This window comes from Sphingomonas sp. dw_22 (assembly GCF_018449795.1).
Classification (GTDB): Bacteria; Pseudomonadota; Alphaproteobacteria; order Sphingomonadales; family Sphingomonadaceae; genus Sphingomonas.
Map to the genome: position 1 here is coordinate 1 of NZ_JAAVVE010000019.1, position 57,671 is coordinate 57,671.

Genomic DNA, 57,671 nt, shown 5'->3' on the forward strand with positions numbered 1-57,671 from the left:
CGCCGGGCGGGCGCGTGCTGCGCTCCGACGTGTTCCGCAAGCGCCTGGCGGGCCTGCCGCCCGAGACCCGCCTGCCGCCCGCCCATTATACGCGGCGCAGCGACGCCGAGACCTATGAGGCGATGTTCGAATCGGCCGACGATCACCTCGCCTGCGGCAGTTCGGTGATCCTCGACGCGGTGTTCATGAGCCGCAGCGAGCGCGACGTGGCCGAGGCGCTGGCGATCCGGGCGCGCGTGCCCTTCACCGGCATCTGGCTGGAGGCACCCGAGCAGGATCGCATCGCCCGCGTCCGCGCGCGCTCTGGCGATGCTTCCGATGCCAGCGTCGAAGTGGTGCGCGAGCAGTCGCGCCGCTCGGTCGGCGATCTGTCGAGCTGGCACCGGATGCGCGTCAATCGCCCGCTCGACCTGATCGTCCCCGCCGCCCGCGCGGTGCTGGAACGGACTCCCCGCTAGGGTGTCGATCGCGACCGTCACGCTCAACCCCGCGCTCGACATCACCACCGCCACCGAAGCGGTGCGCCACACGCACAAGCTCAGGTGCAGCGAACCGCGCTTCGAGCCGGGCGGCGGCGGGATCAACGTCGCCCGCGTCGTCCATGCGCTGGGCGGCAAGGTGACGGCGGTATTCCCGTGCGGCGGCCCCATGGGCGTCACGCTGGAGACGCTGCTGCGCGAAGCCGGCGTGCCGATCGCGCCGGTGCCGATCGCCGGCGCAACCCGCCAGAGCTTCACGGTCGAAGAGACATCGACCGGCCTCCCCTATCGCTTCGTGCTGCCCGGTCCGGTGCTGGGCGAAAGCGAGATCGCCGCACTGGTGGAAGTGCTCCGCGCCCTGCCCGGCCGCCCGGACTATATCGTCGCGAGCGGCAGCCTGCCGCCCGGCTGCCATCCGCGGATCTTTCGCCGCCTCGCCGATCTCGGCAAGCGGCTGGTGATCGATACCTCGGGGCTGGCGCTGGCCGCGTGCGAGGGCGTGCGCGCCTATCTGGTCAAGCCGAGCCTGCGCGAGCTGGAGGAGCTGGTCGGCCGCACGCTTGCCACCGAAATGGACGAAGCCGCCGCGGCGCGCGAGCTGCTGGAGCGCGGCTTCGCGGAGATCGTCGTGCTGTCGCTCGGCGAGCGCGGCGCGCTGCTGGTGACGGCGGATCGGGAGCTGCGCCTGCCCGCGATACCGGTGCCCGTCGCCAATGCGGTGGGTGCCGGCGATTCGATGGTCGCCGCGATCACCCTCGCTTTGGCTCGCGGCCAGTCGCTGGACGAAGCGCTGCGCTACGGCATCGCCGGCGGCGCCGCCGCGCTGCTCGCCCCGGGCGCCGAGCTCGTCCGCAAGGAGGATGTCGAGCGGCTATATGCCGCTGCGGGGAGCTAGGAACCTACCCAAAACCCTCTCCCCTTGGGAGAGGGAGGGGCCCGCTCGGCGCAGCCGAGTGGGAGGGTGAGGGCAGACGAGTGCGGCCAGAGCGATCGCTTCGTCTGCGTCGCCCTCCCGCCACCTTCGGCGCTCCTTCCCTCTCCCTTGGGAGAGGGACAGCCGCTCAAGCCGCCTCGGCCTCGGGTTCCTTGCAGAACAGGCCGTGCAGCGCCTCGAGCATGCGCAGCGCTTCGGGGCTGGCGAGCGAATAGAAGATCATCTGGCCGGCGCGGCGCGCCGAGACCATGCCTTCGCGGCGGAGCAGGGCAAGCTGCTGCGACACGGCGGTATCGCGAGAGCCGGTCAGGCGCGCAAGCTCGCCCACGGACTTCTCGCCGTCCCACAAGTGGCACAACAGCAACAGGCGGCTTCGGCCGGAAAGCGCCTTGAGGAATGTCGAGGCGCGGTCGATCTCGGTAATCATAGCGTATTTCACGGGCGGACAGCTATTCGCGGACGCGACCGCTTGCAAGCCGCTATCGTTCGGAAACGGAACGAGTTTTGGTGGAAAAACATGGTTACCGACATTGCAACCATGAAGCCTTCACGCCCCGGAAGGCGCAAATCGCCGCCCATCCCGTTTCGGCCCCCTATGATCGCATGCATCCTTGACCTGTTGGACAAGTTCGCGCAGCGCCGCCCGGATTTTTGTGACGGTTCCGCAACGTTTGGTCCGGGCACCGTAGGGATACGTATGGTCCGAGGGCGCCGGGAAGCGTCACATCGCCGGCATGACCAGGCTTCTCCTCATCGACGGCCATCCCGATCCGGATCGCGGCCGCTTCGTCCATGCCCTTGCCGACAGCTATGCCGGGGGTGCGGCTCAGGCCGGGCACGATGTCCGCCGGATCGATCTGGCGACGGCGTCCTTCCCAATGCTGCGCTCGCGCGCCGAATGGATGGATGGCGCCCCCGATCCCGTGATCGCCGAGGCGCAGGAAGCGATCCGCCGGGCCGAGCATATCGTCTTCTTCTATCCGCTGTGGCTCGGCGACATGCCGGCGCTGCTCAAGGCGTTCCTGGAGCAGACCGCCCGGCCGGGCTTCGCGATCGGCGAAGGCCGCATGCCCAAGCCCCTGCTCGGCGGGCGCTCGGCGCGGCTGGTGGTGACGATGGGGATGCCCGCCCTCTTCTACCGCTTCTATTATGGCGCCCACAGCGTGAAGAGCTTCGAGCGCAACATCCTGAAGTTCGCCGGGATCAAGCCGGTGGCAAGCTCTCTGGTGGGCAATGTCGAGGGCGATGCCGATGCCCGCGCCGAATGGCTGGCGAAGATAGCCGAACTGGGCGCCAAGGCGGCCTGACGGCGAGAAGCAGTCCTCAAGATCCTCCCCGGTACGGGGAGGGGGACCAGCCGCAGGCTGGTGGAGGGGGCTCTCCGCAGGCGATTCCCGTGTGGCGCTCCCCCTCCACCACCGCCTTCGACGGCGGTCCCCCTCCCCGTGCCGGGGAGGATCTTGGGGATCGCAACCAGATCGCCAACGAAAAAGGGGCGCCGTCACCGGCGCCCCTCTCCTCCCCCCGCCCGAGGGTTCAATGGGCGAGGAAGATCGGAACGGGCGATTCCTTCAGCATCCGCTTGGTCACGCCGCCGAACGCCGCCTCGATGAAGCGGCTATGGCCGAAGCCGCCCATCACCACATAGGCCGCATCGATCGCCTTCACGGTATCGAGAACCACCGTGCTCGCCAGCTCGGTCAGCGCGGACCTCTCGCGGATCTCGGGCTCGATGCCGTGGCGCGAGAGATATTCGGCCGCCGACTGGGCGGGGATCTTGAGCGAGCCGTCGTCGGCCGCGAGGATCGTCACCGACTTGGCGTGGCGCAGCAGCGGCACCGCCGCGCGCAGCGCTGCCTCGGCCTCGCGCGAACCGTCCCAGGCGACCAGCGCGTTGCCGAAGGCGTCGAAGCGCCGGGCGCTGGCGGGCACGGCGATGATCGGCTTGTTCGACTTGAGCAGCACATCGCCCACCAGCTCGCGCATGTCGGGGAAATGGATGCCGTCGATCTCGCGGTTGAGCACCACCAGATCGGCCATCGTCGCCGCATCGCGCATGCACGGGCTCAGGAAGCCGCATTCGTCGATCCAGTCATAGGGCACGTCCTCGACCCTGAGCCGTGCCTCCATACGCTCGCGATTCTCCTTCTCGCGCGCCTGCTCGTCGGCCATCATCAGCGCCTCGCCGCCGGTGCCGGCATAATCGCCGATGAACAGCGGCGTGATCGACACGTCGACACAGGTCAGATGGCCGTCCAGGGCGCGCGTCAGATCCAGGGCGGCCTGGAAGCGCGCTTCCTGACCAGCATCGTCATGCATCAGCACCAGCACATTCTTCATGATCGCCTCCACCAGTTTCATACGTGGAGGACTAGGAAGCGGCGCGCCCGCCCGACATGCGGAATTATACGGACACGGGGAAATCGGTGCTCCGCGTCACATCCTCCCACTGGTCGATCTCCTCGATCACCGCGTCGAGCTTCTCGCGGGCGCGGCGCAGCGCGTCGGAGCCGAGCAGCAGGTGGAGCGGCGCCTTCTCCGCATCGGCCAGCGCCAGGATCGCCTCCGCCGCGCGCGCGGGATCGCCAAGCTGGTTGCCCGCCATCGCATCGAACGCCGCACCATATCGGCCGACGCTCGCGGCATAGGCTTCGCCTTCAGCCTCGCTCTTGCGGATCGAATGCGGCGACAGGAAATCGGTGCGGAATGCGCCGGGGGCGACGGCAGTCACCTTGATGCCGAGCGGCGCGACTTCCTGCGCCAGCGCGGCCGACATGCCTTCGAGCGCATATTTGGCCGCGGCATACATGGCCGAAGCGGCGCCCGGCGCGCGGCCGGCGATCGAGGTGATGTTGACGATATGCCCCGATCCTTGCGCGCGCAGATGCGGCAGCGCGGTGCGGGTCAGCCGGAACGGGCCGAACAGATCGACCGCGAACAGCCGCGCGACTTCCGCGTCGCTCGCCTTTTCGAGCGCGCCGAGCAGGCCGTATCCGGCATTGTTGACGATCACATCGATCCGGCCCGCCAGGGCAAAGGCCCGTTCGACCGCCGCCTCGACCGCGTCGCCATCTTCCATGTCGAGCGTCAGGACATGGAGCGTGCCGCTCCCTTCCGGAATAGCGGGTGCCGCGCCGCGCACCGTGCCGATGACGGTGTCGCCGCGCGCGATCGCCGCGCTTGCCAGCGCCAGCCCCAGGCCGCGCGAAATGCCGGTGATGAACCAGGTCTTCATGAGCGTTCTCCTTCGCCGCCCGAAATGGCGGATCGCGCCGCGCTTCGGAATGCCGCAAGAACTCACATCACTTGTAAGCTGCGCTCAAAGATGATTGGAAAGGCCATGGATACGCTTCTCGCCGGCAGCGACTATAACCAGCTCCGCGCCTTCGTGGCGGTGGGCGAGATGCTGAGCTTCAGCCGCGCGGCCGAAGCGCTGGGCGTGTCGCCCTCGGCGCTGAGCCAGATGGTGCGCGGGTTCGAGGAGCGGGTCGGCGTGCGGCTGCTCAACCGGACGACGCGCAGCGTGTCGCTCACCGATGCCGGCCGGAACCTGTTCCAGCGCGTCCGCCCCGCCGTGTCCGAGCTCGCCGATGCGGTCGGCCAGGTGCAGCGCTATCGCGAGGGCCCCACCGGCACAGTGCGCGTCCACGCGTTCCGGTCGGCGGCGGAGACCTATCTCGCGCCCATGCTCGGCGCCTTCGCCCAGGCATGTCCCGATGTCGTGCTCGACGTGACGCTGGACGATGCCGTTATCGATGTCGTCGCGGCGGGGTTCGACGCGGCGATCCGGATCGGCGAAGTGATCGAGCGCGACATGATCGCGGTCCGGCTGGGGCCGGAGCTGCGCCAGATCGCCGTCGCCTCCCCCGATTATCTCGCCGCCCATGGCCGGCCGGAGCAGCCGCGCGACCTGGTGGAGCATCGCTGCATCCGCTGGCACTGGCCCGGCCGCCCGACGCCCTATGCCTGGGAGTTCTTCGAGAACGGATCGTGGTTCGAAGTGGCGGTGAATGGCCCGCTGATCGTCAACGACAAGGATCTCGTGATCCGCGCCGCGCTCCAGGGCGTGGGCATCGCCTTCCCGGTCGAATATGCGGTGCGCACGCATATCGCCGAGGGCAGGCTGGTGCCGCTGCTCGAACCTTGGTCGGCGCCCTTCCCGGGCATGTTCCTCTGCTATCCACGCCAGCGGCAGATGGCGCCGGCGTTGCGAGCGTTCATCGACGCGGTCCGGAGGCCCGAGCTGCTGCGATAGGTCCGCGGCTCAGAACAGCCCGTCGTCATCGTCGTCGTCATCACCCTGCGCGGGGGCTTCCTCCATTTCGGCCACCCCGCCGGCCAGCGCGAAACGCTTATGAACCTCGCGCTCGCTCGCCATGGTGTAGCTGGCATGGATGGCGGCCAATATCTCGCCGAGCGCGGCCGGGGGCGCTTCGGGCAGCATCGCCGGATCCCCCGCCGCGGCGGCCAATTGCGTTACCGCCTCGCCCAGCGCATCGCCGATCTCGGCGTCGCAATCGACATTCTCGGTGGTCTGGCGCAGGATATCACCCACCGTCGCGGCATCGCGATCGAGGCCGGACAGCCCCTCGCGCATCCGATCGCCGCCGTCTCGTACGCAATCGAGCGATGCCGTCAGCGCCTTGCCCGCATCGACCTTGCCGGCGCTCTCCGCCTGCGCGCGCATCTCGGCCGCGGCATCGACAAGCTGCTCGAACGTGCCCGAGATGCCGTTGGTCAGCATTTCGAGATGGTTGGAGAAATTGCGGATCTCGGTCGCGATCATCGCGAGGCCCTGACCGTCGGCGCCCATGCGGCGGCAGCGCAGATCGGTGTTCCACGCCATCTGCTGGACGTCGTTCTTGACGCGCTGGACCGCGGCGATGCGCCGCCCCAGGCTCTCGGCGGTCGCCGAAGTGGCCGTGCCGAGCCGATCGGACAGCTCATCGGCCTGCTGGAGCCGGCCGGTGACGCTGCGCACCTCTTCGATGCTGCGTTCCAGCACATGGAGGACATGATCGTCGTCCCCGTCCCCCTGCGCGCCGCCACCGTCCTTGCCATCGTCCTTGAGCGCGAGCAGCGCGGTGGCCTGCGGGCCGATCGCGCGCAGGCTCTGGGCGAGGATGCGCGCCTGCGAGCGGAATTCCTCCACCGCATCCGCCGCCTGGGCGGCGAGCAGGGCAAGGATGTGCTCCTCGATCAGCGTGATGTCCTCAGCCGCCAGCCCGCTCGCCTCGCGAAGCGCGGCGTCCATGGTGGAGAGGCCGGTCACGACATGCTCCAGCCGCTGGCGGGTGATGTCGCCGATCTGGAGCGCGCCGAGCGCGGTGGCGAGCCTGGTGCGGATCTCGCGCGCGACCTGGGCGATGCGAACCGCCAGCTCGCCGAGCCGCGCCTGATGGTCCTGGAGCGCGAGCGCGTCGCGATCGAGCCGCATCGGAACCTCGGGGATCACGCGCGTGCATTCGTCCGCGAGCAGCTTCTCCGCCTCCAGCGCTTCCGAGATACCGCTGCTCAGCCCGTCGATCTCCTGGCCGAAGCTGCTCATCTGCTCCTCGGCGACGTCGATCTTCTCGAACATCGTGTCGGCGAAGCCCGAGAACTCCGCCGCGCCCGCCGCCGCCACCTTGATGTTGAGCCCGCAGATGCGCAGGAACCGCAGCGTGCGGTGGAACTGGGCCATCGGCGTGCGCAGCGCCTCGCCCGCGCCGCCGATCGTCACCAGCGCCTCCTGGCGGCGGCTCTGCATCGCGGGCAGCCGGGTCAGGCGATCGGCGATCGCGCGCATGTCCTGCACGGCGGCATCCGCCGCCTCGCGATCGAGTGCGCTCGTCACGCCCTCCAGCGATTTCACCAGCGTCTCGACGATCTGATAGGCCTGCGCCAGCGCGCCGCCCGCCTCGACGAAGCGCGCATCGAGGCCACTCGCCAATGTCGCAAGAGTGCCTTGCACATTCGCGAGCGACGCGCCGCCTTCGGCGGGCCCTTCCGCAATCTTCGAAATGTACAAGTCGCCCTCCGAATGGCTTTCTATTCTGATAGGAAAATAACGGGAAAATCCAAATCGGGCCGGAGCCCGAACAGTCGAACGTCAGAAAAGACCGTCGTCGAAAGCGTCGCTTTGCGTCGCGGCCATCAATTCCATGCCGGGCAGCAGGAAGGCGCGATGCACCTCGCGTTCGCGCGCCATGGTGTACATCGCCTCGATCTCCTGGAGGATCGTGCGGAGCGGCGCGTGATCGGCCTCATCCAGCGCGGCCACCTCCCCGCCGAGCCCGCGCAACGTCCTGACGAACCCCGAAATCGTGGCCGCCAGCTCCAGCTCGTCGGCGAGCCGGGCGCCGGCATCGTCGAGCGTCTGGATCAGGTCGCGCGCATCGATGCCGCCTTCGCCGATGCCCTGATCGGTGCGCCGGCAGGCCTCGCGGATCAGCGCCAGCGACCAGGCAAGCTTGGGGCCGGGATCGCTCTCCAGCGCAGTTTCATGGCGATGCCGGATCGAGACGCTGGCCGCGCCGAGCTCGCGGATCGCCCAGCCTACGCCGTTCACGGCCTGGTCGAGCCGGTCGGCGCAACTGCCGATCTCGTCGGCGACGATCGCCACCGACCGGCCTGCGGCACCCAGCCGCTCGCCGTGCAGCCGCGCCTTGACGGCCGTGTCCTGCACATCGGCGCGGACGGTGCGCACCGCCTCCAGCCGAGTGGTGAGATCGCCCATCGTGTCGATCACCACCGCGGTCATCGTCAGCGTGCGGCTGTTGCCCGCGCGAAGCTGCTCGGTGAGCCCGTCGATCTCGGTGAAGCCGCGCTCCAGCCGATGGAGGAAAGCATGGCCTTCGCGGCCGACGTCGCTCTCCTCGATCAGCGACACCAGTTCGCCGGTGTGCGGCCCCAGCTCGTGGATCGCGTTCACCAGCAGGCCGGTCTCGCTGTCGAGATCGGCGGCGATGTCGGTGAGCTGCGCCTCGATCAGCGCAAGGATATGCGCTTCGACCGCGCGCGCCGCCGGGGTCTGGACGTCATCCTCCAGCCGCCTCGCGCTCACGAGCTGGAGCGCGGCCACCATATGCTCGAGCCGTTGACGGCTGATATCGCCGATCTGCAAGGCGCCCAGGATCACCGCGACCCGGCCCTGGACCTCGCGGGCGATGCCGCGGACGTCCGCCGCGCTGTCGGCGATCGAGACCTGGTGCGCCTGAAGCTCCAGCGCGTCGTCGGCAAGCCGATCGGGCACCAGCGGGATCACCTTGCCGCATTCGGCCGCGATCAGCCGCGCGGCGCGCTGCACCGTCGCCACGCCCTCGACCAGTTCCTGCAGCGTCGCCATGAAGCCCTTGAGATGCGCGTCGCCGGCATCGAAGCGCTCGAACATCTCCTCGACGAAGCGGGTGACCGGCGCCGATCCCGATGCGGCGATCTTCAGATTGGTGCCGTTGACGCGCAGGATGCGCAGCATCTCCTGGATCTGCATCACGTGCAGGTTCAGCTCCGCCGCCGCGCGGCGCACCACGCCCAGATCATTGACGCGTTCATGCTGGAGCAGCGGCAGCGCGGTCAGCTCGCGCGCGCTTTCGCGCAGGATGCGGACGGCGGCCTTGCCGGTCTGCTCGTCGATCGCATTGATGATCGAATCGAGCGAGGCGATGACGCGGTTCACCGTGTCGATCACCGTCGCCAGCGTGCTCGCGGCATGGACGAAGCGGACGTCGAGCCCGGCAGCGAGCCCGGCCAGCGCGTGCTGGAGATTCTCGATCGCCGCGTCGCGAGCCGATCCAGCGGGCTCGATTCTATCGTGATACATGCCGAGCTCCGTCGAAAGCCATTTGGATGGAAAGCGCGCTCATCGCGCAGTCGCGTGCAGCAGCTCGCGTGCGATCGAGCCCAGGGGCACGACCTTGTCGGCGGCGCCGCGCGCGATCGCTTCCTTGGGCATGCCGAACACGATCGAAGTCGCCTCGTCCTGCGCGAAGGTGCGGGCGCCGGCCTGCTTCATCTCCAGAAGTCCGCGCGCTCCGTCGTCGCCCATGCCGGTCATGATGACGCCGACCGCGTTCGATCCGGCCGCCCGCGCCGCGGAGCGAAACAGCACGTCCACCGAAGGCCGGTGCCGCGAGACCAAAGGCCCGTCGCGCACCGAGACATGATAGCGGGCGCCCCGGCGCTCCAGCATCGTATGCTTGCCGCCGGGCGCGATCAGCACATGGCCGCGCAGCACCGGATCGCCGTCGACGGCTTCCTTCACGTCCACCTCGCACAAGGTGTTGAGCCGCGAGGCGAAGGCGCGGGTGAAATTCTCCGGCATGTGCTGGACGACGACGATGCCCGGCGAATTGGCGGGCAGCGCCTCCAGCACCTCGCGCAGCGCCTCGGTCCCGCCGGTCGACGCGCCCAGGCACACCACCATCTCGGTCGTCCGGCTCATCGCCTTGCCGCTGGGTGGCGGCAGCACGGCGTCGGCGGTCAGCTTCTTCTCGGGCGACAGCGGACGCGGCTCGCGCACCGCCGGACGGCCGCGCACCCGCGCCTTGGCCGCCGCCTTCACGACGTCGCGGATCTGGAGATTATGCTCGGCCAGGTGATCGGCGACGCCGATGCGCGGCTTCAGGATCACGTCGACCGCGCCGGCCTCCATCGCCTGGATCAGCGTCTCCGAACCTTCCTCGGTGAGCGAGGAGCACATCACCACCGGCACCGGGCATTGCGACATCAGCTTGCGCAGGAAGGTGATGCCGTCCATCCGCGGCATCTCCACGTCCAGGGTGATGACGTCGGGCACTTCCTCCTGCAATCGCTTCGCCGCGTTGAACGGATCGGAGGCGACGCCGATCACCTCGATCTCCGGATCCTCTTGGAGGATCGTCGTCATCGTCTGGCGGACGCTGGCGGAATCGTCGATGACGAGGACGCGGATCTTCTTGCGTGCGAGCATTTCGAGTCAGCTCCGCTTGAAGACGGTGTTGGCCACCTGGACCAGCGGAAGCTCCAGCCCGGTGATCGATTCCGAATGGCCGAGGAACAGATAGCCGCCGGGCTCCAGACAATCGACGAGCTGCGACACGACCTTGCGCTGCGTCGGCTTGTCGAAATAGATCAGCACGTTGCGGCAGAAGATCAGATTCATCGGATCGCCGATCGGATAGCGATCGTCCATCAGGTTGAGCCGCGCGAAGCCGATGGCGCTGCGCAGCGCCGGCGCCATGCGGATCTCGCGCCGCGCCGGATTGCGCGAGGTCATGACATATTTGCGCAGCAGCGCCGCGGGCACGGGATCGACCTGCTCGGCCGGATAGATGCCCGTCCGCGCGGCGGCCAGCACCTCGGTATCGAGATCGGTGGCGAGGATGCCGTAGGATGGGCCGCCGCAGGTGTCGGCATAATCGTCGAGCACCATCGCGATCGTATAGGGCTCCGGCCCCGTCGAGCAGGCCGCGCTCCAGGCGCGTATCGTGCGCAGGCCCCGCGCCTTGAATTCGGGCAGGATGTTGCGGATCAGATAGTCGAAATGCGCGGGCTCGCGGAAGAAATCGGTCTTGTTGGTCGTGACCGCGTTGATGAGGTGCAGCCCCTCGTCCGCCAGATTGTCCTGGACGAACACATGATCGCAATATTCGTCGAGCGTCCGGGTGCCGGTGGCGCGCAGGCGGCGGCGCAGCCGGCCTTCGAGCATGGTCTTCTTGCTCTCGGGCATCTTGATGCCCGAATAGTCGTAGATATAGCTGGCCAGCATCGTGAAGTTGCGGCGGCTCATCTGATCGTTACCCGCGGACTGGGTGCTCATCGTAGGGGGCGCACTGGCCAAGAACCTGCTCCGATATTGCTGGCCCCGCGTCTGGGCGGGGCGAAAGGGATTGCGGCTGCCCGCGCACCCTTTTCCGGGGGCGCGGGCCGGTTCGGTCAGGCTGCCGAGGCGATCGGATGCAGCAGCGCCGCCTCCTCGGCGGAGAAGATGCGGGCGACATCGACCAGGACGACGAAGCCCTCCGCCCGCTTCACCACGCCCGCGATATATTCGGACGGCCAGCGGACGCCGATGTCCGGCGCGGCGCCGATCTGGTCGCTTCGGAAGGTGCTGACCTCCAGCACGCGGTCCACCACCAGCCCGAGCACCAGCACGCGATCGGCGACCGGCACGTCGACCACCAGGATCCGGGTGCCCGGGGTGGGATCGACATGCGGCATGCCCAGCCGCAGGCGGAAATCGACCGTCGCGACGCCCTCGCCGCGCATGTCGGTGAGGCCCAGCAGATAGTCGGGGCCGTTGGGGATGCGGAACGTCTCGCGATAATCGAGGATCTCGCGGACCAGGGTCACGGGAACCGCGAAGGTCTCCGCTCCCAGTCCGAAGGTCACAGCCTGGATTTCCTGCACGTCGCTCATGCTGCCTGTACTCCGAAGGGGGCGTCGTCGGCGTCTGGGCCGCCGCTGGTGAGATCGATCGCGAAGAGGATGCCCAGTTTCAGCTTGATGGTGGCACGCATGGATACAGACCCTTGGTAGATGAGGGGCCCGCCCCGCGAACGGGGCGGGCCGGCTTCGATTGCCGCGTCAGGCCGCCTGCGCACCGAAATGCGCGTCGTCCTCGTCCGGGCCGCCGCTGGTGAGGTCCAGCGCGAAGCCGTTCACCCGGGCCTGCTGATCGGTGATCGTGTTGGGCTTGGCCTTGATCGCCGGCTTCTTGGCCGCCGACGTCACGGGCTTGCGGGCGACCATCGCGGCACGCGGCGCCATCGGAGCGACCTTGCGCGTGTTCGTGCTGTCGTTGACCCGGAAATAGGCGATGCTGGTCTGGAGCTCCTCGGCCTGGGCCGCGAGTTCCTCCGAGGTGGTCGAGATCTGCTCGGAGGCGCCGGCATTCTGCTGCGTCACCTGGTCGAGCTGCTGGATCGCCTCGTTGATCTGCGACGCGCCGATATCCTGCTCGCGGCATGCCGAGCTGATCTCCGACACCAGTTCCGCGGTACGGCGGATGTCCGGCACCAGCTTGGTCAGCATCTCGCCGGCCTCGGTCGCGGCGCGCACCGTGTCGGTCGAGACCGCGCCGATCTCGGCAGCGGCGGTCTGGCTGCGCTCGGCGAGCTTGCGCACTTCCGACGCCACCACCGCGAAGCCGCGGCCATGTTCGCCGGCCCGGGCAGCTTCCACTGCCGCGTTCAGCGCCAGCAGATCGGTCTGGCGAGCGATCTCCTGGACGATGCCGATCTTCTCGGCGATCGTGCGCATCGCACCCACCGCCTTGTCGACCGCCTGCCCGCTCGCCTCGGCGTCCTTGGACGACTGGCGGGCGATCTTCTCGGTCTGCGCCGCGTTATCGGCGTTCTGCTTGATGTTGGCGGCCATCTCTTCCATCGAGGCCGAAGCCTGTTCGGCGGCAGCGGCCTGCTCGGTGGCGCCCTGCGACACCTGCTCCGAGCTTGCCGACAGCTCCTGGCTGCCCGCCGAGACGTTCTCCGCCGCGACGTTCGCATCACCGACCACGCCGCGCAGGCGCTCGATCATGTTGTTCACATGGCCCAGCAGCTCGCCGATCTCGTCCTTGCTCTTGATCTCGACGGTCTTGGTCAGGTCACCCTCGGCGACCTGGCGCATCGCGTCGCCGGCGGCCTTCAGGCCCCGCGAGATCAGCAGCGAGAGATAGAGGGCAGCGGCGGCGGTGACGATGAACGCGACCACGCCCATGGTCAGCATCGTGGTCCGCGCCGAGTTGTAGAGCACCTCGGTATCGTCATCGGCCTCGGACATCATCTGCTGCTGCGCGCTGACGAGCCCTTCCACCGTCTTGGTGACGGCGTTCGCCTTGTCGCGCGAATCGCTCATGGTGAGCGTGGTGGCCGCAGCCTTGTCGGTATCGCTCAGCTCGCGGACCTTCTCGTTGACCGGCTTGAACGCGTTCCACTGGTCGCGAAGCTCGCCCCAGGCCGCCTTGGTCTTCTCGGACGGCTTGGCATTGGCCTGCTCGACGGCTTCGTCGACGCGCGCGCGCCAGGTGTCGATCGACGCTTCGTAATCGCGGCGCTGCGCGGCATCGTCGGTCAGGACGAGGTTCTTCTCGGCGCGGACCATCATGCTCACGCCGCTGTCGATGGCGCGGGCGCGATCGAGCTGCTTGGCAGGCCCGGTGATGACATCGCCGATGGCATCGTTGAGCGTGCTCAGGCGCGAGATGCCGAGCACGATGACGACGGTCATGATGGTGAGAAGCAGGGCGAACGTACCGCCCAGCTTCAGTTTGATGGATGCGTGCATTGTCTTAAGCCCCCTGGCTCAGTGAACGGTGGACGGAAGGGTGGCGGCAGCGGACTCGCCGCCTCCGATGAACGAACGGAAAATCGCGGAAAGATCGGGAAGGACGATCACGCCCTCCGGGGTACGCACCAGTTCGCGGACATAATCGCGGCGCCAGCGCATGCCGACGGCCGGTGGCTCCTCGCTGTCGCCCTGGTGCAGAGTGGCGACTTCGTGGACCTTGTCGGTGCGGATGCCGAGCTGGATCGCCTCGCCCTCCGCGTCGATCTCGATCACGACGATGCGGCTGTCGACCGTCGCTTCCGCCGCCGGCAGGCCGAAGGCGAGGCGCAGGTCGGCGATCGGGATGATCTTGCCGCGGAAATTGACGACGCTGCCGACCAAGGGCGCCGCACCGGGCACCACCGTCTCGGGCAGCAGGTCGAGGATCTCGCGGACCAGGATGGCCTCCAGCGCGAACGTCTCTTCCTGCAGGTTGAACGTCAGCACTTCGAGGGTGCCGTTGGCATCCCATCGGGTTCTTGTGTCGTGCATGGGCTTATCCGGCGGCGCGAAGCCGCTCCTCCTGATGCTGGCCGAGAGTGACGAGCTGAACGACGTCGAGGATCAGCGCGACGCCGCCGTCGCCGAGGATCGTCGCACCGGCGAAGGTGGAGACGTCGCGGTGGAGCGCCGACATCGACTTGATGACCGTCTGGTGGCTGCCGATGATCTGATCGACCACCAGCCCCACCCGCTCGGCGCCGGTCGCGATCACCACGATCTTCTGGTGCGGATCGGGCCGGGTGCCGGTGTCGAACATCTCGCGCAGGCGCAGGAACGGCACCAGCCGGTCGCGCAGCGTGATGAAGCTGCGGCCCCGCGAGCGCAGATCCTCCTCAAGGCTCAGCTCGATGCACTCCTCGACCGCCGCTAGCGGGATCACGTAGCGACCGTTGCCGACGCGCACGAGCAGCCCATCGATGATCGCGAGCGTCAGCGGGATGCGCAGCGTGACCGTCGAGCCCTCGCCGGGCACGCTCTTGATGTCGATCGAACCGCGCAGGCTCTCGATGGTGCGCTTGACCACGTCCATGCCGACGCCGCGGCCGGAGAGGTTGGTGACCGCCGCCGCCGTGGAGAAGCCCGGATGGAAGATCATCTGGAGCAGTTCCTGGTCGTTCAGCGTCTGGCCCGGCTGGATCAGCCCCTGGGCCTCGGCCTTGGCGCGGACCCGGTCGCGATCGATGCCGCGGCCGTCGTCGCGGATCGTGATCATCACCTCGCCGCCCTGCTGATGGGCGGAGAGCTTGACCTGCCCCGCGGCCGGCTTGCCGGCGGCGATACGTTCCCCGGGTGTTTCCAGCCCATGGTCGCAGGAATTGCGGATCAGATGGACCATCGGATCGGCGAGCCGCTCCATCACGGTCTTGTCGACTTCGGTGGTCTCGCCCTCGGTCAGCAGCTCGATGGTCTTGCCGGTCTCGCGCGACAGATCGTGGACGAGACGGCGGAAGCGGCCGAACAGGCTGGCGACCGGCACCATGCGCAGCACCATCATCGTGTCGCGCAGCTCGCTGGCCAGCCGTTCGATCTCCTCCGAGATCGAGCGCAGCACCAGATCGGCCGCCGTCCCGCCGCCATTGGCAAGCTGCGACAAGCGGCTCTGGACGATGACGAGCTCGCCCACCCGGTCCATCAGCTCGTCGAGCCGCTCGGCCGGCACGCGGACGCTCTCGCCCGATTTGGCGGCGGCACGGCCGGGCGCCGCATTGGCGGCTTCGGCAGCGGGCGGCGGCGCGTCGTTCGCGGCAACCGGAACCGGCACGTCGGCGGGCGCCTCATCGGCCACGGGCTCGGCGGCCAGCGGCTCGATCTTCAGCGCCATATCGTCCATCACGAAGATGAACACGTCCTCGATATCGTCCTTCGAGATGTCGCCATGCAGCTCGACGTCCCAGCCGATATGGCATTCGACCGGCACCAGATCCGCGAGCGGCGGAATCCGGTCGATGCGGGCGACGATCCGGCAGTCGCCCAGTTCGCGCAACTCGTCGAGCAGCATCAGCGGATTGGTGCCGTTCGCCATGCTCTCGGGCGGCAGGCGGAAGGACAGGCGCCAGCCCTTGGGCGCCGCCACGGCAGCGGCCGGCGTGCCGGAGGCCCCGTCGATCGCCGCCTGGAGACGGACCAGGATCGCGTCGCCCATGGCCTCCAGCCCGGTGCCGTCGGTCTCGATCAGCGCGCGCATATGATCCTGCGCGGAGAGGATGACCGCGACCAGCTCCTGCGTCGCGGGTGCCAGTCCCTTGCGGACACGATCGAACGCAGTCTCGCAATGATGGGTGAAGGTCGCCAGCGCGTCGAAGCCGAACATCGCGCCCGATCCCTTGAGCGTGTGCAGCCCGCGGAACACGGCGTCGACCAGGTCGCGATCATCCAGCCGGTGGCCGAGATCGAGCAGGCCCTGCTCGATCTGCTCAAGCAGTTCGCCCGCCTCGACGCGGAATGCCGCGATCGGATCCTGGCCGCTCATCGGCCGAGCACCTTGCGCGCGACCTTCACGAGCTGTTCGGGGACGAAGGGCTTGACCAGCCACCCCGTCGCGCCGGCTGCCTTGGCCTGCTGCTTCATCGCGTCATCGCTTTCGGTGGTGAGGAAGATGATCGGAGTGCCGCACTGGGCGGGATCCTTGCGCAGCTCGCGGATCATCGTCAGCCCGTCCATGTTGGGCATGTTCAGGTCGGTGATGATCATGTCGAACTTCGCCGAATTGGCGGCGGTCAGGCCCTCGACGCCGTCGCCGGCTTCGGTGACGTCATAGCCCGCGCCGGTGAGCGCGATGCGGATCGCCATGCGCAGGCTGGGCGAATCGTCGACGGTGAGGATCGAGGCAGTCATTGGGGCAGCTCTCCGTGGAACCAGAATTCGATGTCGGCAGGCCGGAGGTCGCCGAGGAAGCCGGCGCGATCGAGCAGCGCGGCAAGCGCGGGAACGGCCGGCTGGGCCAGGCCGAAGCGCGCGCCTTCCTGCTCGACATGGGCGCGGGCGGCGAGGAGGAGCTGGACGAAGCTGAGATCGACTTCGGCCAGATCGGACAGATCGATGTCGATATCGCCGCCCTCCTGGACGGCACCGAGCAGCACGCCGGCGAAATCGCCCGCATTTCTCACGGTAACGGAGCTGGGCGCTTCGATTACTTGCGTCACGTCATTCAAACCCCTGCCAAGAGCGGCCGGCACTTCGAAAGCGCAGACCTGCCCTTGCCTTTTAGAGGGACGTGACGTGGTTTATTGAATCGTAACGAATTTTTTGGCGGAAAACCGCCGCGCGCGGCCGAAATTCGGCCTTACGCCAACATCATAGGGCGGCGCGACATGCGCACCGCCCCGTTTTCGTAGCTGCCTCTGGCGGCGCGACCTACAACGTCTTGATGATCCCCGAGAAATCGAGGCCCGCGCCCTCGCCCTCGACGAACGCCTGATACAGCGCCGCCGCCCGCGCGCCCATCGGCGTATTCGCGCCGACGCTCGCCGCCGCCTCCATCGCCAGCTTCAGATCCTTGAGCATCAGCGGCGCGGCGAACCCGCCCTGATAGTCGTGATCGGCCGGCGTTTCAGGGCCGACGCCGGGCACCGGGCAATAGCTCGTCATCGACCAGCTCTGGCCGGAGCTTACCGAGGCGATGTCGTAGAATTTCTGGAGATCGAGGCCCAGCTTGCCCGCCAGCACGAACGCCTCGCACGTCGCGATCATCTCGGCGCCGAGCAGCATGTTGTTGCAGATCTTGGCGGCCTGGCCGGCCCCGCCCGCGCCGGCGTGGATCACGGCCTTGCCCATGTCCGCCAGGAACGGCTCGGCCCGCTCGAACGCCGCGACGCTGCCGCCCACCATGAAGGTGAGCGTGCCCGCATTGGCCGCGCCGATGCCGCCCGACACCGGTGCATCGACCGCCATCAGCCCCCGCGCGGCGGCCGCCTCGGCGACACGGCGCGCGGTGTCGACGTCGATCGTCGAGCAATCGATCAGGATCGCGCCCGGCTCGGCATGGTCGAACACGCTGTCGGTATAGACGGCCTCGACATGGCGGCCTGCGGGCAACATCGTCACGATCGCCTCGGCCCCCGCGATCGCCTCCACGGCGCTGGCGGCGGGCAGGCATCCGGCCTTCTTCGCCTTGTCGAGCGCCTCGGCGGAAAGATCGAAGGCGCGCACGTCATGCCCCTTCTTCGCCAGGTTCGCGGCCATGCCGCCGCCCATGTTGCCGAGCCCGATGAATGCTACGCGTGCCACAGTCTGATCCTCTCAAATTCCCCTCCCGCTTGCGGGAGGGGTTAGGGGAGGGCCTGTCACCCTTCCCCGAAACTCACACGCTCTCCCCCGCCCCCTTCCCGCAAGCGGGAGGGGAGAAAGGGTCACTTCCCCGTCCAGACGCCCGCGCGCTTCTCCACGAACGCAGTCATGCCTTCCTTCTGGTCCTCGGTGCCGAACAGCGCGTGGAACAGCCGCCGCTCATAGGCCACGCCCTGCGCCAGCACCGTCTCGAAGGCGGTATTGACCATCTCCTTGTTCGCCAGCACCGCAAGCGGCGCCATGCCGGCGATCTGGGCGGCGGTCTTCACCGCTTCCTCGACCAGATCGGCGGCGGGGAGGATACGGCTGACCAGCCCGGCGCGTTCCGCCTCCACCGCGTCCATCATCCGGCCGGTGAGACACATCTCCATCGCCTTGGCCTTGCCCACCGCGCGGGCGAGCCGCTGCGATCCGCCCATGCCGGGGGTGACCGCCAGCTTGACCTCGGGCTGGCCGAACTTGGCGGTGTCCGCCGCCAGGATGAAGTCGCACATCATCGCCAGCTCGCAGCCGCCGCCCAGCGCATAGCCCGCCACCGCCGCGATGATCGGCTTGCGCGTACGGGTGAACTGGTCCCACCCGGAGAAGAAGTTGCTGCCATACATGCTGGCGAAGCTCTGGGCCTGCATCTCCTTGATGTCCGCGCCCGCCGCGAAGGCCTTCTCGCTGCCGGTCAGCACCGCGCAGCCCTGGCCCGGATCGGCATCGAACGCCGTCACCGCATCGAGCATCTCGCCCAGCACCTGGCTGTTGAGCGCGTTGAGCGCCTGGGGCCGGTTGAGCGTGAGCAGCGTGACGGGTCCGCGCTGCTCGACGAGAATGGTTTCATAGTCCGACATCAGTTCCTCCCTGCCTCGCCCCGGCGAAAGCCAGGGTGACGGTATATGCTCAAGCCGGCGCCCATGCCTCGCCTTCCGGCAGCGGCGCGAAAATCTGGTCGATCACGTGATCCGTAACGCCTTCCGGCGTCGCGGGCGACCAGCGCGGCGCATTGTCCTTGTCGATGATGACCGCGCGCACGCCCTCGGCGAAATCGGGGCGCTGGACGACGCGGCTGGCGACCGCGAACTCCTGGCGCATCTCGTCTTCGAAGCTGGGCATGCGGCGACCCTGGCGGACGAGGTGAAGCGCGACCTTCATGGTCTGGGGCGATTTGGTGCGCAGCGTCGCGCGCTGCTCCCGCGCCCAATCGCCGCCATCGGCATCGAGCGTGGCGAGGATCTCCTCCAGCGTGTCGCCCGCGAACAGGCGGTCGATCGCCCCCCGGTGCACGGCGATCCGAGCCCCCGGCGCCGGGGCGGAGAGCGAATCGAGGATCGCTTCGATCGCTTGCGGATCGGCGGCGATCCGGGCCTTGGCTTCGTCCAGGGACTCGGCGGACAGGAAATGCGTGGCGAGCCCGAGCGCCAGGCATTCGCCGCCGTCCAGCCGCGCGCCGGTCAGTGCGATATATTCGCCGAGATGCCCCGGCAGGCGCGAGAGATACCAGCCGCCGCCCACATCGGGGAACAGGCCGATGCCGGTCTCGGGCATGGCGAAGCGGGTATTCTCGGTCGCGACCCGGTATTTCGCCGGCATCGAGATGCCCACGCCGCCGCCCATGGTGATCCCGTCCATGAACGCCACCACCGGCTTGGCATAGGTGAACAGCCGGTGGTTCATCTGATATTCGAGCCGGAAAAAGGCGCGCGCCGCGCTGCCGTCGCCCGCCCCGCTCTCGGCGAGCATGCGGATGTCGCCGCCCGCGCAGAAGCCCCGACCCTCGGCATGGTCGATCAGCACCGCCTCGACCGCGCCGTCGCCGCGCCACGCGCCCAGCGCGTCGAGCATCGCCGCGCACATGGCGCCATTGAGCGCATGGATCGCCTTGGGCCGGTTCAGCCGGATCCGGCCGATACGGCCCTCGATGAGGGTCAGGACATCCTGCGTCACTGGCGCGTCAGCTCCCGCCCGATAATCATCCGCATCACTTGATTGGTGCCCTCCAGGATCGAATGGACGCGCAGGTCGCGCCAGAAGCGTTCGATCGGATAATCCATCAGATAGCCATAGCCGCCATGGAGCTGGAGCGCCTGATCGACAACCTTCGATCCCGTATCGGTGGCGAAGCGCTTGGCCATCGCGGCGAAGCGAGTCTTGTCGGGGGCATTCGCGGTCACCTTGGCGGCGGCGAGATAGAGCAGCGCCCGTGCCGCCTCCAGCTCGGTCGCCATGTCGGCCAGGGTGAACTGGGTGTTCTGGAAATCGGCGATCGCGGTGCCGAACTGCCTGCGCTCCTTGGTATAGCGGATCGCTTCGTCCAGGCAGCGCTGCGCCCCGCCCAGCGAGCAGGCGCCGATATTGAGCCGCCCGCCGTCCAGCCCCATCATCGCGATGCGGAAGCCCTCACCCTCGGCGCCGACAAGATTCTCGACCGGCACGCGGACCTCCTCCAGGATCACCTGCGCGGTCGGCTGCGAATGCCAGCCGAGCTTGCGCTCCTGCGCGCCGAAGCTCACGCCGGGCATGTCCTTCTCGATCACCAGGCAGGAAATGCCCTTGGGGCCCTCCTCGCCGGTGCGGACCATCACGACATAGACTTCATTCTCGCCGCCGCCCGAGATGAACTGCTTGGTGCCGGTCACGACATAATGGTCGCCGTCCCGAACGGCACGCGTCTTGAGCGCCGCCGCGTCGGAGCCCGATCCCGGCTCGGTCAGGCAATAGCTGGCGATCCGCTCCATCGTGACGAGCGAGGGCAGATACTTGTCCTTCACCGCCTGGCCGCCGAACCGGTCGATCATCCAGCTCGCCATGTTGTGGATCGAGATGAACGCGCTGGTGGACGGACAGCCATAGGCCATCGCCTCCATGATGAGCGCCGATTCGAGCCGGCCCAGCCCGATCCCGCCACTCTCCTCCGAAACGTAGATCGAGGCGAAGCCCAGCTCCGCCGCCGCGCGGATCGTGTCGCGCGGGAAGATGTGCTTCTCGTCCCACTCCGCAGCGTGCGGCGTGATCGCATCGGCGGTGAACTGGCGCGCCATCTCCTGGATCTGGCGCTGCTCGTCGGTAAGTTCGAATTGGGTGGTCATGTATCCATGCTCGCCATTTGATCGAGGCTCATCTTCATTCCCATGAGAAAATCGTCCGCAGCTTGCAGCCCTGCGGCTCCTCCCCTTCCTCGAACAGGTCCACCCGGTCGATCGCCGCAAGCTGGGCGCGAGTCAAAGCCCTGGGCGACTGGAAATAGGCCGCGCCATGACGCCCGTTCCAGATCGCGACCATATATTTCCCATCCACGCGCCGCTGCCCGAACCGGACCGGCCCTTTGCCGGCCCGGCGGGCGACGATCCGCCCGGGCGGCTTGCTGGCCCAGCCTATTCCATGCACGTCGAGCATGCCGAATGCGCCCTCCCAGCGGAAAGTCCCGCCATGGATGCCGCCCTGCAACGTGACGACGCGTTCGCCGGCGACCAGATCGATGATCGGGGCATAGCCGCAAAAGCGCCCGGGGCCATTCAACTCGCCTGCGCTCCCCCGGCCCGGCCACAAGGCGGCAAGTCCGATGGCAGCGGCGAAAATGACCTTCATGCCCTCACCCCATGGTCGGAATGACGAACGCGCTATCACCCGCGCCGCCGTCCGGCCAGCGCTGCGTGACCGTCTTGACCTTGGTCCAGAACTTCACGCCTTCCATGCCGTGCTGGTTGGTGTCGCCGAACGCGCTGCGCTTCCAGCCGCCGAAGGTGTGATACGCCACCGGCACCGGGATCGGCACGTTGATCCCCACCATGCCGACATTCACCCGCGCCGCGAACTCGCGCGCCGCATGGCCGTTCCGCGTGAAGATCGCGACGCCGTTGCCGTACTGGTGCTCACTCGGCAGCCGCAGCGCCGCCTCGAAATCGGGCGCGCGGACGATCTGGAGGACGGGTCCGAAAATCTCCTCCTTGTAGGCCTGCATGTCCGGCGTCACCCGGTCGAACAGCGACGGCCCGATGAAGAACCCCTGCTCATGCCCCTGAAGCGTGAAGCCGCGGCCATCGACCACCAGCTCGGCGCCTTCGTCCACGCCCTTCTGGATCCAGTTCTCGACCCGCGCCTTGTGCGCGGCGTTCACCACCGGCCCGTAATGCGCATCCTTATCGGTCGAGACGCCGACGCGCAGCTTCTCGATCGCCGGGATCAGCCGCTCGCGCAGCGCATCGGCGGTCCTGTCGCCCACCGGCACCACCACCGGCAGCGCCATGCAGCGCTCGCCCGCCGAACCGAACGCCGCGCCCGAGAGATCCGCCACCACCTGGTCGAGATCGGCGTCGGGCATGACGATGCCGTGGTTCTTCGCCCCGCCCATCGCCTGGACGCGCTTCCCCGCCTCGACGCCGCGCCGATAGACATAATGGGCGATATCCGACGAACCGACAAAGCTCACCGCGCCGATCGCCGGATGATCGAGAATCGCGTCGACCATCTCCTTGTCGCCATGCACGACCTGGAGGATGCCCTCGGGCAACCCAGCCTCGCGGAACAACTCGGCAAGCCGCACCGGCACGCTGGGATCGCGCTCGCTGGGCTTGAGGATGAAGGCATTGCCGCACGCGACCGCCACGCCCGACATCCACAGCGGGATCATCGCCGGGAAGTTGAACGGCGTGATCCCCGCTCCGATGCCGATCGGCTGGCGCATCGAATAGACGTCGATGCCCGGCCCGGCGCCCTGGGTATATTCGCCCTTCAGCACATGCGGGATGCCGCAGGCGAACTCGATCACCTCCAGCCCGCGCTGGATGTCGCCCTTGGAGTCGGCGATCACCTTGCCATGCTCGGACGAGAGCAGGTGCGACAGTTCGTCCATATGCGCCTCGACCAGCGCCTTGAAATTGAACATCACCCGGGCGCGGCGCTGCGGATTGGTCGCCGCCCAGCCCGGCTGCGCGGCCTGCGCGGCGGCGACGGCGCGGTCGAGCTCGACCTGGGTGCCGAGCGTCACCTGCGCCTGGACCTCGCCGCTATTGGGATCGAACACGTCCGACGTGCGGCCCGCCCCGCCGCCCGAATGCCCGACAATGAAATGGTCGATGGTGCGCATGAACCTCTCCTATTTGCCCCCAGCTTGGGCCGTCGCGAAGTTGCAGGCAATCTGCGTTTCTGCGAACAACGCCTGCAATGATGCACCCGCTTCGCTGGAACGACCTGCAGGACTTCGTCGCGATCGCCCGCGCGGGCCAGCTCTCGCGCGCGGCGTCGGGGCTCGGCGTCGATCCCACCACCATGGGCCGCCGCCTGCGCCGGCTCGAACGGGTACTGGGCCAGACGCTGTTCGAGAAGACGCGCGAGGGCCAGGTGCTCACCGAAGCGGGCGAACGGTTGCTCGCCCATGCCGAAGCGATGCAGCGCGCCGCCGACCGGATCGAGGAACGCCCCGGCAACGCGCACGAGCTGACCGGCCTGCTGCGCGTCAGCGTCTCCGAAGGCTTCGGCGCCTGGTTCGTGGCCGAGCATCTGGGCGATTTCGTCGAGCGGCACCCGGCGCTGGTGGTCGATCTGGTCGCGAGCAGCGGCTTCCTCAGCCCCTCCAAGCGCGAGACCGACATCGCGATCCTGCTCGCCCGCCCGCGCGCCGGGCCGGTGGTGAGCGCCAAGCTGTCCGACTATGCGCTGCGCCTCTATGCCGCGCGCGCCTATGCCGATCGGCACGGCGCGCCCGCGAACACCACGGCACTGCGCGAACATCGCCTCATCGGCTATATCCCCGACCTGCTCTACGCGCCCGAGCTGCGCTACCTGAACGAGATCGACGAAGCGCTGGCGCCGACGGTGCGCAGCTCCTCGATCCTGGCGCAGCACCGGCTGATCGCCTCGGGCGTGGGCCTCGGCGTGCTGCCCTGCTTCATCGGCGACGCCGATCCGGCGCTGGTCCGGGTGCTGCCGGAGATGCGTATCCAGCGCTCCTTCTGGATGGTGACGCACCAGGACACCCGCCAGCTCCAGCGGGTCCGCGCGTTCAAGGACTGGCTGACGGCGCTGGTGCAGGAGCGGCGCGGACGGCTGACGGGGGAGTAGCCCGTGCCGAGCCCTGCCCAACAATCGTCATCCCGGCCCGCGCCGGGATGACGATGATCTAGGGGGCTTCACCCCAACTCCTTCAACGGCACACCAGCATCCGCCAGCCGCGCGGCGTCCACCACGCGCCCTTCCACCACCAGCTTCCGCCCCTGGACATAATCCTTCACCGCATTGACGCAGTCGAGCGCAATCACCCTGCCCTGCTTCAGATAGACGATCGAGAAGCTCCCGCTCGCCGGATCGCCGCGCACGACCGTCCGGTCATGGCCGATCGAGAGTCCCACGGTCTGGAGCTTGATGTCATACTGGTTCGACCAGAACCACGGCACCGCATCATATTCCACCGGCTGGCCCAATATCGTCTTCGCCACGACCGCCGCCTGGTCGTTGGCGTTCTGCACCGATTCCACCCGGATCCGCGCCCCCTCGGCAAAGCGGTTCGCATGCAGAGCGCAATCCCCGATCGCGAACACATCGGGCAGACTGGTCCGGCACTGGCCATCCACCGCGACGCCGTTCCCCCCTTCCGCGCCGGCCGCCAGCAGCGGCTCGACGGCGGGCACGATGCCGATGCCGACGATCACCATCCCGGCCCGCAGCACCTCGCCATCGACGAGCCGCACGCCGGTCACGCGATCCTCGCCCAGCACGCAATCGACCGCCGCCCCAAGCCGCACATCGACGCCATGCGCGCGATGCTGCTCCTCGAAGAAGCGCGACAGCGGTTCGCCGGCAACACGCGCCAGCACCCGATCCAGCGCCTCCAGCAGCACGACCTTCTTGCCGAACTTGGCAAGCACCGCCGCCGCCTCCAGCCCGATATAGCCTCCGCCGATCACCACGACATGCTCGACCTGCGGCAGCTCCGCCATCATCCGGTCGGCATCGGCGCGGGTGCGCACCGTATGCACGCCGGCAAGGTGATGCCCGCCGCAGTTCAGCAGTCGCGGCGCGCCGCCCGTCGCCCAGACGAGATGGCGGTACCGGATCATATCGCCCGCATCGGTCGTCACGCCATGCCCACCCGGATCGACCGATACGACGGTCGTGCCCAGCCGGAACCCCACATCGCGCTCGGCCCAGAAGGTCTCGGGCCGGATCAGCAGCCGCTCGAACAGCTTGTCCCCGGCGAGATATTCCTTGGAGAGCGGCGGCCGCTCATAGGGCAGCTCGGGCTCGGCCCCGACGATCAGGATGCTCCCACCGAACTTGCCCTGCCGCAGCCCGATCGCGCAGGCCGCCCCGGCATGGCCGCCGCCGACGATCAGGACATCCGCTTCCTCGTGCATTCGCCTCTCCGCAATCTTCGCAGGCGATCTGCACCGTGGCGCCGCCAAAGGCTAGAGCGGCCGGCGATCCCTGGTCAGCCGGGCGGCAAGCGTGAGCAAGCCGTATCCGCCGATCGCCGCCAATGTCGTCACCAGCGCGAGCGCTCGGCCGATCGACTGGTCCCCGCCGAACAGGCCCGCATTGGTCGCCGCCACCAGCGTCGGCCCCAGGCCGAGCCCGACCAGGGTGGCGGCGAGCAGATAGACCGCGATCATCTGGCCGCGATGCTCGTTGGGGGTAAGCTGATAGATCGCCAGCGGCGCAAGGCCGGTGGGCATCGCCAGCAGGAAGCTGCACGCCACCAGCACGGCGAGCGCCACGCCGGGCGAAGGCGCAAGGCCGACCCACATCGAGAGCGGGATCACCGCCGCGATCGCCCAGCTCGCAAGGACGAGCGGGCGCGGACCGCCCCGCTTCGCCATCCGATCGGCGAGCCAGCCCGAAAACAGGATGCCCGATCCGCCCGCCACGGCCAGGATCGCGCCATAGGCCGCGCCGATCGTGCTCGCCTGCCAGCCGAACAGGCGGATGAACACGGTCGGCGTCCAGCTTATCAGCGAGAAGCTCGCCAGCGCGTTGAGGCTGAGCCCGCAGATCATGACGGCGAGGATGGCGATATTCTCGCGCACGAAGCCCAGGGTGGAAGATGCCGCCCCCGCAGCGGCGCGCTCGCGGCGGACGGGCTCGCGGACCAGCAGCATCGCCGCGGCGACGAGCACGCCGGGCAGGCCGACGATCACGAACGCCGCCTTCCAATTGGGCATCATCCCGATCAGCGGCATGTCCACCTGGGTCGCGCCCATGGTCGACAGGATCGCGAGCGCGCCCGCGATCATCGCCACGCCCGATCCGACGAAGGTGCCCAGCGTATAGACGCCCATCGCCCGCCCGCGCCGGCTCGGATGGAAATAGTCGGCGACCAGCGAATAGGCGGCGGGCGAGAGCGCCGCCTCCCCCACCCCCACCAGCATCCGCGCGGCGAACAGCTCGGCGAAGTTGCGCGCGAAGCCGCAGGCGATAGTGGCGAAGCACCAGACCAGCATCCCGATCACGATCAGGTTGCGCCGGTTGCCCCGGTCCGCGATGCGGCCGAAGAGCACGCCGAGCACGGTGAAGGTGATGACGAACGCAAAGCCGTGGAGCAGGCTGATCTGCGTGTCGGTGATGCCCAGATCGTGGCGGATCGGCTGGACGAGCAGGCTCAATATCTGCCGGTCCATCACCGCGACGATATAGGCCAGCAGCAGGAGCGCCACGACGCCCCAGGCGGTGGCCAGCGCGGGAAATCCGGCTTCGCTCTTCTCTTCGCTCATTCCATCGTTCCTTGGCGCCGCGCGAGGATATCGGGGGTTATGTCGGCAAGCGTGCGGCAACCGGTCATCGCCATGGCGGCGCGCAGGTCGCGGCCGAAGCCGTCGATCAATGCCGAGACGCCGGCCTCGCCGCCCGTCGCCAGCGCATAGGCCCAGGCACGGCCGAGCAGCACGCCGTCGGCGCCCAGCGCCAGCATCTTGAGCAGGTCCACGCCCGATCGCACGCCGCCGTCCGCCAGGATCGTCGCCCGCCCCTTCACCTTCGCCGCGATCGCGGGGAGCGCCTCGGTGGATGCGAGGGCGCCATCGAGCTGGCGGCCGCCATGATTGGAGACGACGATGCCGTCCGCGCCGGCCGCCACCGCGGCGTCCGCGTCCTCGGGATCGAGCACGCCCTTGATGATGAGCGGCCCGCGCCAATGCTCGCGGACGAAGGCGAGATCGTCCCAGGTCACCGAAGGATCGAAATTGCGCAGGATCCAGCCGGCGAAGTCCTGCGCGCCCGCCCGTCCGCCCAGCACGGGCGCGAGATTGCCGATCGCATGCGGCCGTCCGCGCAGTCCCACGTCCCAGGCCCAGCCGGGCCGCATCGCGGCATGGAGCCCGCGGCGGAGCATTCCCCTCAGCCCCGGCGCGCCGGACATGCCCGATCGGAAATCGCGATAGCGCGTCGCCCCCACCGGCATGTCGACGGTGAAGACCAGCGCCGAGCAATGCTGCGCGGCGAGCTGCAGCATATCGGCCATGAAGGCGCGGTCGCGGATCATGTAGAGCTGGAACCAGAAGGGCGTGCCGGTGCCCGCCGCGACCTCGGCGACGCTGCACACCGCAACGGTGGAGAGGCAGAAGGGCACCCCCGCTTTCTCCGCCGCGCGCGCCGCCTGGACCTCGCCCCGGCGCGCGCACATGCCGGCCAGCCCGACCGGACCCAGCCCCAGCGGCAGCGCCGCATCCTGCCCGAACAATCGGGTATTCGTCTCGATGCCGGAGACGTCGCGCATCACCCGCTGGCGCAGGCGCACCCCGCGCAGCGCATCGCGATTGGCGCGCAGCGTCTGCTCGTCATACGAACCGCCGGCGATATAATCGAACAGGAAATGCGGCAGCCGCCGCCGGGCGCGCTCCTCCAGATGCTCGGGGCCGGTCAGCATCGCGCGCGCCTAATAGACGACATTGGCGGCACGCGCTTCGAACGGGATCAGATCGGCGAAGCGCCCTTCACGGACCTTCTCGATCCAGTGCGGATCGGCGAGCAGCACGCGCCCCAGCCCGACCAGATCGAAATCGCCACGCTCGAAGCGCTCGACCAGCCCGGTGAGCGGCGCCGGCACGGCACGGTCGCCGGCGAAGGACGCGGTCACGTCGCGATCGAGGCCGATCGAGCCGATCGTCATCGTCCGTCCGCCGGTCAGCTTCTTCACCCAGCCGGCGAGGTTCAGGTCCGATCCCGCGAACTCGGGCTCCCAGAAGCGGCGCTGCGAGCAATCGATGAAGTCGATCCCGGCATCCACCAGCGGCCCCACCCAGCGCGCCAGCGCATCGGGCGTGATGGCGAGCTTCGCGGCGTAATCCTGCTCCTTCCACTGCGAGATGCGCATCGAAACCGGCATGTCCGGGCCCGTCGCGGCGCGCACCGAGCGATAGACCGCTAGCGCGAACGCCAGCCGGTCCTCCAGATGCACGCCGCCCCAGCGGTCGGTCCGCTTGTTGGTCGCGTCCCAGAAGAACTGGTCGATCAGGAACCCGTGCGCGCCATGGATCTCGACCGCGTCGAAGCCCACCTCTCTGGCCGCCGCCGCCGCCTCGCCGAAGCGCGCGACGATATCGGCAATGGCTTCGTCATTCAGCGGCTCGCCCACGACGAAATCGGGACCGCCCAGCCCCGAGGGACTGGCCAAGGGCGCCGGCCGCCACCAGGGCTCGCGATTGAACCGGCCCCCGGCATGCCAGAGCTGAAGCGAGATGCGGCCCCCTGCAGCATGGGTCTCCGCCACCAGCGATCGCCATGCCGGCCGCGCCTCGGCGCGGAAATCGGCGAGCACCGGCGAATTGTTGGCGGCGGGATGGTCGATCGCCGCGCCACCGGTGAGCATCAGCCCCACCCCGCCCTCGGCGCGCCGCCGGTGATAGGCCGAGAGCTCGGGCGTAGGCATTCGCTCGGGGCAGGCATAGCGCGACATCGGCGCCATCACGAAGCGATTGGGCAGGGTCAGCGTGCCGATGGTGATCGGCTGGAACAGCGCTTCGAGGCCCATCAGCCCTTGCCCCAGGGATGTTCGGCGACGGCGGCCTCGTTCACGTCCGCGCCCCAGCCGGGCGCCTCGGGCAGGTCGAACCCGCCATCGGCGATGCGCGGCGCCACGGTGAGCAGGTCGTATTTCCACGGCACGTCGTCGGCCTCGATCTCCATGATCTCCAGATTGGGAACCGACGCGCAGAAATGCGCCGCCATCAGGTCCGCGAGCGGCCCGTAGAAATTATGCGGCGCGACGTTGATCTCATGCGCCTCCGCCAGTGCGGCGATGCGGACCGCCTCGGCGATGCCGTTCCAGGGCACGTCGACGATCGCGACATCGGCGGCGCCGGCCTGGAAATAGGGCTGGTAGCCGCGCCGGCCATAGAGCGTCTCCAGCGAGGCGAGCGGCATCGGCACCCGCCCGCGCAAATCCGCCAGCGCGGCGGGCGAATGCACATCGGCCTCCAACCACCGGAGCCGGTGCCGCTCCAGCCGCCGTCCGATCCGGCCGAACCCCTCGGGCGTGCAGCCGAAATTGGCGTCGAACAGGATGTCGAGGTCCGGCCCGGCCCCGTCGCGGAAAGCCTCGACCTGCGCGTCGATCGCCGCGAGCGTCGCGCCGTCGAGCGCCCGGCCCGGATCGAAGCCCGGCACGAAACCGGGATTGAGCAGCGTGGCCCCCTTGTCCGAAAAGGCGATCGGATTGGTCTTGGCTACCCGGAAACCCCTGGCCACCGCCTCCGCCCCCAGCCGCTTCATGTCGTCGAGCGTCTCCAGCCGGGGCCGGCCGAGCGTCGTCTCGAAATAATCCCCGTCGCGCGCGCGGAAGCTGCCGCAATGCGACCAGTAGAGCGGCAGGCGCTCCCGAAACGGCCCGCCGAACAACCGCGCCACCGGCACGCCGGCCGCCTTTGCGGCGATATCGATACAGGCGTTCTCGATCGCCGCGATCGCCTGCGCATTGAGCCCGCCGGGCGCGAACCGCACGCTCGCATGCAGCTCCGCCGACAATGTCGCGAAGCCGCGCGGATCGCGGCCGATCACGCGCGCCGCCAGCGCCTCGATCACCTGCGGCAGCGCCGGCGACCACAGCCCCTGGCTATATTCCGACCAGCCGGTCAGCCCCGCGTCGGTCTCGATCTTCAGGAAGCTGAACGGCCGCCATCCTCCATCGGCATGGATGCTCGCGACACGGGCGATACGCATTCCGGCCCTCTCCTAAGCCGCCTGCAGCGTACAGGGATGGACGATGTGTAGCAGAGGCTCGCCCTGGGAAAAGCGCCGCGCATTCTCGGTCGTGATGGCCACCAGATGCGCGCGATCGTGCGGGGTCGGCCCCGCCGCGGCGGCGTGCGGCGTGAGGATCAGATTGGGCGCGGTCCAGAGCGGATGCCCCGCCGGCAGCGGCTCGGGATCGGTCACGTCCAGCGCCGCGCCGGCCAGCGCGCCTTCGCGCAATTTCTCCGAAAGCGCCTGCGAATCGACGATCCCGCCGCGCGAAAGATTGACCAGGAATGCGCGTTTCCCGACCAGCGCCAGCCGCTCGGCATTGAAGAACGCCCGGGTCTCGGCAGTCAGCGGCGCGGCGATCACCACGAAGTCCGCCTCGGGCAGATGCCCCTCCGCCTCGGCCAGCCGGCAGCTCAGATCGGCAAGCTCGCTGGGCCGGCCATGCTTGCTGACCGCGATCACCCGCATCCCGAAGGTGCGCGCCAGCCGGGCCAGCGCCTTGCCGATATGGCCGAAGCCGAGCACCATCACGGTCTTGCCCTGGAGCGAGCTCAGCCCGGCGCCGAGCCCATAGTCCCATCGCATCGCCCGCTGCGCCTCCAGCGCCTCGGGCAGCCGCCGCGCGAGCGCCAGCATCAGGCTCAGCCCATGCTCGGCGACGGTGGTCGCGCCAGCGCCCGGCGTATGCGTCACCACCAGCCCCTCGGGAAGCGACTGGCGCGTGACATTGTCATAGCCGGCATTGATGAGATGGATCCAGCTCAGCCTGTCGGATCCGTGGTTGAGCCGGTCGATCAGGAGCGGGGAGACGTGCGCCGCCGAAACGATGAACCCGTCCGCCTTCGGCAGCAGCGCCATCACGTCGGGCGCCTCGTTCGCCACGATCAGGTCGATCTGGGGCAACCCGGACAGCGAACGCTCGAGCGCATCGTCGCGCGCGACGTTCCAGAAAAGGATGTTCCGGGTCTCAGTCATCTGAAGCGATACTCGGTTCGGGCGGGAAAGCGGCGGAGGGGGCGGGAGGGCCACCCTCCGCCGCGAGGTTCCCGGCGCGGAAGGGTGCCGGGGAGCCGTCGAGCAGCATCAGAAGCGCCGCTTCACGGTGAGCAGCCATTCGCGCGGGCGGGTCGGCTGGCCGATCTGGGCGTTGTAGACCGGCGTGCCGGTCTGGTAATAATTGATATATTTGAACGTGCCGAAAACGTTCGTCACGCCCAGAATGACCGTCCAGTCCTTCTTCGTGTCCCAGGTGATCTGGGCATTGGCGAGCGCGCGCGGATCGATCCGGGTCAGCGCGGTGTTGACCGGGTCCGAATAGGTCGCGCTCAGATAGCTGATGTCGAAGCGCGGCGTGATCTCGCCCAGGCTGCCGGCATCGACGCTGTACTGGATGCCGCCCGACGCGGTCCATTCGGGCGTATAGACATTGGTCATGTCCAGCGACACGCCGGTAAAGGGCAGCACCTTGGTATATTTGAAGTCGAGATAGCCGAGCGAGGCGTTGATCAGCAGCCCGCCGGTGCGGATCTCCAGCTCGGCCTCGGCGCCGTTGATCCGCGCATCGCCGATATTGGTCGCTGCGGCGCAGGGACCGGCGGCGTTGTTCGGCGTGATCGCCGGGCAGGAATTGATCTTGCCCTGGACGTTCTTGAACACATTGTGGAACACCGCCGCGTTCAGCCGCACCGCGCGATCGAACAGGTCGCTCTTGAAGCCCGCTTCATAGCTGACCAGCGTCTCGGGCTCGAAAGGCACCACCTGGCTGGGGAAATAGGGCCGCGGATTGATGCCGCCGCCTTTGAAGCCCGTCGCATACTGGGCATAGATCAGCACGTCCTTGGTGACCTTATAGTCAGCGGCAAGGCGGTAATCGACGCGATCCCCGTCGAACACGCCGGTCACGCCGTCCAGGCTGCCAAGCGTCGGGTGCAGGCTGCCGTCCACGGCATAGCGATGGAAGAGATAGGTCTTCTTGTCCTTGGTGTAGCGGATCGCCCCGGTGAGCGACATCGCCGACACCGGATGGACCATCACTTGGCCGAACACCGATTTGGACGAGGTGTTGATCGGATCGTCGGTCAGCGATCGCAGGTCGACGCCGCCCCCGCCCGGCAGCAGCCCGCCGCGCAGGTTGAGCCGCGTGCGCGAATAGCCCTTGGCATCGTAATAGAAGCCGCCGACCGTCCATTCGACCAGCTTGTTCGCGAAGTCGCCCGAGAGGCGCAACTCCTGGGTGAACTGCTTGTGATCCAGCGTCCAGATCTGGTCGAGCACATCGGCCGGGGACACGTCGAGATCGACCGGGAAATAGGTGTTCGACACGCGATAGCCGGTGATCGACTGGAGCGTGACTCCGCCCAGATCGGCCGACAGATTGTTCGAGAAGCCCCAGCCGTGCATCGTCGTCTTGGGCGCATAGCTGAACTGCGAGGGCAGGCCCGGATCGCCGATATAGGTGGCGTAGTTGGTATAGCTGCCGTTCGGCGTCATGAAATTGTTGGTGCCGGCCCAGGCCGCGTTCTGCACCGTCAGCTTGCCCGCCGGATTCTCGGAATCGTCCTGGATGGTGTCGATGATGAAGTTGTTCTCGATCCCGTCGGCGACCAGCCAGCGGATCGCGGCGCGGGCACTGAACACCTGCTGGCCGCCCTCGGTGCCGATCTTGCAGCTCGTGTCGGTGCGCTGGTTCGGGAACTGGGTCGATCCGGTGACGCAGCCATAATCGAGCCGCGTCAGATAGCCGTCCGCCCGCCGGTTCGAAGCGGAAAGGCGGACGTACAGCTTCTGCGGCAGGATCGTGAAGTTCGCCGCGGCACGCGCGTTGATCCGGTTGAAGCGGCCATAGCCGATCTCGACATAGCCGTCGGTCGTCTCGTCGGGCTTGCGCGAATAGAGCTTGATCGCGCCGCCGATCGAATTCTTGCCCGCCAGCGTGCCCTGCGGGCCGCGCAGGATCTCGGTGCGGTCGAGGTCCATCGTCTCGAACAGGCTGCCCGAGATCACACCGTAATAGACATCGTCGACATAGATGCCGACGCCGGGCTCCACCGCGAAATGCGGATCGGACTGGCCGATGCCGCGGATATAGGCGCTGGCGCCCGCGCCGGTGCCCGCCACCTGGCGCTCGACATAGACGTTCGGCACCGATTTGGCGACTTCGGCGACGTCGCGGATGCCGCGCGCTTCCATCATGTCGCCGCTGATCGCGGAGATCGACAGCGGCGTATCCTGAAGCCGCTGCTGCTTGAACTGCGCGGTGACGACGATGTCCCCCGAATAGGGATCGTCGGCCGCGGCCGGCGTCTCCTGCGGCGCGGGCGCCTCCGCCACAGGCGGAGCGGCGCCGTCCTGCGCCCAGGCTTGGGAAGCCCCGCCGAGCGCCAGCGTCATCGCCAGAAGCGACGCCGCGCCGCGCAATCCGGCGCCTATCGAATCCATGTTCTTGGCCTTGTGCATCGTCCCCACCCACATTCTTGTTTTTAGCGTTGCCGTCCGGTGCGACCCGAAGGGTAACAGCGTCCTTTTAGGGAGGTGGGACGACACGCTCTTGCTCCGCCGTGCCGTTCGCTCTTGTTGCTGCGGGACAGGCCCGATGCGGTCAGGCCGCGCGGCGGCGCAGCTCGCGCGGGGCCTGCCGATAGGCTTCGCGGAAGCTGCGGCTGAAATGCGCGGCGTCGTTGAAGCCCCAGCGAAAGGCGATCTGGGTGATGCTCAGCCGGTCGTTCGCGGGATCGAGCAGATCCTGGCGGCAATGTTCCAGCCGGCGATGGCGGATCCAGCCGCATACCGACCATTCGGTGCCCGCAAAGGCACGGTGCAGCCGGCGCAGCGAGATGCCGCAGCCGGTGGCGATCTGCGAGGGCGACAGCTCGGGATCGGCGAGCCGCGCATCGATGAAGGCGCGGATGCGGCGGTCCGGCAGCGCCTGCTCGACGCTGACGAAGGTGCGGCGCTCGCGGTCGACCATGCGGCGGACCGCGCCCGTCAGCATCTCGCGCGCATGCACGGCATCCTCGTCGCCGAACCGGTCGGCCGAGCGCGCGATGGTGAGCAGCGTCGATCGGGTCAGCGCCGCCATGCCGTCATGGCCGGACATGCGATAGGGCCGGGCGAGCGCGCTCGCCGAGCACGACGCGACGAGCTCCGCGGCGGGCAGATAGGCGATGATCTGCGTCGTCGGGCCGTCGAAGCGCGTCGAGAAGGGGCGGAAGCTGTCGATGATGGCGAGCTCGCCGGCGGAAAGCGCCATGTCGCTGCTGCCCTGACGGAGCTGGCTGCGGCCGCTGAGCTGCATCACCAGCATCATGTAGCGGCATTGCTCGTCATTCTGGGGCAGCCGGTTCTGCTCGATCTCGTACACATTGTGCGCGAAATGGCAGATGCTGATCCCGCCCACTTCGCGATGCCGGATCGATCCGCTGAACGGCTCGCGCGTGAAGCGCATCACCGCGCGCCGGCCGCACAGCGCGGCAAGCTGATCGCGCCACGCCTCGCGCCCCTCGTCCGGGTGCATCGAGGCGGTTGTAAAGTCGAGCATGGCGCCCTCCCCTGACTGACCGTTTCTTATTTTTCTTAGCCCGACTGCATCCGGCAATCGGGCGCGTGCTTCAATAGGCATTTCGCCGGGAGACGGGCATTTGTCCCTCCGCGACAAAGTTTGCTGTCGCGGTGAGACAATTCGGCGGGTCTAGGTACCATGTCCTCCCTCTCCCCTTGAGGGGAGAGGGTTGCGCAGACTTAGGTCTTGCGCAGCAAGGCCTTAGTCGGAGCTGGGTGAGGGGTGAGCGGCTGCTTTAGCAGCCGCGCGGAGCTTCGCTCCGCTCTACCCCTCTCCAAGCTACGCTAGGCGCTAACGCGCCAAGCTTCGCTATCCTCTCCCCTATCAAGGGGAGAGGAAGTGAAAAGAGCCGCTCAAACCTGAGGGAGTTCGCTCACGGATAAGCAAACGATGGAAGTTCCAGCCTTGCAAAATAGGATTTCAACCCCGATCGAGGAACCAGCTCTTTCTCATCGTCGACACGCCGAACGGACGCGACAGCGCGCCCGCACGATACCCCTCATATAGAGTCAACTTGGTCAACCGGCAGCCCCGCCAGCCCGCTACCGCCAATACCGCCGCGTCGCGATCTCCGCGCCCTCGGCCAACGCCGCGAGCTTCGACCACACGACCTCCGGATCGAGCCCGCCCGAGCCGACATGGATGCTGAACCCGCAATCCACTCCGCCGATCACCCGCTCACGCCCCACCAGATCGGCATAGCGGCCGATGCGCTGCGCGATCAGCTCGGGATGCTCGATATAGGTCGATTGCGGCTCGATTAGCCCCGGGCACAGGATCTTGCCCTCGGGCACGCCGACTTCCTCGAACAGCGTGAATTCGTGCGCATGGCGCGGGTTCGCCGCCTCGAACAGGATCGTCGCCGGCTTGGCGGTCCAGACGAGATCGATGATGTCGGCCAGCGGCACGTCGCAGTGATGCGGCCCCGGATAATTGCCCCAGCACAGATGCATGCGAAGCTGCTCGGCCGGAATGTTCGACAGCGCGTGGTTCAGCGCGGCGATGTGCATCCCGATCCGCTTGCGGAACTCAGGCAGCTCCAGATCGGTATATTGGACATGCCGCCCCATCGCGAGGTCCGGGCAATCAACCTGCAGCGTGATCCCCGCCGCGGCGATCGTCTCATATTCGTGCCGCAGCCCCTCGGCGATCGCGAACAGATAGCTTTCGTGGTCGGGATAATGATCGTTGGGGAAGAACAAGGCCGTCACCCCCGGCGACGCCGCGCTCATGAAGGTCGCGCGGCCATCCGCCTTGGCGACCAGCCGCTCGGCGTCGATCCGCGGCGCGTCCATGTCCTTGACGCTGATCGGCCCGTTGCAGGCGAGCGCACGGCGGCGGGCGCGGCCGGTGTCGCCGAACACCTTCGCCTTGGTGCCGGGATAATCGTCCAGATCCTGAAAGGCATAGGACGCGCCCTCGCCGCCGAAGCCGGTCAGCCGGTCCTGGATATAGGTGGCATAGCTCGGCTTCGACATCTCGCCATCGCCGATCACGTCGATCCCCGCCGCCGCCTGGCGCGCGACCATCTCCGCCACCGCGGCATCGACCGCGCCGTCCAGCGCCTCGGCATCGACCGGCACGCCCTCGCCGCGCGCGAACATCATCCGGGTCAGCCCCTCGGGACGGGGCAGGCTCCCGGTATGGGTGGTCAGGAACTTGCCGGGGGAAATCGGCATCGGTGTCTTCTCCTTGGGAATCAGGCGGCGCACAGCGCGGTTTCGAGGAAGCCGACCAGCGCGGCATTATAGGCTTCGGCTTCGGACAGGTTGCAGAGATGGCTGCCCCCCGGAATATCGAGCCGCGCGCCGCCGGTCGCCTCGGCGAGGATATCGGCGGCGCGGCGGCGCGAGGCAGGCTCCTGCGCGCCGGTGATCGCCAGCACCGGCGCTCGGACATGGACGAGATCCTCGACCGTCACGGGAAGCGACCCGCCGGGCACAATCAGGTCGCGCGCCACATAGTCCGCCGCGATGGCGTCGAGCCGGGCATTCGCCTGCGCGCCCTCGACCCGCATCAGCGCATGGATGCGCCACAGCCGCCGCATCGCGTCGAGTTGTCCATCCGCCGCCAGCGCCGCCATGGCATCGAGCGGCAGCGCCTCCTCGGCATCGGGCAGGCCCGAAAGCGGCGCGCCTTGGAGCACCAGCGCGGAAACGCGCCCGGGATGCCGGATCGCGAACGCCAAAGCGATCCGCGCACCCTGCGACATGCCGATCAGCGCGAAGCGTTCGAGCCCCAGGAAATCGGTGATCGCGGCGATGTCGTCAGGCTCGCGTGCCAGGTCCGGCGGTGCCGAGGACTGGCCGAAACCGCGCCGATCGAACGCGATCACCCGGAAACGCCCGGCCAATGCCTCGGCCTGCGCTTCCCAGATGCGCCGATCGAGCGTCCAGCCATGGACGAGCAGCAGCGCCGGCCCCGATCCGAGCGTCTCCACCCGGATCGCGCCGCCCTCCACCGCGACGTCCGCGGTCGCGCCGCCCAGCCGGCTATGCTCGCTGCGCATCACCGGCCCGATCGGCAAGGGGGTTCAGGCGGCTTCCGCAGGGCGGAAATTGTTGTTGGGCGTGTGATCGCCCGCCAGCCAGCGCTTCAGCTCGCCATGGGCCTTGGCGCGGTTGGCTGCGTCCTGCTCCAGCGCCGCCGGCTCGTCGCAGGTGAACTCCAGGATCATCCCGTTGGGATCGACGACATAGACCGAACGGCAATAGCCATGCTCCAGCACATAGGTCGCGGGCGGCTCGATCCCCGCCCTGGCGATGCGCGCCTCCAGCTCGGCCTGGGTCTGCGGATCGACCTGCAGCGCGATGTGATGGAAGGGCGATGCCGGCATCTCCGGCCCGAACTCGGCCTGGTCTGCCGGATCGGCGAACTGGAAGAAGGCCAGCGCGCTCCCGTCGGCGAGGCCGAAGAAGACGTGCGCATAGGTGCGCTCCTTGCCGAACAGCACGTCCTGCTCGCACCAGGTCGCGAGCAGCGGCAGGCCGATCACGTCCTCGTAAAAGGCGCGGGTTTCCTCGAGATTCTTGGCGACATAGGCCGTGTGATGCAGCCGTCCCGGCAGTCTGGCAGTCATGCGATCCTGTCCTTTCCTCGGCGTGCCGCGGCGCTTCGCCGGCATGCCGTCCTTTTCCGTCCGAACATATCAAAGCGCCGCCCGCGGCACAATTCGTTCTTCGAAGCCATATTCGCTATTCGAACTTTCGCCTTTGCTCAGCGTGCCAGCCTCGCTGCGATCTGCGCGACAGGCCCGCTCAGAACTTATACCCCGCCTCAAGCCCGTAGATCCGCGGCCGCGCCTTGAACACGAAGCCGCCGGGCGAGAATTCGGCATTGTATTTCTTGTCGAACAAATTGTTTGCGAACGCTGTGATCGACCAGTGATCGGTGTTGAGCCCGGCACGGGCATCGACCAGCCCCACCGGATCGCGCACCGTCGAATTCTGGATGTCGAACCAGGTCTTGCCGGTCAGCCGGTAATCGATGCGCACCAAAGGCGAGATGCCGCTGTCGCCGATCTCCTTCTTGTACTGCGCGCCCAGGTTGAGCGTGTAGCGCGAGATCAGCGGCGCCTCGTTGCCGATGATCGTGGGATCGGGGAATTTCTTGATGTCGCTATAGGTGACGCCGAGCCCCGCATTCAGGTCCAGCCCCTCCACGGGGTGCGCGGTCGCCTCCAGCTCGAAGCCCTTCAACCGCACTTCGGGGACGTTGCCCAGATTCTGCGTCGAGTTGGCCGCCAGGAAGACGAAGAAATAGCTGTTCTGCGACTTGGTGGTGTAGGCGCTGGCGTTGAACGTCACATGGCGATCGAAGAGCTGCGCCTTCAGCCCCGCCTCGAACGTCTCCGCCGTCTCCGCCTCGAACGTATCGCCCACGCCGACGATGCCGTTGGCGGCCGCGATCGCGCCGACGCCGCTCTGGTTGAAGCCGCCCGAGCGGAAGCCCTTCGAATAGCCGCCATAAAGGGTCAGGTCGCGCGTCGGCTCCCAGGTGAGCGTCACCTTGGGCTGCCACTCCTTGTACGACTTGCGCCGCACGTCGCCGGTCGCGCCGGCCGAGAAGCCCGGCACCACCGGCAGGAAGGCGGTGGGCGTCAGCGTCGTGTTCTTGCGGCGGTCGTGATCGTAGCGCAGCGACGCATCGACGCGGACCTGGTCGGTGAACTTGTAGGTCGCGTTGGCGAAGCCCGCCCAGGCGAAATTGTCCTGATCGTCGGCAAGGAAGGTCGCCTGCGGATTGATCGGATTGGTGCTGGGATGGTGGAAGACCGGGAACACCCCCTGCCCGGTATCGACCATGTTGCCGGTCGAGATGAAGCGCTTGGTCCCGATCGCATAGGCGCCCACCATCCATTCGAACCGCCGCCCGGTCGGCGAGGCGAAGCGCAGTTCCTGGCTCCACGCCTTCACGTCGAGGAACTGGCTCTGGTTCATGTCGAAGCCAAGCAGGCCGTTGAAGAAGCTTTCGTCGATCGGCAGGAAGTCGAACGCGTCGCCGGTCAGCACCTCGGTCAGCGTGTCGTAGGAGGTGATCGACGTCAGCGTGCCCGCGCCGGTGTCGTAATCGACCTTCATCGACAGGTTATACATGTCGCGGTCGTTCTGCCCGGCATTGTTCACCCGCACCGGCAGATGCGTGTCGTTCACATCGGTGACGATGTTGAAATAGAGCGCCTGGGTGCGCAGCCACGCGCCCGACGCGCGCAGGTCGATCGTCAGGCCCGGCGCCGGATCGATCAGCAAATTCCCGCGCACCGCATAGTCGCGATAGGGATCCGCATCCTCCTTGAGGTACGGATTGTAGATATAGCCGTTGGTATCGACCAGCGAGCCGCCCAGGCGGAACTTGATCCCCTCGGCCAGCGGCCCGCTGATCCCGCCGCGCACCGAATAGCCGAAGCCGTTGTCGATGCCGACCTTCACCCGGCCTTCCAGCGTGTCGGTCGGCTGCTTGGTAGTGATGATGATCGCGCCGCCGATCGCGTTGCGCCCGTAAAGGCCGCCCTGCGGGCCCTTCAGCACCTCGATCTGGTCGATGTCGAACAGTTCCTGGTTGAACTGCGCCGGGTTCACCTGCTGCACGCCATCCACCACCACCGCGACCGAAGGCTCGGAATTGCGCGCCTGGGTGATGCCGCGGATGATGACGAAGGCGTTGCCGGCGTTCTGCGTCTCGACCAGGTTCACGTTCGAGGTGAGCGCCATGAAGTCGGCCGGCTTCTCGATGCCCGCGCTCTCGATCGCTTCGCTGGTGAAGGCGGTGATCGCCGCCGGCGTGTCCTGCAGCGTTTCCTCGCGGCGCAGGCCCCGGACGATGATGTCGCCGGCCTGCGGCTCCGCCTCCTGCGGCGCGGCCTGGGGTTCGGCGGGAACATTGTCCTGCGCCCAGGCGGGGGCCGCCAGGGCGCTCGCCATTGCAGTTGCCCCAAGCAAAACGGCGAAACGACGCGAACGCGCTGCAGATATCATGACCATCCCCTCCCGAATCTGGTCTGTCCGCGAGTGGCTGCTGTTCCTTCCGAGCGCAGCCTTTCCCGCGTTAGCCGGACTATAAACTTCGTTTATCGAAGTCAAGTTCGATATTCGGAGAAATGCACGAACGCCGCCTGCGCGTGGCGACGCCCGGCAATGGGATGAAATTCAGGTGCGTCTGAGCGAGTGGGCGAGCACCGGCCAGCGCCGCAGCGCCGCCTCGATCTCGCGCGCGGCATCGCGGAGCAGCGGCAGCCGGGTGCGGACCAGTTCGTCCTGCGAAATGCGCGTCGTCGAGGTCGAGCAGTTGATCGCGGCGATCGCGGTGCGGTCCTGGTCGAACAACGGCACGGCGATCGAGACGATGCCGTAATCAAGCTCGTCCAGCGCCGAATCATAGCCACGCTCGCGGATCGCTGCCAGCCGCTCGCGCATCGCCTCGGCCGACGTCACGGTCCGTTCGGTGAAGCGATCGAACGGCGCCTGCGCCAGCGTCGCCTCGATCTCCGCCTCGCTCTCGAACGCCAGCATCACCTTGCCGAGCGAGGTCGCGTGCAGCGGGAAGCGCGTGCCGACATTGGCGCCCAGCCGGATATGCCGGTTGGTCGAGACGTGCGCGACATAGAGGATATGCCGATCCGATCGCACCGCCAGCGACGAGCTGTCGCCGGTCTGGTCGCGCAATATCTGGAGCTGCGGCAGCGCCACCTGCTCGATGTTCATCGACGAGAGATAGGCCGATCCGAACACCAGCACCTCGGGCCGCAGCAGGAAGCGCCGGCCATGCTGCGCAACATAGCCGAGCTTCACCAGCGTATTGAGGCAGCGCCGCGCGACCGCGGGGCTCAGCCCCGTCGCCACCGCGACTTCGCTGAGCGGCATCTCGGGATGATCGTGGTCGAACGCGCGCAGCACCGAAAGGCCGCGTTCCAGCGTCGACAGATATTCGGGATCCTTGGGTTCCTTGGCGGCCATCGGCGATGGGCTATCGCGAGCCGGGGCGCCGCGCAACCAAGCTATTCGGCCGCGTCGAGCGCCTGGGGCCGCCCCAGTATCTCTTCATTGTGCTGGCCGAGCGTCGGCGGGGCAGTCACGCGCTCGTCATGCACCCCGTCATAGCTGACCGGCGAGCGGATCGTGCGGAAGCGGCCGTGCGGCCCCTCCGCCTCCACCATCAGCCCCAGATGCCTGGCCTGGGCGGTGTCGAGCACCTCCTGCGAATCGAGCACCGGCGAATGCGGCACCTCCAGCGACGCGAGCCGCGCCGCCCAATGATCGCGCGGCTGGGTGCGGAAGATCGGTGCCAGGAAGCCGACGACATTCTCGTAATTGCCGATCCGCGATTCCCGGCTGGCGAATTCGGGCCGGTCGAGCATGTCCGGCTGCCCCATCGCTTCGGCGAGGTTCTCCCAGAACTTCGGCGGCGAGGACATGTGCAGCGCGATCCAGCGATCGTCGGCACACTGGAAGACATAGGATTGCGAGACGTGCGGCCGGCTGTACGGCCCCATCACCTCGCCCGCCGAGAGCAGGTGGGTGAAGTCGTCCAGGTTGAAATGCGCCATCGATTCGAACATCGACGTCTCGACCAGCCGCCCCTGCCCCGTACGCTCGCGTTCGTAGAGCGCCCCCAGCACGCCGTATGCGGCATAGAAGCCGGTCAGCGAGTCGGCGATCGCCGGCCCCACCACGCGCGGATGCACCGGGTTCACCAGCAGCCGCAGGAAGCCGCTCGCCGCCTGTGCCACCGTATCGAACGCCGGCCGGTCGCGCTCGGGGCCGTCGGCGCCGAAGCCCGAGATCGAGCAATAGATCAGCCGCGGGTTCAGCGCACGCAGCCGCTCCGCATCGACGCCCAGCCGCTTGGCGACGCCGGGCCGGAAATTCTGGATGAAGACGTCGGCGGTCTCGATCAGCGCATCGAGCGCGGCGAGATCGGCCGGCTGCTTGGGATCGAGCGTGATGCTGCGCTTGTTGCGGTTATAGGTCTGGAAGTGCGGGCTGTAGAGCCCGCCCTTGAACGCGCGGAACGGATCGCCGGTGCCCGGCTGCTCGATCTTGATGACGTTCGCGCCAAGGTCGGCGAGCAGCATGCCCGCGGCCGGCCCCGTGATGAAGGTTCCCATTTCCAGGACCGTGACGTCCTTCAGCGGATTGGGCATTTCGTCTCCCCGGCCGGACCGGCCCGTAGCTTTCCGATGCCCCCGGTCGGGGCCATGATGGCGTTCGGCGCGGCCCCGAAGTCCGGTGCGCGTCTTGACAGTCCCATATTGTTTTCGAATAACGAAGGCAACTTCGAAATGCGAATTATTGGTCCCGGCATGCCTTCCGCCGGCTGCACCGCTGGAGAGACACAAAATGCGTATCGGCAAACAGGATGCTCCGTTCACTGCGATCTGCACCTCGGACGCGGAGAGCATCACCGTGCGCGGCCATGATCTGTGCCGCGATCTGATCGGGAAGGTCGACTTCACCAGCTATTTCTGGCTGCTCGTCACCGGCACGATGCCCAGCGAGACCCAGCGCTTCATGGCCGATGCCGTGCTGGCGGCGATCGCCGAGCACGGCCTGGTGCCGAGCGTGATCGCCGCGCGCATGACCTATGCCGCGGGACCGGAGGCGTTCCAGGGCGCGGTGGCGGCCGGGCTGCTCGGCTGCGGCAGCGTCGTGCTCGGAAGCGCGGAGGTGTGCGGGCGCTTCCTCGCCCAATGCATCGCCGACGAAGAGGCCAGTTCCCCCACCGATGCGGCGCTGCGCGGCGTGCGGGCGCTGCGTGCCGAGCGCAAGGCGATCCCGGGCCTCGGCCATCCCCAGCATTCCGGAGGCGATCCCCGCGCACTGCTGCTGCTCGATCTCGCCCGCGAGAAGGGCGTGGCGGGCAGGCATGTCGAGATGCTCTACGCGATCCGCGACGTGCTTCCCGAGGCGATCGGCCGCCCGCTCCCGATCAACGTCAACGGCGCCATTCCCGCGGTGATGCTCGACGCCGGCTTCCCGCTCGCGGCGCTCAAGGGCATCTCGCTGCTCGCGCGCACCGCCGGGCTGATCGGCCATTTGCAGGAGGAATCGGAGCGCCCGATCGGCTTCATCCTCTCGGGCGAGGCAGCCAAGGCGATCTCCTATGACGGGGCGGTCGCGGGCGAGGGCTGATCCATTTGGAATTGGGGGACGAGGGCGGAATATCGGCGCTCTCCGCCCTGAATATCTGCCCGTCCCACCCCTATCGGCACATGCGCTTGGCCGCCGCGTAATTTTTCTTCTCCCAAACTCCCATCGAATGAGAGGATGTTGGACCCCGCGACACAGTAAAGGGGTTCAGTCATGCGTTATCGCCCAGTTTCCTTGTTCTCGGCCGCCAGCCTCGCGATCGTCCTCGCCGCGCCGGCCTGGGCGCAGGAGACGCCCGCCGCCGATGCCGCGGCCTCCGCGCAGAGCGACGAGCCCCCCGCCGGCGAGGAGATAGTCGTCACCGGCACGCGCGCGCAGGGCCGCTCGCGACTCGATACCGCCTCGCCGGTCGATGTGCTGAGCGGCAACGCGCTGCGCCAGCAGGGCACGACCGAGCTCGGCTCGGCGCTCGCCTCGATCGCGCCTTCCATCGATTTCCCGCGCCCCTCCGCCGTGGACGGCACCGACGCGATCCGCCCCGCGACGCTGCGCGGCCTCTCGCCCGACCAGACCCTGGTCCTCATCAACGGCGTCCGCGCCAACAGCTCGGCGCTGCTCAACATCAACGGCTCGGTCGGCCGCGGCTCGGCGGCGGTCGATCTCAACACCATCCCCACCGTCGCGCTCGACCGGATCGAGGTGCTGCGCGACGGCGCATCGGCGCAATACGGATCGGATGCGATCGCCGGCGTCATCAACGTCCGCCTGCGCGAGGCTCGCTCAGGCGGCGGCGCCAGCGTGACCTATGGCCTCTACAACACCGACATCGACACCGCGCGCGGCGATCGCAGCACCACTGGCGAGCATGCCGTCACGGCATCGGCCTGGCAGGGCATCGGCTTCGGCCAGGACGGCTATGTCACCCTCTCGGGCGAATATCTGAAGCGCGAGCCGACCAACCGCGCCGATTATGATCCGCGCGTCACGCCCAACGCCGTCACCGGCCGCTTCGGCGATCCCGAGGTCGAGCAATATACCGGCTATATCAACGCCGGCACCGGCATCGGCGACAATTGGAAGCTCTATGGCTGGGCGGGCTATCAGGACCGCGACAGCCGCAGCGCCGCCTTCCCCCGCCTGGCGAGCGCCGCAACGGCGGTGTCGGGCATCTATCCCAACGGCTTCCTGCCGATCATCAACACCAAGTCGACCAATGTGAACGCTGCGCTGGGCCTGAAGGGCGATCTGGCCGGCTGGTCGGTCGATCTCAATATCGCCTATGGCCGCAACAAGATCGAGTATCGCACGCTCAATTCGGCCAATTATGCCTATGGCAACGCCTCGCCGACCGATTTCTACGACGGCGCGCTGATCTACGACCAATGGGTCGCCGGGCTCGACGTGACGCGGAGCTTCGACGTGTTCCAGTCGCTGAACGTCGCGTTCGGCGTCGAGGGGCGCCGCGAGGGCTTCAAGATCACCCCGGGCGAGCGCGCCTCCTATGATTATCCGGAGACGGGCGCGATCGCGGGCCAGGCGCCGGGCGTGCAGGGCTTTGGCGGCTTCTCGCCGCTCAACGCAATCGAGCGCGGCCGCAAGAACGTCTCGGGCTATGTCGATCTCGAAGCGCAGGTGACCGACAAGCTGCTGGTCGGCCTCGCCGGGCGCGGCGAGCATTACACCGATTTCGGCGACACCGGCACCGGCAAGGTCTCGCTGCGCTATGACTTCGCGCCGTGGTTCGCGCTGCGCGGCACGGCCTCGACCGGCTTCCGCGCGCCGAGCCTCCAGCAGCAATATTTCACGTCGATCGCCTCGGTGATCCAGAATGGCGAGCCGATCCTTACCGGCACCTTCCCCTCCACCCATCCGGTGGGGGCGGCGCTGGGCGGCCGGCCGCTCGAGCCCGAGAAATCGACCAACTTCTCGGTCGGCACGGTGATCCGCGCGGGCGGGTTCGACCTAACGGTGGATGCATACCAGATCCGCCTGCGCGACCAGCTCGCGCTGTCCGAGAACATCCAGTCCTCGTTCAGCCCCGAGGTCGCGGCGATCCTGGCGCAGTTCAACGTGCCTTCGGCGCGCTTCTTCATCAACGGCCTGCGCTCGCGGGTGCGCGGCATCGACGCGGTCGCGCATTACCGGCTCGACGCCGCCGATGCGGGCAAGTTCGACTTCACGGTGGCGGGCAACGTCAACCAGTCGGTCGTGACCGGCGTGCCCACCTCCACCGCCACGGTGAACCCGGCACCGGTGCTGTTCGCGCGCAGCCGCATCCTGACGATCGAGCAAGGCACCCCGGGCGAGAAGGTGACCGGCACGATCGACTGGTCGCTCGACAAGATCGCCGTCACCGCGCGCGTCAGCTATTATGGTGACGTCAACCAGCCGGGCACCACGCCCGCGGCCGACATCCACACCGGCAAGCATGCCATCACCGATCTCGAGCTGCGCTACGATCCGGTGAAGGGCGGCCAGTTCGCGCTCGGCGTCAACAACCTGTTCGACGTCTATCCCGACGCTACGATCGCCGCGAACAACACGACCGGCGTGGTCGGCTTCCCCTATTACTCGCCCTTCGGGTTCGGCGGCCGCTATCTCTACGTCCGCGCCGGGCTGAGCTGGTAAAGCCATGACCGAGAGCATTTTCCGCCACGTTCCCGAACCGGCCTGAACCCAACGGAGGCAATCGCCATGTCCCTCAACCTGTTCGACACCATCCCCGACTTCACCCAGGAATCGACCGAAGGTCCGCTCAATTTCTACGATTGGGCGCGCGGCGACTGGGTGCTGCTCTTCTCGCATCCCAAGGACTTCACGCCGGTCTGCACCACCGAGCTCGGCGCGGTCGCCAAGCTCAAGCCCGAGTTCGACAGGCGCGGGGTCAAGATCATCGGCCTGTCGGTCGATCCCGTCGATCGCCACCTGCAATGGGCCGGCGACATCGAGCGGACCCAGGGCGCCGCGCTCAACTTCCCGCTGATCGCCGATGTCGACCGCCGCGTTGCCGGGCTGCTCGGCCTGATCCATCCCAACGCCTCGGATACCGCCACGGTGCGCAGCGTCTTCGTGATCGATCCCGCCAAGCGCGTGCGGCTGACGCTCACCTATCCCGCCTCCACCGGCCGCAATTTCGAGGAAATCCTGCGCACGATCGACAGCCTCCAGCTCACCGACAAGCACAAGGTGGCGACGCCGGCCGACTGGAAGCAGGGCGAGGACGTCATCATCCTGCCCTCGGTGGGCGAGGAGGAAGCGCGCGCGCTGTTCCCCCAGGGCTGGACCGAGCACACCCCCTATCTGCGCACCGTCGCCCAGCCGGAAACCGCAGACTGAGCGGATGACGGCCACGCTTCCCGTCTCGCCCTTCGCGGCGGAGATCGCCCAGGCGGTTTCCGAACTGAACGCGGCGCGCTCGACCTGGCGGCGGCGCCAGGCCGGGCGCCACGCCGTCGCGCATTTTCCCTCCCCGTCCGAGCTGGCGCGAGCGATCGAGCATCTCTCCGCCGCGCTGTTCCCGGTCCGGCTAGGCGAATTTCGCGGCGGGGCGGCGCGCGAGGACGATTTCGTGGCGGAGCGGCTCGGCCAGGCGCTCGCGCTGCTGCGCGAGCAGATCGCCCGCGAGCTCGATTATTGGGAGGCCGAATCCAGCGAGACATTCGACGCGGACCATCCCGACACGATCGTCCGCCTCTTTGCCGCGACGCTGCCCGAAGTCCGCACGCTGGTCGACAGCGACGTCGAGGCTGCGTTCATCGGCGATCCCGCGGCCCGCAGCGCTGACGAGATCCTGATAAGCTATCCCGGCGCGCTGGCGATCCTGCACCATCGCATCGCCCATGAATTGCACAAGCTGGGCGCGGCGATCGTGGCGCGGATCATCTCCGAGCTCGCCAATGCCCGCACCGGCATCGACATCCATCCCGGCGCGACGATCGGCCCCAGCTTCTTCATCGATCACGGCACCGGCGTCGTGATCGGCGAAACCGCGATCATCGGCGCGAACGTCCGCCTCTACCAGCATGTAACGCTCGGCGCGCGCACCCCGCTCGGCCTCGCCCGGGTCGGCCCGCGCGACCGCTTCGCCCGGCATCCGATCGTCGAGGACGATGTGATCGTCTATGCCGGCGCGACGATCCTGGGCCGGGTGACGATCGGCCGGGGCAGCACGATCGGCGGCAATGTCTGGCTGCTGCGCGACGTGCCCGCCGGCAGCGTCGTCCTCCAGCCCGAGGCCCGGCGGCTGGACCAGGCGGGCGCCCGCGAGATCGCAGCCGAGTTGCGCGGCGGCGCGGCGTGAACGTGCCCTTCTTCCACCATCGCCCCGTTCCGGAGACGCGCGCCAGGCCGGTCATCGGCGTCCTGTGCTGCAACGAGTTCTCCGAGCGCCCGATCCAGGCGGTCGCCAGCCGGTTCATCGAGCCGCTGCGGCGCATCTCCGGCGCCACCGTGCTGCTGGTGCCCGCGCTTTCGGACGCGCTCGACGCCCGCGCGCTGGGCGACCGGCTCGACGGGCTGCTGCTCACCGGCTCGCGCTCCAATGTCGCAGCCTCCCGCTATGGCGGGCAATCAGCGGACGACGACCGGCTCGATACCCAGCGCGACGCGGTGGCGCTCGCGCTCGGCGCGCACATGATCGAGCGCGGCCGGCCGGTGTTCGGCATCTGCCGCGGCTTGCAGGAACTGAACGTGCTGTTCGGCGGCACGCTGACGCGCGACCTGCCCGATCATCAGCGCCGCGAGCCCGATCTCGCCTTCGACGATCTGTTCGAGCACGCCCATGAAGTGACGTTGGTCGAGGACGGCATCCTTGCGACGTCGATCGGCAAGACCCGCGTGGTCGTCAATTCCGTCCATGAGCAGGGAATCGATCGCCTGGGCTCCGGCCTCGCGATCGAGGCGATAGCCAGCGACGACGGGCTGGTCGAGGCCTTTTCCGCCACTCCCTGCGGCGCCCCGGTGGTCGCGGTGCAATGGCATCCCGAATGGAAGGTCGATGCCTCCGCCGAAGGCCATGCTTTCTTCCGGCTGATCGGCGACGCGCTCCGTGCCGATTGCGATGTAGGATTTCGCCTGCCAGGCTGAGCAGGCGCGCACGCGAGACCTGCGACTTTTGTGATTTTAGGGTATCCGGATACCGCTCCGCCCGACGGCTCTACGCCGCATCCGCCAGCAGCGCCCCTTCGCCGGCAGTCCCACCCGAACGGCGCGCCAGCAGAAGCACCACTACCAGCCCCAGCGCCGAAGTCACGGCGCCCGCCAGCGCGACCGCGGGATATCCCAGCCGCGCCGCGATCACCGCGCCGCCCAGCGCGGCGCCCAGCGCATTGCCCAGGTTGAAGGCACCGATGTTGACCGACGATGCCAGGTTCGGCGCGTCGGCGGCGGCGGCCATCACCCGCACCTGGAGCGGCGGCACCAGCGCGAAGCTCGCCACGCCCCACAGGAAGACCAGGATCGCGGTCGGCACGGCATGGTGCATCAGCACGGCCAGCGCGACCAGCAGCGCCGAAAGCGAACCCAGCGTGACGATCAGCGTGCGATCGACCGAGCGGTCGGCGAACTTCCCGCCCAGCCAGTTGCCCACGGTAAGGCCCACCCCATAGGTCACCAGCATCGTCGTGACGAAGCCGAGCGAGGCATGGGTCTCCTCGTGCAGGATCGGCACGACATAGGTGAAGACGGTGAACATCGCGCTCGATCCGATCACGGTCAGCGCCAGTGCGGACAGCACCGGCCCGCGCGCCAGCACGCGCAGCTCGGAGCGCATGTCGCCGCCCGCCGGCGCGGGCATCGCCGGCAGCGTCAGGCGCAGCGCGACCATCGTGACGACACCCAGCCCGGCGATGCCCCAGAAGGCGGCGCGCCAGCCGAGCTGGTCGCCCGCCCAGGTCGCCAGCGGCACGCCGACGACATTGGCGATCGTCAGCCCCATGAACATCGCCGCGACCGCGCCCGCCCGCCGCTCGGGCGGCACCAGCGATGCGGCGACGATCGATCCGATGCCGAAAAACGCGCCGTGGTTCAGCGAGGTGATGACGCGCGCCACCAGCAGCATGCCATAGCTGCCCGACACCACCGACAGCAGATTGCCCAGCGTGAAGATCGCGGCGAGCGCGATCAGCAGCGTCCGGCGCGGCACCCGGCCGGTGGTGAGCGTCATCAGCGGCGCGCCGAGCATGACGCCCAGCGCATAGGCGCTGATGAGCAGCCCGGCCGCCGGGATGGAGGCGTGCAGATCCTGCGCGATTACCGGCAACAGGCCCATCGGCGCGAACTCGGTCACGCCGATGCCGAACGCGCCCGTCGCGAGCGCGAGGAGGGGAGGATTGAGCTTCATGGGAGGATCCTCGGGATCAGACCAGCGGCGGGTTCAGGCGGGCAAAGCCCTCCTGCTGCCGATAGGGCGTATGGGGATAGGGCGGCAGGACGGCGCTGGCCGCATCCAGCGTCGCGACCTGCGCCGACGTGAGCGACCAGCCCACCGCGCCGAGATTGTCGCGGAGCTGGGCCTCGTTGCGGGCACCGATGATGACCGAGGAAATGGTCGGCCGCTGCAGCAGCCAGTTGATCGCGACCTGCGGCACCGTCCTGCCGGTCTCCGCGGCGACCGCGTCCAGCGCATCGACGACGCGGTACAGATGCCCATCCTCCACCGGCGGAGCGAAGGCGACGGTCTCGTGCAGGCGGCTGCCCTCGGGAATCGGCGCGTCGCGGCGGATGCGGCCGGTCAGCCGGCCCCAGCCGAGCGGGCTCCACACCAGCGCGCCCACGCCCTGATCGGCGCCGAGCGGCATCAGATCGTCCTCATAGGCGCGGCCGATCAGCGAGTAATAGACCTGATGCGCGACGAAGCGCGGCCAGCCATGGCGATCGGCGACGGCGAGCGCCTTCATGAGCTGCCAGCCCGGATAGTTGGAGACGCCGGCATAGCGGACCTTGCCCGCCGCCACGAGCGCGTCGAGGGTCGCGAGCAGTTCCTCCACCGGCGTCGAGGCGTCGAAGGCATGGAGCTGCAACAGGTCGATGTGATCGGTGCCCAGCCGCTTCAGGGAGGCGTCGACCGATCGGATCAGCCGGGCGCGCGAGACGCCCCAGTCCTGCGGCCCGTCGCCACCCGGCAGGCCGGTCTTGGCCGAGATCAGCACGGCGTCGCGCCGGCCCCGGATCGCCTCGCCCAGCACCCGCTCGGAGGCGCCGTCCGAATAGATGTCGGCCGTGTCGAACAGGGTGACGCCGGCCTCCAGGCAGATATCGACCAGCCGACGCGCCTCCTCGGCGTCGCTGCGGCCCCAAGCGCTGAACAGCGGCCCGGTGCCGCCGAACGTGCCCGTGCCGAAGCTGAGGACGGGAACCCGCAGGCCCGACGATCCCAATTGCCGATATTCCATCACAATCCCTTCCGATCGATATTCGGACGCACAGATGGACGGCATCGCCGCACTGCGGTAGGGGGCTGCAAAGCCAAGGATCTGTGCCATGGACGCAAAAATGCTGGCGGGAGCCGATCGCGCGCGGGCGCTGGAGGTGTTCGCGGCGGTGGCCGCGGCGGGCAGCTTCTCGGCGGCGGGCCGGAGCCTGGACCTGACTCCCTCCGCGGTCAGCCGCACGATCGACCGGATCGAGGCGCGGCTGGGCGTGCGGCTGTTGCTGCGGACGACGCGGACTCTGACGCTCACCGCCGAAGGCCAGTCCTATCTGGGCGCGGCGCGGCGCATCCTGGCGGACCTCGACGATGCCGAGCAGGCGATCTCGGACCAGGGCGCGCCGCGGGGGCGCCTGAGGGTCAGCGCGTCGCTGTCGCACGGCCGGCTGTGCGTCGTGCCGCTGTTGGGCGAATTCGTGCGGTGCCATCCGCACATCCTGGTCGACATCAACCTGACCGATGCCGTGGTGGACATCGCCGCCGGCCAGGCGGATGTGGGGGTGCGCTTCGGGCCGCTGGTCGACAGTCCGCTCACCGCACGCAAGATCGGCGTGACGCGGCGCGTGATCGTCGCCGCGCCCGAATATCTGGCGCGGCACGGCACGCCCCAGGTGCCCGAAGACCTGCACGAGCATAATTGCCTGAACTTCAACTTCCGCCGCGCCGAGCCGATCTGGCCGTTCCGCACGGACGGGCGCGACTATGCGCTGAGCGTGAAGGGCAGCATCGAGGCGAACAACGGCGAGACGCTGGGCCAGCTGGCCGAGGCCGGCGTGGGCGTGACGCGAGTCGGGGCGTTCAGCGTCGTCGATGCGATCGCGCAGGGACGGCTGGTCCCGCTGCTCGAAGCGTTCAATCCCGGCGATGTCGAGACGATCCACGCCGTGTTCGTCGGCGGCGCCAACACCCCGGCCCGGGTCCGCGCCTTCGTCGATTTCCTGGCCGAGCGGCTGGCCTGATCCCACCCGCCGCGACCTCGACCGGAATCGTTCCCGGCCTGTCACAATATCGTATCATACCTTCCCTAGGCACCGGGGCCTGCACTCACAGGGGTCGGGCTCGGACAAGCGGCATTCGCGAACGGGCAATCCCGCCGTGGCGAATTGCGATCGAGAATGAACGGGGCACATCAGGGCGAAAGCGTGCTTGCGGCCGCACATGCCGACAGATCCGCAGCCCTTGACGGCCTCTATCGCACCCATTGGCGCGATCTCACACGCTATATCGCGAAGCGTTTCGGTTCCGGATCGCCCGAGCCGGAGGAAGTGGCGCAGGCAGCGTTCGCGAAGCTCGCCGCCGTCGGCGACGTGAACCTGCTCAACGATCCCAGGGGCTATCTCTACACCATCGCCTGCAACCTCGCGATCGACCACCAGCGCCGCGCGGGCCATCGCGATGCGGTGCACCGCGACATGTCGCAGATCGATACCCCTCCCCTGTCAGAATCCTCGCCCGAACGCGTCCTATTGGCGAAAGAGCGATTTGCACTATTCGAGGAGGCGCTTCGGGCGATGCCGAAGATGCGGCGGCGCATATTCCTGCTGGTGCGCGCGGAAGGAAATTCGCCCAGGGACGTTGCCCATCGTTTCGGCCTGACCGAGGCGGCGGTCTATAAACATGTGCAGCGCGCCCTCCAGGATTGCGCGGCTGCGTTCGCAAGGGCGGAATCGCAGGGGTGACCGGCAAGGACCAGGATCGAGGGAAGTCCGGAGATGCTGCCCGCCATGCGGAGGTTGCGGCGCGCCCGACATATGTCCAGAACGGCAAGGTGAGCAGCGAAAAGGATCCGGCAGGCGAAAGCGGTGCGCAGACCATGCCCTCCCGGCATGCCTTCCTGGCGTGGCAGGAGGCGGCGCATCTGAAGGAGCATCCGGCCTATGCCGAGCTGCTCGGCACGCCCACCGTTCGCGAGCGCTTCTTCGCCTTCTGGCATCGCCTGGGCGAGACGCGCCCGGGCATCGCCGCGCCATCGCCGCGCTGGGCGCTGGCCGCGCTGGCCGCGGTCGTGCTGCTATCCGGAGCCTGGTTCCTGCGCCCGCACGGCCCGGATTATGCCACCCGGGTCGCCGAGATACGCGACGTCCGGCTGAACGACGGCAGCGTCGTCACGTTGGGCGCGCGCTCCGCGCTCGACGTCGATTTCACCCCCGGCGAGCGGACGGTGCGGCTCACCAGCGGCGAGGCGTTCTTCTCCATCTCGCATGACGCCAGCCGTCCGTTCGTCGTGCTGGCCGGGGACAAGCGCATCCGCGTCGTCGGCACGAAGTTCAATGTGAACTATGACGGCAGGCACATCCGCGTTTCCGTGCAGCAGGGTATCGTGGACGTGATGCGCGGCACGGCGCCGCACGATGCCGGGAGAGCGCCGCCCGCGGACTCGGTCAGGCTGGTCGCCGGCCAGCAGATCGCCGCGGCCGAGGCCGGCCCGCTGGAAGCGCCGGAGCCCCTGCGCGGCGCGGAACCCGGCGCGTGGCGCTCGGGCCGCCTCAACTATCAGGACGCCTCGCTCGCCGAAATCGTCTCGGACGCCAACCGCTACCGCGCGCAGGCAATCCGGATCGCATCGCCCTCGCTGGCGAACGAACGCCTCACGACATCGTTCAGCATCTCCCAGATCGACCAGATGCTGGAGACGCTTCCCAATACCCTGCCGGTCGTCGTGAAGCGCGACGCGGACGGCAGCATCGCGTTGCAGCGCAGCGTCCAGCCCGGCCGCTAGGCGCGATCCCGCACTTTTTCGCACCTGCGAAATTTTCACTGTCCAATTCCCGATTCCCGCGCGTCCGTGACGCGGGTGTGCATCCGGAGAGGCGCGACGTTCGCGTCCCGACGATCGGTGCCCCCGACTGGCCAATGACGATTTGGGGGAATTTTCGTGAAGAAGAGTATCGGGCTCGCATGGATCGGCATGGTTTCGGCAGGGGCACTGATGGCGGGCAGCGCACCGGCCTATGCACAGCAGGCGGAAGCAAAGCGCGACTTCGACATCCGCGCGCAGTCGCTCGCCTCGGCGCTGGTGGAATTCTCGCGTCAGGGCGACGTGGTGGTGACGGCGCAGGCGCATCTGACGCGCGGCCGCTCGGCGCGGGCGGTGCGCGGCAGCTACACGCCGGGCGAGGTGCTGCGGATGCTGCTGGCCGGCACCGGCCTGCGCTATCAGGTGAGCCCGGGCGGCGCCTATGTCATCGTGCAGGTCACCGGAGCCGAGGAGCGCGCCGGCAAGGGCAGCATCGCCGGCCAGGTGATCGATCCCGCGACTGGCGAATATAAGCGCGACGCGATCATCCGCGTCGTCACCGCCGATGGCGAGCGGCGCACCGTCACCTCCGAGGAGAGCGGCGAATATCGCATCGCCGACGTTCCCGCCGGCCCGGCCGAGATCTCCATCCGCTTCACCGGCTATGACGAGCAGACCGACACCGTCGAGGTCGTCGCCGACCAGACGGTGCAGCACGACTTCTCCCTGCTCGCCCCCGGCGAGCGCCCGAAGAGCGCCGAGATCGTGGTGACGGGCGTGCGCGAGGGCGATGCCCGCGCGATCATGAGCCAGCGCCGCTCGATGGACATCACCAACAACCTGTCGTCCGAATCCTTCGGCGAAGTCTCCGAAGGCAATATCGGCGAGTTCCTCAAGTTCATGCCGGGCATCACTACCCAGGGCCAGGCCGACGACACGGTGCGCTTCGTCAGCCTGCGCGGCCTGCCGCCCTCCTATACCTCGGTGACGATCAACGGCGTCAGCGTCGCCGGCGCCGACGCGACCGACGGATCGACCGATTCCCGCTCGTTCAGCTTCGAGCAGGCCTCGCTCAGCAGCATCGATTCGATCGAGATCTCCAAGACGATCAGCGCCGATGTCGACGCCAACGCGCCGGCCGGCACCATCAATTTGCGCACCAAGCGCGCCTTCGACCGCAAGGGCCGCCGGATCGTCGCCTCGCTGATCGCGACCACCCAGTCCGACCTGTGGGACAATAACCGCTCGGGCCCGACCGAGCTGAGCGGCAACAACCGCTTCCGCCCCAGCGGCTCGATCGAATATTCGGACATCTTCTTCCACGGCCGGCTGGGCGTGGTGGCGAGCGTGAGCCAGTCGAACACGCACACCGAGATGGAGACGATCCAGAACGGGTGGAACTATGCCCCCACTGCCGCCTCACCCGATCCGCTCGCCACCGCGACGCTGCTCGCGCGCGTCACCAGCCAGGAGGTGTCGCGATTTTCCACCAACGTCACCGTGGATTTCAAGGCGACGGACCGCCTGACGCTTTCGATGATGGGCATCTACAACAAGTCCTACAATCTGTCCGACCAGCGCTCCTTCACCTTCACCAGCGGCGCGCGCGCCCGCGGCGTGGTGGGCGATCCGGCATTCGACTTCACCACCCAGCAGCTCGCCACCACCAACACGCTGAGCTCGGCGGCGAACACCATCGCCAAGTCGGGCAAGGGCCTGACGCTCGTTCCCAGCTTTGAATACAAGGGCAGCCGAGTCGCGCTGGACGGCAACCTCTCCTATTCCAAGTCGGACAGCAGCTATGATCCGCTGGGCAAGGAGAATGCGATCTTCGGCCTGGTCAATTCCCCGGCCGCGCGCGGCAATTTCTCGGCCCAGCGCAGCGACGACTATCTCGCGGCCGACTGGAGCATCAAGCAGACCAGCGGCGCCGACTGGAGCAATCCGGCCAGCTACAACGTCTCCTCGATCCTGCTCAACACCGAGGACGGCCGCTCGGCGAGCGTCGAGCGCAAGGGTGCGGCGCTGAACTTCACCTATGACGCGCCCTTCGCCTTCGCGCCGGTGCAGTTCAAGACGGGCGTGAAGGCCCAGCGCAGCGTCTATGAATATGAGAACCAGCGCGAAGCCTATCGCTACCAATATACCGGCCCGCTGAGCACGACCGACTTCCTCACCCAATATGGCAGCTTCACCCCGCTGACCTTCAACGATTCGGGCTTCAACTACAGCTCGATCTCGGGCTCCTCGAACCTCTACATGCCGAGCAATTATTCGATCGGCCAGCTCTTCGCGCTCCACCCGGAGCAGTTCACCAAGAGCATGACGGCGACCAACTATTACAACGCCTTCATCGCCAACAGCCGCCATTATGAGGAGGATTCCAACGCCGCCTATGTGATGGCGACCTCCAAGCCCGCCGAATGGCTGACGGTGCGCGCCGGCCTGCGCTGGGAGGAGACCAAGACCCGCTCGATGGAGACCGATCCGCTCTCGGCCGCGGAAATGAAGGCCGCCGGCTATGCCGTCTCGGCGACCACCGGCATGGCGACGACGGTCGACGGCATCAAATACCAGTATGAATCGCGGCCCCGGATCGGACGCGACGGGCGCTACGACTATTTCTTCCCCAGCGCCTCGGCCAAATTCTCGATCTTCCGCAACACCGACCTGCAGTTCGGCTACAGCCGCACGATCCGCCGGCCGGACGTGAGCGTGCTGGCCGGCGTCTGGACGGTCAACGAGACCACCCAGACCGTCACCGCCCCCAATCCCGGCCTGACACCCGAAATGTCCAACAATATCTCGGTCCGGCTGGCGCAATATTTCGAGCCGGTGGGCCTGGTCGCCATCAACTTCTTCCAGAACAAGCTCAAGGGCGCCTTCCAGACCCAGGAAATGACCGCGGCCGAGTTCGGCTATACCGGCACCGAATATGCCGATTACCTGTTCCGCACGACCACCACGGTGGGCGACGGCACGATCGACATCCACGGCGTCGAGGTGGAGTTCAACTATTCGCTCGACCGGCTGCTGCCCAAGCCCTTCAAGGGCCTGACGCTGCGCGGCTCCTATACCTATACCAAGCCCAACGAGCCGATCGCGCTGACCCCGGAGAACACGGTGACGGCGGCCCTGGCCTACAAGACCGGGCCGCTGCGGCTGTACCTCAACAGCGTCTGGACCGACGACCGGCCCGGCACCATCTCCAGCGGCACCTATGACCGCGCCCGCCTGGATATGAACCTGTCGGGCAGCTACGCGATCCAGCGCGGCTGGCAGGCGTTCTTCGCGGTGCGCAACCTGCTCAACAAGCCGCTCTACCGCATGGCGCCGGGCCGCGATAATTCGGGCGGCACCATCCCCGACCATGACGCCAACTACAACCATGCCGGCGTCAGCGGCACGCTGGGCGTGCGCGCCACCTTCTGAGCGGGAGAAAGCCGATGCAGCATCCTGAATTCGACCGGCGGAAATTCCTCGCCTCGGCGGGCGGGCTCGCCCTGTTCGCCGGGCTGGACCCGGTGGGACGCGCCTGGGCCGCGCCCAAATTCTACGACTATCCCTTCGCGCTGGGGGTCGCCTCGGGCGATCCCTGGCCGGACGGCTTCGTGATCTGGACGCGCCTCGCGCCCCAGCCGCTGGAGCCGCATGGCGGCATGCCGGCGCTGGGCGTGCCGGTCCGCTGGGAAGTGGCCGAGGACGAACGCTTCGCCCGCATCCTCCGCTCGGGCGAGGCGATCGCCCGGCCCGAGCTGGCGCACAGCGTCCATGTCGAGGTGGAGGGGCTGCTGCCCGCCCGGCCCTATTGGTATCGCTTCCTCGTCGAAGGCGGGCTGGCGAGCCCGGTCGGGCAGGTCCGCACCGCCCCCGCGATCGGCGCGCTGCCCGATCGGGTGCGGCTCGGGCTGGCCGGCTGCCAGGCCTATCCGCAGGGCTGGTACGAAGCCTATCGGCACCTTTCGCAGGAGCCGGACCTCGACGCCGTGTTCCACTATGGCGACTATATCTACGAATATGGCCAGCGCAGCTCGATCGTCATCACCGATGCGGCGGGCAAGGTGGTCGAGCGCGCCCATTCCAGCGACGAAGTCTACAGCCTGGACGATTATCGGGGCCGCTACGCCCAGTACAAGACCGATCCCCATCTCCAGGCGGCCCATCAGGCCGCGGCCTTCATCACCTCGTTCGACGATCACGAGGTGGACAACAACTGGGTCT

General features: G+C 67.9%; 50 protein-coding genes (1 of these 50 running past the window's edge). 15 read left to right on the forward strand and 35 right to left on the reverse strand.

Annotated elements, in window-relative coordinates; genetic code table 11:
- A partial coding sequence (locus HB724_RS10405; protein ID WP_213980865.1) for an AAA family ATPase occupies positions 1–458 on the forward strand: 458 nt, incomplete at its 5' end.
- Position 459: 1 nt separating this feature from the next.
- Positions 460–1,374: a hexose kinase gene (locus HB724_RS10410; protein ID WP_213980866.1), complete on the forward strand. Its 915-nt coding sequence runs from the start codon at positions 460–462 to the stop codon at positions 1,372–1,374.
- A gap of 166 nt (positions 1,375–1,540) precedes the next feature.
- Here the strand turns inward: HB724_RS10410 and HB724_RS10415 are convergent, their stop codons facing one another.
- Positions 1,541–1,852 (reverse strand): metalloregulator ArsR/SmtB family transcription factor, encoded by a 312-nt coding sequence (locus tag HB724_RS10415; protein WP_213980867.1) that lies wholly within the window; start codon positions 1,850–1,852, stop codon positions 1,541–1,543.
- Positions 1,853–2,147: 295 nt separating this feature from the next.
- On the opposite strand from HB724_RS10415, the gene HB724_RS10420 reads away from it, so the two are divergent.
- Complete coding sequence (locus HB724_RS10420; RefSeq protein ID WP_213980868.1) at positions 2,148–2,720, forward strand: NAD(P)H-dependent oxidoreductase; 573 nt, start codon at positions 2,148–2,150, stop codon at positions 2,718–2,720.
- Between the two features lie 229 nt (positions 2,721–2,949).
- Here HB724_RS10420 and HB724_RS10425 read toward each other — a convergent pair whose 3' ends face one another.
- Positions 2,950–3,774 (reverse strand): universal stress protein, encoded by an 825-nt coding sequence (locus HB724_RS10425; protein WP_256731447.1) that lies wholly within the window; start codon positions 3,772–3,774, stop codon positions 2,950–2,952.
- 43 nt (positions 3,775–3,817) lie between these two features.
- On the reverse strand, positions 3,818–4,648 hold the full coding sequence (locus HB724_RS10430) for an oxidoreductase (RefSeq protein ID WP_213980869.1): 831 nt from the start codon (positions 4,646–4,648) through the stop codon (positions 3,818–3,820).
- A gap of 105 nt (positions 4,649–4,753) precedes the next feature.
- On the opposite strand from HB724_RS10430, the gene HB724_RS10435 reads away from it, so the two are divergent.
- Positions 4,754–5,668, forward strand: a complete 915-nt coding sequence (locus HB724_RS10435; protein ID WP_213980870.1) for a LysR family transcriptional regulator — start codon at positions 4,754–4,756, stop codon at positions 5,666–5,668.
- A 9-nt stretch (positions 5,669–5,677) separates the two neighbouring features.
- Here HB724_RS10435 and HB724_RS10440 read toward each other — a convergent pair whose 3' ends face one another.
- The 16 genes from HB724_RS10440 to HB724_RS10515 form a co-directional block, all read right to left on the reverse strand.
- Positions 5,678–7,345: a hypothetical protein gene (locus HB724_RS10440; protein WP_213980871.1), complete on the reverse strand. Its 1,668-nt coding sequence runs from the start codon at positions 7,343–7,345 to the stop codon at positions 5,678–5,680.
- 159 nt (positions 7,346–7,504) lie between these two features.
- Positions 7,505–9,214 carry a hypothetical protein gene (locus HB724_RS10445; RefSeq protein ID WP_213980872.1) on the reverse strand — a complete coding sequence of 570 codons (1,710 nt, stop codon included), beginning with the start codon at positions 9,212–9,214 and terminating at the stop codon, positions 7,505–7,507.
- 39 nt (positions 9,215–9,253) lie between these two features.
- A complete protein-coding gene (locus HB724_RS10450; protein WP_213980873.1) occupies positions 9,254–10,342 on the reverse strand; it encodes a chemotaxis response regulator protein-glutamate methylesterase in 1,089 nt (362 codons plus the stop codon).
- 6 nt (positions 10,343–10,348) lie between these two features.
- A complete protein-coding gene (locus HB724_RS10455) occupies positions 10,349–11,161 on the reverse strand; it encodes a CheR family methyltransferase (protein WP_213980931.1) in 813 nt (270 codons plus the stop codon).
- A 146-nt stretch (positions 11,162–11,307) separates the two neighbouring features.
- Positions 11,308–11,790, reverse strand: coding sequence for a chemotaxis protein CheW (locus tag HB724_RS10460; RefSeq protein WP_213980874.1), 483 nt, complete (start codon positions 11,788–11,790; stop codon positions 11,308–11,310).
- Between the two features lie 168 nt (positions 11,791–11,958).
- A complete protein-coding gene (locus HB724_RS10465; RefSeq protein WP_213980875.1) occupies positions 11,959–13,656 on the reverse strand; it encodes a methyl-accepting chemotaxis protein in 1,698 nt (565 codons plus the stop codon).
- A gap of 18 nt (positions 13,657–13,674) precedes the next feature.
- Complete coding sequence (locus HB724_RS10470) at positions 13,675–14,190, reverse strand: chemotaxis protein CheW (protein WP_213980876.1); 516 nt, start codon at positions 14,188–14,190, stop codon at positions 13,675–13,677.
- A gap of 4 nt (positions 14,191–14,194) precedes the next feature.
- Positions 14,195–16,171 (reverse strand): chemotaxis protein CheA, encoded by a 1,977-nt coding sequence (locus HB724_RS10475; protein ID WP_213980877.1) that lies wholly within the window; start codon positions 16,169–16,171, stop codon positions 14,195–14,197.
- Positions 16,168–16,536 carry a response regulator gene (locus HB724_RS10480; protein ID WP_187728359.1) on the reverse strand — a complete coding sequence of 123 codons (369 nt, stop codon included), beginning with the start codon at positions 16,534–16,536 and terminating at the stop codon, positions 16,168–16,170. The genes HB724_RS10475 and HB724_RS10480 overlap by 4 nt, the downstream gene beginning before the upstream one ends.
- The gene (locus tag HB724_RS10485) at positions 16,533–16,877 is read right to left on the reverse strand and encodes an STAS domain-containing protein (protein WP_346344713.1); all 345 of its coding nucleotides are present in this window, start codon (positions 16,875–16,877) and stop codon (positions 16,533–16,535) included. The genes HB724_RS10480 and HB724_RS10485 overlap by 4 nt, the downstream gene beginning before the upstream one ends.
- Positions 16,878–17,055: 178 nt before the next feature.
- The gene (gene mmsB / locus HB724_RS10490) at positions 17,056–17,928 is read right to left on the reverse strand and encodes a 3-hydroxyisobutyrate dehydrogenase (RefSeq protein ID WP_213980878.1); all 873 of its coding nucleotides are present in this window, start codon (positions 17,926–17,928) and stop codon (positions 17,056–17,058) included.
- Positions 17,929–18,050: 122 nt separating this feature from the next.
- Entirely contained in the window at positions 18,051–18,827 is a 777-nt protein-coding gene (locus HB724_RS10495) for an enoyl-CoA hydratase (RefSeq protein ID WP_213980879.1), read from the reverse strand.
- Between the two features lie 49 nt (positions 18,828–18,876).
- On the reverse strand, positions 18,877–19,920 hold the full coding sequence (locus tag HB724_RS10500) for a 3-hydroxyisobutyryl-CoA hydrolase (protein ID WP_213980880.1): 1,044 nt from the start codon (positions 19,918–19,920) through the stop codon (positions 18,877–18,879).
- Complete coding sequence (locus tag HB724_RS10505) at positions 19,917–21,062, reverse strand: acyl-CoA dehydrogenase family protein (protein WP_213980881.1); 1,146 nt, start codon at positions 21,060–21,062, stop codon at positions 19,917–19,919. The genes HB724_RS10500 and HB724_RS10505 overlap by 4 nt, the downstream gene beginning before the upstream one ends.
- A 34-nt stretch (positions 21,063–21,096) precedes the next feature.
- Entirely contained in the window at positions 21,097–21,561 is a 465-nt protein-coding gene (locus HB724_RS10510; RefSeq protein ID WP_213980882.1) for a hypothetical protein, read from the reverse strand.
- 4 nt (positions 21,562–21,565) lie between these two features.
- A complete protein-coding gene (locus tag HB724_RS10515; protein ID WP_213980883.1) occupies positions 21,566–23,059 on the reverse strand; it encodes a CoA-acylating methylmalonate-semialdehyde dehydrogenase in 1,494 nt (497 codons plus the stop codon).
- Positions 23,060–23,139: 80 nt separating this feature from the next.
- Here HB724_RS10515 and HB724_RS10520 point away from each other — a divergent pair, with 80 nt between their 5' ends.
- A complete protein-coding gene (locus tag HB724_RS10520; protein ID WP_213980933.1) occupies positions 23,140–24,033 on the forward strand; it encodes a LysR family transcriptional regulator in 894 nt (297 codons plus the stop codon).
- Between the two features lie 68 nt (positions 24,034–24,101).
- Here the strand turns inward: HB724_RS10520 and HB724_RS10525 are convergent, their stop codons facing one another.
- The 14 genes from HB724_RS10525 to HB724_RS10590 form a co-directional block, all read right to left on the reverse strand.
- Positions 24,102–25,325 carry an FAD-dependent oxidoreductase gene (locus HB724_RS10525; protein ID WP_213980884.1) on the reverse strand — a complete coding sequence of 408 codons (1,224 nt, stop codon included), beginning with the start codon at positions 25,323–25,325 and terminating at the stop codon, positions 24,102–24,104.
- A gap of 51 nt (positions 25,326–25,376) precedes the next feature.
- Positions 25,377–26,678, reverse strand: coding sequence for an MFS transporter (locus HB724_RS10530; protein ID WP_213980885.1), 1,302 nt, complete (start codon positions 26,676–26,678; stop codon positions 25,377–25,379).
- Positions 26,675–27,829 (reverse strand): L-lactate dehydrogenase, encoded by a 1,155-nt coding sequence (locus HB724_RS10535; protein WP_213980886.1) that lies wholly within the window; start codon positions 27,827–27,829, stop codon positions 26,675–26,677. The genes HB724_RS10530 and HB724_RS10535 overlap by 4 nt, the downstream gene beginning before the upstream one ends.
- 9 nt (positions 27,830–27,838) lie before the next feature.
- Positions 27,839–28,933 carry a 12-oxophytodienoate reductase gene (locus HB724_RS10540; protein WP_213980887.1) on the reverse strand — a complete coding sequence of 365 codons (1,095 nt, stop codon included), beginning with the start codon at positions 28,931–28,933 and terminating at the stop codon, positions 27,839–27,841.
- Positions 28,933–30,120: a mandelate racemase/muconate lactonizing enzyme family protein gene (locus HB724_RS10545; RefSeq protein WP_213980888.1), complete on the reverse strand. Its 1,188-nt coding sequence runs from the start codon at positions 30,118–30,120 to the stop codon at positions 28,933–28,935. Before HB724_RS10545 ends, HB724_RS10540 begins: the two co-directional genes overlap by 1 nt.
- 12 nt (positions 30,121–30,132) lie before the next feature.
- The gene (locus HB724_RS10550) at positions 30,133–31,119 is read right to left on the reverse strand and encodes a D-2-hydroxyacid dehydrogenase (RefSeq protein WP_213980889.1); all 987 of its coding nucleotides are present in this window, start codon (positions 31,117–31,119) and stop codon (positions 30,133–30,135) included.
- A 108-nt stretch (positions 31,120–31,227) separates the two neighbouring features.
- Positions 31,228–33,600: a TonB-dependent receptor gene (locus tag HB724_RS10555; protein WP_213980890.1), complete on the reverse strand. Its 2,373-nt coding sequence runs from the start codon at positions 33,598–33,600 to the stop codon at positions 31,228–31,230.
- Between the two features lie 142 nt (positions 33,601–33,742).
- Positions 33,743–34,681 carry a helix-turn-helix domain-containing protein gene (locus HB724_RS10560; RefSeq protein WP_213980891.1) on the reverse strand — a complete coding sequence of 313 codons (939 nt, stop codon included), beginning with the start codon at positions 34,679–34,681 and terminating at the stop codon, positions 33,743–33,745.
- Between the two features lie 563 nt (positions 34,682–35,244).
- Complete coding sequence (locus HB724_RS10565) at positions 35,245–36,381, reverse strand: cobalamin-independent methionine synthase II family protein (RefSeq protein WP_213980892.1); 1,137 nt, start codon at positions 36,379–36,381, stop codon at positions 35,245–35,247.
- A 20-nt stretch (positions 36,382–36,401) separates the two neighbouring features.
- Complete coding sequence (locus HB724_RS10570) at positions 36,402–37,211, reverse strand: alpha/beta hydrolase (RefSeq protein WP_213980893.1); 810 nt, start codon at positions 37,209–37,211, stop codon at positions 36,402–36,404.
- Positions 37,212–37,235: 24 nt separating this feature from the next.
- Positions 37,236–37,781: a VOC family protein gene (locus HB724_RS10575; RefSeq protein ID WP_213980894.1), complete on the reverse strand. Its 546-nt coding sequence runs from the start codon at positions 37,779–37,781 to the stop codon at positions 37,236–37,238.
- Between the two features lie 178 nt (positions 37,782–37,959).
- On the reverse strand, positions 37,960–40,122 hold the full coding sequence (locus HB724_RS10580; protein ID WP_213980895.1) for a TonB-dependent receptor: 2,163 nt from the start codon (positions 40,120–40,122) through the stop codon (positions 37,960–37,962).
- A gap of 225 nt (positions 40,123–40,347) precedes the next feature.
- Positions 40,348–41,154, reverse strand: coding sequence for an IclR family transcriptional regulator C-terminal domain-containing protein (locus tag HB724_RS10585; RefSeq protein ID WP_213980896.1), 807 nt, complete (start codon positions 41,152–41,154; stop codon positions 40,348–40,350).
- Positions 41,155–41,195: 41 nt separating this feature from the next.
- Complete coding sequence (locus tag HB724_RS10590) at positions 41,196–42,341, reverse strand: CoA transferase (RefSeq protein WP_213980897.1); 1,146 nt, start codon at positions 42,339–42,341, stop codon at positions 41,196–41,198.
- A 196-nt stretch (positions 42,342–42,537) separates the two neighbouring features.
- On the opposite strand from HB724_RS10590, the gene HB724_RS10595 reads away from it, so the two are divergent.
- The 5 genes from HB724_RS10595 (at position 42,538) to HB724_RS10615 (ending at position 48,372) form a co-directional block, all read left to right on the forward strand.
- Positions 42,538–43,329: a citryl-CoA lyase gene (locus HB724_RS10595; RefSeq protein WP_213980898.1), complete on the forward strand. Its 792-nt coding sequence runs from the start codon at positions 42,538–42,540 to the stop codon at positions 43,327–43,329.
- Between the two features lie 171 nt (positions 43,330–43,500).
- Positions 43,501–45,915 carry a TonB-dependent receptor gene (locus HB724_RS10600; protein WP_213980899.1) on the forward strand — a complete coding sequence of 805 codons (2,415 nt, stop codon included), beginning with the start codon at positions 43,501–43,503 and terminating at the stop codon, positions 45,913–45,915.
- Between the two features lie 66 nt (positions 45,916–45,981).
- A complete protein-coding gene (locus HB724_RS10605) occupies positions 45,982–46,623 on the forward strand; it encodes a peroxiredoxin (protein ID WP_213980900.1) in 642 nt (213 codons plus the stop codon).
- Positions 46,624–46,627: 4 nt separating this feature from the next.
- Positions 46,628–47,587, forward strand: coding sequence for a serine O-acetyltransferase EpsC (gene epsC / locus HB724_RS10610; RefSeq protein ID WP_213980901.1), 960 nt, complete (start codon positions 46,628–46,630; stop codon positions 47,585–47,587).
- Positions 47,584–48,372: a gamma-glutamyl-gamma-aminobutyrate hydrolase family protein gene (locus tag HB724_RS10615; RefSeq protein WP_346344714.1), complete on the forward strand. Its 789-nt coding sequence runs from the start codon at positions 47,584–47,586 to the stop codon at positions 48,370–48,372. The genes epsC and HB724_RS10615 overlap by 4 nt, the downstream gene beginning before the upstream one ends.
- Before the next feature lie 70 nt (positions 48,373–48,442).
- On the opposite strand, the gene HB724_RS10620 is transcribed toward HB724_RS10615, so the two are convergent.
- Together HB724_RS10620 and HB724_RS10625 are read right to left on the reverse strand one after the other, a co-directional pair.
- Entirely contained in the window at positions 48,443–49,627 is a 1,185-nt protein-coding gene (locus HB724_RS10620) for an MFS transporter (protein WP_213980902.1), read from the reverse strand.
- A gap of 16 nt (positions 49,628–49,643) precedes the next feature.
- The gene (locus HB724_RS10625; RefSeq protein ID WP_213980903.1) at positions 49,644–50,678 is read right to left on the reverse strand and encodes an aldo/keto reductase; all 1,035 of its coding nucleotides are present in this window, start codon (positions 50,676–50,678) and stop codon (positions 49,644–49,646) included.
- Positions 50,679–50,766: 88 nt separating this feature from the next.
- Here HB724_RS10625 and HB724_RS10630 point away from each other — a divergent pair, with 88 nt between their 5' ends.
- The 5 genes from HB724_RS10630 to HB724_RS10650 form a co-directional block, all read left to right on the forward strand.
- A complete protein-coding gene (locus HB724_RS10630; protein WP_213980904.1) occupies positions 50,767–51,672 on the forward strand; it encodes a LysR substrate-binding domain-containing protein in 906 nt (301 codons plus the stop codon).
- A 156-nt stretch (positions 51,673–51,828) separates the two neighbouring features.
- Complete coding sequence (locus tag HB724_RS10635; protein ID WP_213980905.1) at positions 51,829–52,392, forward strand: RNA polymerase sigma factor; 564 nt, start codon at positions 51,829–51,831, stop codon at positions 52,390–52,392.
- 89 nt (positions 52,393–52,481) lie between these two features.
- The gene (locus HB724_RS10640; protein WP_213980906.1) at positions 52,482–53,432 is read left to right on the forward strand and encodes a FecR domain-containing protein; all 951 of its coding nucleotides are present in this window, start codon (positions 52,482–52,484) and stop codon (positions 53,430–53,432) included.
- 156 nt (positions 53,433–53,588) lie between these two features.
- Positions 53,589–56,882 carry a TonB-dependent receptor gene (locus tag HB724_RS10645; protein ID WP_213980907.1) on the forward strand — a complete coding sequence of 1,098 codons (3,294 nt, stop codon included), beginning with the start codon at positions 53,589–53,591 and terminating at the stop codon, positions 56,880–56,882.
- Between the two features lie 14 nt (positions 56,883–56,896).
- On the forward strand, positions 56,897–57,671 hold the 5' end (the start) of the coding sequence (locus HB724_RS10650; RefSeq protein ID WP_213980908.1) for an alkaline phosphatase D family protein. 812 nt of this gene lie beyond the right edge of the window; only the first 775 of its 1,587 coding nucleotides appear in the window; the start codon lies at positions 56,897–56,899; its stop codon lies off the right edge, out of view.

Coding starts and splice junctions, on each gene's coding strand:
- HB724_RS10420 (WP_213980868.1), top strand. CDS start 2,148: ATGACCAGGCTTCTCCTCATCGACGGCCATCCCGATCCGGATCGCGGC.
- HB724_RS10425 (WP_256731447.1), bottom strand. CDS start 3,774: ATGAAACTGGTGGAGGCGATCATGAAGAATGTGCTGGTGCTGATGCAT.
- HB724_RS10430 (WP_213980869.1), bottom strand. CDS start 4,648: ATGAAGACCTGGTTCATCACCGGCATTTCGCGCGGCCTGGGGCTGGCG.
- HB724_RS10435 (WP_213980870.1), top strand. CDS start 4,754: ATGGATACGCTTCTCGCCGGCAGCGACTATAACCAGCTCCGCGCCTTC.
- HB724_RS10445 (WP_213980872.1), bottom strand. CDS start 9,214: ATGTATCACGATAGAATCGAGCCCGCTGGATCGGCTCGCGACGCGGCG.
- HB724_RS10450 (WP_213980873.1), bottom strand. CDS start 10,342: ATGCTCGCACGCAAGAAGATCCGCGTCCTCGTCATCGACGATTCCGCC.
- HB724_RS10455 (WP_213980931.1), bottom strand. CDS start 11,161: ATGAGCCGCCGCAACTTCACGATGCTGGCCAGCTATATCTACGACTAT.
- HB724_RS10460 (WP_213980874.1), bottom strand. CDS start 11,790: ATGAGCGACGTGCAGGAAATCCAGGCTGTGACCTTCGGACTGGGAGCG.
- HB724_RS10465 (WP_213980875.1), bottom strand. CDS start 13,656: ATGCACGCATCCATCAAACTGAAGCTGGGCGGTACGTTCGCCCTGCTT.
- HB724_RS10470 (WP_213980876.1), bottom strand. CDS start 14,190: ATGCACGACACAAGAACCCGATGGGATGCCAACGGCACCCTCGAAGTG.
- HB724_RS10475 (WP_213980877.1), bottom strand. CDS start 16,171: ATGAGCGGCCAGGATCCGATCGCGGCATTCCGCGTCGAGGCGGGCGAA.
- HB724_RS10480 (WP_187728359.1), bottom strand. CDS start 16,536: ATGACTGCCTCGATCCTCACCGTCGACGATTCGCCCAGCCTGCGCATG.
- HB724_RS10495 (WP_213980879.1), bottom strand. CDS start 18,827: ATGTCGGACTATGAAACCATTCTCGTCGAGCAGCGCGGACCCGTCACG.
- HB724_RS10505 (WP_213980881.1), bottom strand. CDS start 21,062: ATGACCACCCAATTCGAACTTACCGACGAGCAGCGCCAGATCCAGGAG.
- HB724_RS10510 (WP_213980882.1), bottom strand. CDS start 21,561: ATGAAGGTCATTTTCGCCGCTGCCATCGGACTTGCCGCCTTGTGGCCG.
- HB724_RS10515 (WP_213980883.1), bottom strand. CDS start 23,059: ATGCGCACCATCGACCATTTCATTGTCGGGCATTCGGGCGGCGGGGCG.
- HB724_RS10520 (WP_213980933.1), top strand. CDS start 23,140: ATGCACCCGCTTCGCTGGAACGACCTGCAGGACTTCGTCGCGATCGCC.
- HB724_RS10525 (WP_213980884.1), bottom strand. CDS start 25,325: ATGCACGAGGAAGCGGATGTCCTGATCGTCGGCGGCGGCCATGCCGGG.
- HB724_RS10530 (WP_213980885.1), bottom strand. CDS start 26,678: ATGAGCGAAGAGAAGAGCGAAGCCGGATTTCCCGCGCTGGCCACCGCC.
- HB724_RS10535 (WP_213980886.1), bottom strand. CDS start 27,829: ATGCTGACCGGCCCCGAGCATCTGGAGGAGCGCGCCCGGCGGCGGCTG.
- HB724_RS10540 (WP_213980887.1), bottom strand. CDS start 28,933: ATGGGCCTCGAAGCGCTGTTCCAGCCGATCACCATCGGCACGCTGACC.
- HB724_RS10545 (WP_213980888.1), bottom strand. CDS start 30,120: ATGCGTATCGCCCGTGTCGCGAGCATCCATGCCGATGGAGGATGGCGG.
- HB724_RS10550 (WP_213980889.1), bottom strand. CDS start 31,119: ATGACTGAGACCCGGAACATCCTTTTCTGGAACGTCGCGCGCGACGAT.
- HB724_RS10555 (WP_213980890.1), bottom strand. CDS start 33,600: ATGCACAAGGCCAAGAACATGGATTCGATAGGCGCCGGATTGCGCGGC.
- HB724_RS10560 (WP_213980891.1), bottom strand. CDS start 34,681: ATGCTCGACTTTACAACCGCCTCGATGCACCCGGACGAGGGGCGCGAG.
- HB724_RS10565 (WP_213980892.1), bottom strand. CDS start 36,381: ATGCCGATTTCCCCCGGCAAGTTCCTGACCACCCATACCGGGAGCCTG.
- HB724_RS10570 (WP_213980893.1), bottom strand. CDS start 37,211: ATGCGCAGCGAGCATAGCCGGCTGGGCGGCGCGACCGCGGACGTCGCG.
- HB724_RS10575 (WP_213980894.1), bottom strand. CDS start 37,781: ATGACTGCCAGACTGCCGGGACGGCTGCATCACACGGCCTATGTCGCC.
- HB724_RS10580 (WP_213980895.1), bottom strand. CDS start 40,122: ATGGCGAGCGCCCTGGCGGCCCCCGCCTGGGCGCAGGACAATGTTCCC.
- HB724_RS10585 (WP_213980896.1), bottom strand. CDS start 41,154: ATGGCCGCCAAGGAACCCAAGGATCCCGAATATCTGTCGACGCTGGAA.
- HB724_RS10590 (WP_213980897.1), bottom strand. CDS start 42,341: ATGCCCAATCCGCTGAAGGACGTCACGGTCCTGGAAATGGGAACCTTC.
- HB724_RS10595 (WP_213980898.1), top strand. CDS start 42,538: ATGCGTATCGGCAAACAGGATGCTCCGTTCACTGCGATCTGCACCTCG.
- HB724_RS10600 (WP_213980899.1), top strand. CDS start 43,501: ATGCGTTATCGCCCAGTTTCCTTGTTCTCGGCCGCCAGCCTCGCGATC.
- HB724_RS10605 (WP_213980900.1), top strand. CDS start 45,982: ATGTCCCTCAACCTGTTCGACACCATCCCCGACTTCACCCAGGAATCG.
- epsC (WP_213980901.1), top strand. CDS start 46,628: ATGACGGCCACGCTTCCCGTCTCGCCCTTCGCGGCGGAGATCGCCCAG.
- HB724_RS10620 (WP_213980902.1), bottom strand. CDS start 49,627: ATGAAGCTCAATCCTCCCCTCCTCGCGCTCGCGACGGGCGCGTTCGGC.
- HB724_RS10625 (WP_213980903.1), bottom strand. CDS start 50,678: ATGGAATATCGGCAATTGGGATCGTCGGGCCTGCGGGTTCCCGTCCTC.
- HB724_RS10630 (WP_213980904.1), top strand. CDS start 50,767: ATGGACGCAAAAATGCTGGCGGGAGCCGATCGCGCGCGGGCGCTGGAG.
- HB724_RS10635 (WP_213980905.1), top strand. CDS start 51,829: ATGAACGGGGCACATCAGGGCGAAAGCGTGCTTGCGGCCGCACATGCC.